Raw genomic sequence first — 45,867 nt, forward strand, 5'->3', positions numbered from 1 at the left:
CATGAATATTTCTTAATCCATTTATTAGGCTCTTCTCATCAAAGTTCTCAAGTAATATCATAATATTAAGTAGATTTATATTGCCTTCCTTTGTATCAAATATTCTTGAATTTTTTACGCATTTATTTTTAATAACATCTTCAACTGCACTTTTTAATTCATCACTTATTTTAAGATCAGGCATTTTATCAAATACTCTAATTCCAGAATCATTTATATCAATATTCTTAGCTTTTTCTAAATCAGTTGACATAAAAATAGTATTCTTAAACTTAGCGTCCTTAAAATCAGTTCCATCTAAATTTACAGAGTCAAATATACTATTTTCAAATACAGCACTAATAAACTTACTACCCTTTAAATTTGCTCCAACAAACTCTGCTCCCTTAAATGTACATTTAAATAAGTAACAAGACTTAAAATGAGCTCCTCTAAAGCTTGCAAAATCAAAATTTGAATTAGAAAAGTTACAATTATAACAATTGCTTCTTTTAAGATTTTTGTACATAAAATTCTTATCTTTTTTCTCTATGTTATTATAGTTAAAACTTTCTTTATTAACTTCATTTTTAGCCATTTTTACCTCCATGGAACTTTTATCTTTTATGTTCCAATCTAAATATTATATATAATTGTCTTAAAAGTCAATTTATTATAAACTCTAAGATAAAAACACTAATATTATATTTTATATTTCCGATGTACTCTAGGATAACTTAAGATTATGTTTATCAATCAAATTACTATATGTTTTTATATCATCCTCTGTCATATAAAATATTGGAAACTTAAGATTATAATTCCCCCAAATGGTTAATGGACATTTAAAAAAATAAAATGTAATAAAAAACAACTCCCTTGTACAAAGCCTTACTAAAAATCCAATTATTTCTTCATCCATAACCATAAAATAATTTGAATTTAACCTACAATTTCTTATTTTCATTAAGATGATTTTATCCTCTTCATTTAAAGCATTATAAAGATTCTCAAATTCCCCATTAGTTAATCTAGGTAGATAAAGATCAACTATTAAATTTTCCTTATTTGATTTGCTTGTGCGATAAATATCTTTAATAAAACCAATAAAATCTTCCTCGATTAAACATAAATCTTTAACTTCCTTAGGTTCTAACACTGCATTGTTATAATTATTTAAGCCGTCAATTATACTCTCAAAACGAATCTCTACCTTTTGGTTAAACTCCTCTTCACTAATACTTAATAAAGCATTCACAAGACCTACCCCCTAATCGTCTAGTCCTACTTATTTCCCTTATAGTATCTTTTAGATACCATACTTTCTTTACTTATCTAATAGTCATTAAGTCCTTTTATTGCTGGACTATCTAACCAGTTTCCTTTGTAATCAAACCTTGAACCATGGCAAGGGCAATCCCATGACAGTTCATCAGCATTCCACTGCAATTGGCATCCTAGATGAGGACATTTTGTTGTTACAACAAACTCCTTACCATTATCATCTCTATACACACCAACTTTTTCTCCATTATATTCTACAATTCCAGCATGACCTTTTTTGATGTGTCCTATTTGTTCATTTGGAATGTCAATTTTTTGTGCTATAAAGTTTTTGGCAGTTTCTATTGTATCCTCCATTATAGTATCAATTGAAAGTGACATATCAAATCTTCTAGGAGAAAAAATTTCTGAAAAATCATTTTCCTTACCGAGTATCATGTCACTGTTAATTATAGCTGCCACCATAGAACTTGTCATTCCCCATTTATTAAATCCAGTTGCTACATAAACATTATCTGTTGAAGAGGAATACTTACCAATATAAGGAATACCATCTATGGTCATACAATCCTGAGCAGACCAGTGATATTTTTCTCTTGAATTTGGATAGAGAATCTTTGCTACCTCCCTTAGCTTTTCATAGCATCCTCCCTCTTCATTTTTACCTGTTCTTTTAGGGATACCTCCAAATAATAATAAATCTTTATAATTTCTAAAGGAATACCCACTTTTATCAATATCAATTAACATACCCTCAACATCATCCGCATTTTCTAAAGCAATAACATGAGATCTTTCTTGATGCATTCTTAAAAAGTAATATCCTGGAACATTTACAATTGGATAATGTGTTGCAACAACTATATGCTTGGCATTTATTTTGCCTCTATTGGTGACAACTAAATTTTCTTCAACTTCTATTACTCTTGTATCTTCATAGATAGTTAAGTCCTTTGATATAACATCTAAAAACTTTAGCGGATTAAACTGTGCTTGATTATTATATCTTAATGCTGCCTTAACATTAAATGGCAGTTTTACTTTATCTACAATTTCTGCATCTATTCCAAGTTTTTTAGCTGCTTCATATTCTAATTTCAGAGGTTCTGTCTCTCCTAATGAGTATACATAGGCTGGTTTTTCCTCAAATTCACAATCTATATTATTTTCATAAACTATATCTCTAAATGTATTTAAAGCAAGATTATTAGCGTTTAAATACATAAGTGCCTTTTCTTCTCCAAATTCTTTTATTAATTTATCATAAATCAGATCATGCTGAATAGTTATCTTAGCTGTAGTATTTCTTGTATTTCCACTAGCAATTTCCTTAGCTTCGATAACAACTACGTCTATACCATTTTTCTTTAATAAATACGCCGTTAAAATTCCCGCAATTCCTGCTCCAATTATAACAGTATTAACTTCTATATCTTTATTTAATACTTCTCTTTTTTTAAAGCTACAACTTTCACTCCATACAGAATTCATAAAATCACCTCATACTTAGTATTCCATTTTCTTCAAAATATAAACATATTAACTATAAAACAAAATACTTTAAACATTCTTATGAACCTTGAAATAAATTATATCAAGCTCAATTATTCTCTTTCTTCAATCAACCTTTCTATTAATATAATTATGCCTTTATAAGATGCCATTTCTACTTAAAAATAGATATATCAAAATTAAAATAATATTATGATGGCTAGTAAATAATAGTTTTAAGAGATTATGATCTTAATTAACTATCAAAGGAGTGTTAAAATTGTTAAGTTATGTTGTTGCAATATCCGAAAATGGAGTTATGGGAATAAATAATACTCTTCCCTGGCATATCCCAAATGACCTAAAATTCTTTAAGGAAGTTACACTTAGTAAAAGTAAAACTATGATAATGGGACGAGAAACCTTTGAGGCGCTTCCTAAAATTTTACCTGAAAGACACCATATAGTAATAACTCGAAACAGGAATTACAAAATAAACAGCGATAATGTAACTATTATTCATAATATAGATGACTTAAAACCTTACATTGAAAGCCCTGAAGAATATTTTGTTATAGGAGGCGGCCAAATCTTTTCCCTGCTTATGCCCTATGCAGAAAAAATGTATTTAACTATAATACATGAAGAATTTAAAGGTGATACTTTTTTCCCAAAGTACAATAAAGATGAATGGAGAATCCTAAGTAAGGAAGAAGGCGTTGTTGACAGTAAAAATAAACATAACCATACAATTTATATTCTTGAAAGAATAAAGAGTATAAATTAGATCCTATACAATTGTTTAAGGCTCCTACTTTTATTTCTTAGGAGCCTTCACTACTACATTATTAAATTTAATTATTAAACTTTATTTTGTATATCTCTCCAACCTTTACAATAGCAATATCTAATATGTTTATTAATTTTTCTAAACTTTTTACGTTATTTATAAATTTAATATTATTCTTATCTACAAGCTTTTTAATCATATTAATAATATCTTTCTTTTGTTGAGAATCTAAGTTAAGGTCATTATTAAGACACTCTCTATTTATATATATTAATGTATTCCATATTTGCTCATCAGAAATTCTGTCTAAGTCCATCAAAACCCATGTAAAATCTTTTCTTCTTAAGTTTTCAGGATATGCCTGTTTAAAAAACTCTATAAAGTGATTTGTCTTTTCAGGGTCTTTTTCCTTTACATATTTTCCAAGCTGTGATTTTAAATTATTCTTAAGGTGAAGAATTGTATTTGGCTTTATTGAACCTTTTAAATCATCAATGTGTTTATAAATATAATTATATGTATCTTGAATCTTTTCTTGATTTATATCTTCCTTTTTAAGTATCTTTACTATATCAATGTACTCTAAAATATTTTTCTTGCAATTTAGCTCTTTATTGTATAACATTTCACAAAGCTTTTCTGGAGTTAATTCTTCTATTTTATTCTTATTAATTAATTCTTCTCTATTCATAACTACTTCTTTCCTTATCTATATTTTTTGCTCTTTTATTTTACCACAAGATTTAAAATTTGTTCTAATATAGTTTAAAATTTAAAAATATTAATTCAAACTAAATAATTCCTTTAAAATAGTTGAGTAAATTACTTAACTATTACAAATAATATTTACTGATATTAATTATATTTATAAGTAAGGAGAGATATTTATGTCAAGTAGAACTGGAATAGTTAAATGGTTTGATAAAGAAAAAGGATATGGATTTATATCCGCTGATGCTGGTGATGACGTTTTCGTACATCACTCTCAAGTTAAAGGTGAAGAACTAAGTGAAGGTGTTAGTGTTAGCTTTGATATTGGTGAGGGGCAAAAAGGTCCTATGGCAATAAATGTTCACACCATATAGACTCTTATAAAATTTCCACAGTTAAAATAATTTAATTGTTAGGAGGACTTTAAATGGACAATAATAAAAATAGAATGAAAGATAGACCTAAGTCTAATGCAGAAAAAAGAAAAATGTACTCTGAAGCAGGATCTGAGATAGGTATTATAGATAGAGTGAAAATTGGCTCACATTCAAATGGTAAAAAATACACAAAAAGATCAAAATTATCTCATAATAAATAGGAGGCGATTATCATGGGTAAGAATAATTCTTCAAGCAAAAATCACAAAGCTACTCCTGATCCAACATCACCAAATTATGTAGAATATGCAAAAAATAAAGCTAATGAAAATACTCCCTATGCCAAGGATGAACCATCTTTGCATACAAAACATGAATAGATTTTAGTTTTCCCTATACTTTAGATAAGGTCTAAGATATATAGTGACTTATGCTATATATCTTAGACCTATTATTAATTCTTATATTATATTTTAAATTTTGAAACCAATATTTGTAGCTCCCCTCCAAGCTCTGCTAAAGTATGTGCTTCATAAACTAAAGATTCTATTGATGAATTTTGCTCCTGGGCTGATGCAGATACCTCCTCTGTAGCAGCGGCTGAATTTTCTGCAATAATATTCACAGATTCTATAGAATCTACAACCTTCTCTGAATCTTTTAAAATTTCCTGGGAAATCATAGCAACATTTGACACTTGCTCTACAACTCTGTGAATTTCACTTGAAATAGTCTTAAATGCTTTACTTGTATCATCAACTGCTTTTACACCATTTTCTACTTCCATGGCACCTTTGCTCATAACTTCTACTACTGTTTTAGTTTCATTTTGAATACTTTCAATCAAAACTGTAATCTCCTCTGCTGAATTTGAAGACTCTTCAGCAAGCTTTCTAACTTCTTCAGCTACTATTGAAAAACCTTTTCCATGTTCCCCTGCACGAGCTGCTTCTATTGCTGCATTTAGTGCTAGTAAATTTGTTTGCCTTGAAATATTTTTAATAACCTCAATAATTTCACCTATTTTATTTGATTCTTTTCTAAGTTTATTAATAACATATGCCATTTGCTGTGTAACATTTTTAATTTCACCAATTTTACTAACAGCATTATCTGCTTCTATAACACCATTAATTGTAGCATTTTCTACCATGTTAGAGCTATCGCCTATAGATTCTATTCTTTGTGAAATATTCTTAATAGAATCTGACATATTCTTCATAATAATATTCACTTCATTAATTGATTTAGATTGGTCTAGTGAACCTAAAGCTAGTTCACTAATTGTTTGTGTAATTTCAAAATTTGCAGAACTATTTTCCTCACATGTAGCATTTAATTCCTCACTTGTATATGTAACCTTGTTAGCCACATGGATAATTTTTTCAAGCATATCTTTTAATGATATTATTAGTGAATTAGTTGAATCTCCTATCATTCTTATTTCATCATTAGTTTTTATATTAACTTCCTTTGTTAGGTCTCCATTAGCTATACTACTAATGATACTTAAAACCTTATTAGTAGAAGTAACTATGTTCTTCGTTATATATATAGCAAAAACTAGGGCAAATAAAAGCGCCATAGTTAAATATATTATTATTTGCATTTTGGCACTATTAATTGATTCATCTGCTCTTTTTTGTCCTTGAAGCATATATGCATTATTTAGGTCTACATTTTTTTCAAGGGCTACCCTCGAAGCATCGTAGTATTCTTGGCTTTTGTTAGCAATTGTTTGTGCTTCTATATCCTTATTAGCTTTGCTCATCACCATTGCCTGATTTGAAACTTCTAAATATAAATCCCAATTTTTCTTGAATTCATCATAATATGATTTTTCTTCACCACTTGAAATAGTTGGTTCATATGTCTTCATATTCTCATTAACTTTTTCAATATATTTATTCAAAACCTCTTCATACCTTAAACTTTGCATGTTATCAGTAGTTAAGATATGTTGATAAAGAACTCTACGACAATTACTAGTATTAATTTGCATTTCCATCAAACTTTTAGAGCTTGGATACTGATTTTTCATAATATCATCCTGAGCACTTTTTACACTATTAAATTTAAACATATTGTTTATACCTAAAAATAAAAATATCACTAGTATTGCACCAAATCCAACACCTAACTTTACTCCAATTTTAAACTTCATTAATATCTTCTCCTCTTTCTGTATAATACCTATATCTAAATATCCAAAATATATTATACCACCTTTTGCTATAATTACTATTTATTTTACAGCAAACCTTTCCATAAAACAAAAACCCTCAACAAAGGTTTGTTGAGGGTTTTTATTTTATAATTTAACTATTGATTTTCCAGATGCAATTTCAACTGCTCTGCAATACTATTAGCCGCATTCATCCCAGAGTTTAAAGCTCCTTGCATCCATCCATGCTTTAATGATGTATGTTCACCTGCAAAAAATACTCTAAAATCGTATTCTGCTTTCACTGATGCATAGGCAAAAAGTCTTTGCTGTTCAGGCATAAAATATGCAAATCCTCCAAAAACGCCTTGCACATTATCCCATAATACACTTTCATAGTCATCAACTACTGAATCAAGATATCCCTTTGGGAGTCCATTTACAGCCTCAACTTGTCTCTTGATTATTTCAATACGTGTCTTTATCTCAACGTTACCTAAACGCATAGCATCTTGCCCCATATTATAGGATGCTGTTATAACACCAAATTTATTATATAATTTATTAATTTTACTTTTCTCATTTTTTGTTACATCTATATTTGCAATAGGAGGATATGCAGGATACCATGTAGTCTGTATAGATAAATCAGTTACAGATCCACCCCCTATTATTCTCTCTCTCTCATTACCTCTTTCCCAAAAACGTTCATTACACAAAAACAAAGTTTTGTGAGCTGATTCATAATTAAATTCTTTAATAGCTTGCATCTTTTCATTACTAAACATAGGATATATATTTACACTACGAAGACTTGAAAAGGGAATTGTACAAATAACAAAATCAAAGGTTTCGCAGCAACTTTCTAATGACATCTCATCTTTATATTCTAGTGTTACCTTATTATTATTACATCTATATATACTAGATACTCTTTTCCCATTTTTGTAAACTACTTTTCCTAAATCCTTTTTTTCAATACTCTTATACTCTTTAGGATAAGTAGACATTAAGGAATTATAAAATGCTAATGGCAATTTAGATGTACCACCAACTATCTCATATCTATAGGAGTTATCTACTGTATATTCATCTAACATATTTTCATTATAGCTCCCTGTGTAAAAAGTTCCAGTAAATGGATCAAGTCCTGAAAGCATCTCAATTGCAGCTTCACTTAGATTCAATCTTTCAAAAACCTGTCTTGTGCTGAAACTACCTAAAAAATTAATTTCTTTAGAATAACTTTCCCTAGCCTGTAATAATTCCTTCCTAATTGATGGGTCTAACTTCAACAAAGGTGTTGTTAATGCATAATCCAGAAGTTTTTTCCAAGATGTATTCCTTTCCTGTGGAGTTAAGTTAAATTCAGGGTAAATTTTCTCCATTACATTTTTTCCATCAGGGTCGTTTCTTACACGCTTATTTCTAACATAGATAAATGCATTTTCATTTTCTTGAATAAATGGTCTTGTTTTTAAGTTAAATGTATTAATATAGTGCCAACTACTTTCGTGACTTACTGGAATACGCATAGCGCCAAGTTCACCATAAAGTAATTTCTCTTTATCAAAGTAATAAGTATATACTCTTCCACCAATACGCTTTCCTTCCATTTCAAATATAGTAATATCAAAACCAAGCTTTCTAAGTTCAAATGCAGATGATAAACCTGCAAGACCACCACCAATTATACCTACCTTAACACCTTTACCAGCACCTGGTGATGCAATTTTTGTAATATCTCTTGGTGGACCAAGTAGGCTAATTAAGTTTTCATAATCTTCAACACGATTCTCTTCTATCAAAGCTCTTTTAAGCATTTCATGTCTTTGCTCATTTGTTGGATTCGGTGGATAAATATATTTAATATCTTCTAGCAAATCCTTTCAACTCCAAATAGTTCTATATTAATTATATTATTCATAAAGTAACAAAAGAGTTCGAGCCTAAATATTCTCTTTAGTTTTAAAGAGAAAAAAGAGGTGTAGTATTTAACACCTCTTTTTTTAACTCGTTATATTTATACTTTAAAATTATTTATAAGTTTTGCTAGGTCCTCATTCATAGAATTCAGCTTATCTATAAGCTCAGAGGTTTTTACAATAGATGTTGTCTGTTGTTCTGTTGAACTACTAACCTCCTCTGCACATGCAGCATTTTCATGGGCGATAGACGCTATATTTTCTATAGATGACAATACAATATCCTTTGCCTTGGATATTTCCTTCATATTATCATTTAAAACACTTACACTATTTGTAACCTCTAAAGTAGATGTATTCAATCCCTCGAAGGCTACATTGGCATCCTTTACTGAGTTCTTAGCTTCATCCATAGCTTGTCTTGACTCTTCTACACTTTTTGTAGTTAAGTTTATTAGACTTATAATTTCACTAACTATATTCTGTATTTTTGTTGATGACTTTTCAGATTCCTCTGCAAGTGTACTTACTTGTCCAGCTACAACTGAGAAACCTCTTCCATGTTCTCCGGCTCTAGCTGCCTCTATTGCAGCATTTAAAGCTAGTAAATTAGTCTGATCAGCAATTGATTTTATTGTATCAACTATATTTCCAATAGAATTTGACATATTTAGAAGCTCATTGATATTTTTATAAACTGTATCTGCCATATTAGTAGATTCTTGTAGTTTATTATTTAATAACACAATTGAATCTTTACCTGATTGACTTTTATCATTCATGCTATCAGTACTTTTAACTACTTCTTCAAGTTCAACTGTTCCTACGTTTATTTTTTCATTTAAAACATTAGTTAAATCTAATGTATCAGTTGTACTATTAGCCTGAACACTAGAACCTGAGGCTATTTCTCCTATTGCGCCAGCAATTTCATCACTTGAACTTGTAATAACTTTAGTGTGATTTCTAATTTCTCTATTATCCTCAACTAATTGCACAGATAATGTTTGAATTCTACATACAAGATCTCTTATTTTACTAATAGTAGTATTTAAACTTTTTGAAACAATTCCAAGCTCATCACTTGAATTATGCTCTATTTCAACAGTTAGATCTCCTTCTTCAAGTCTTTTTATACCACATAGTATCTTATCTATAGGTTTTATAGCTGTCTTTGTAATTATTATATAGACTATTATTGAAGAAGTAATAACCACTAATAAAACTATAGCAATAATAATACCTCTTAATTTATTATTAAATGAATTTAGTGAATCTAAGCTTTGATCAATTACTATATAATTATTATCAAACTTTTGGTATGTGTATAACATTGTTTTTCCATTATAATCATGTTTTACAGAACCTGATTCACCTTTAATTAATTCTTTTCCGTTATTTACTTCAGAAATCTTCTTTCCTTTTAGAGCTTTATCTGGATGGAATAGTATTATACCATCACTTGAAACAACAAATGCTTTGCCATCATTACCTAGTTTCATATTAGTAAGAAGATTCTCCATATTCAATGTGCTTTTTATACTTATTATAGCCTTAGGAGAGAACCCTACTTGTACTATTCCTCCATCTGGACCTTTAACTCCAACAAACTGAAATAACTCACCATCTACCCCCTTTGGCATAGGTTCCTGTGCTAGACTATCGATTTTTCCACTTAAAATATCTAAAAAAGGCTTTGTTTGTTCCGAGTCTGCAAAATTAAAGTTAATATATTCCGGTACATTAGCATAAGTTATTACTCCTTGCTTATTTATAATACATATCTCTTCTACATTTAAACTACTTGCAAGGCTCTTTAGTGATTCAACTGAACGTAAATTTTGATTATCATTTAATATACGTGCAATACTATTTGCCAGTGGGATTGCATTTTTAGATATAGTTTCTGTTGTAGTCTCAACAGCCTTTTCTTGATTCATAACTATATGCTTTACATTTGTAAGATTGTCATTTGCATCTTTAACTAGGTTATCAAAAAACAAGCTAGATGTTCTCATTAAAATGTAAACAGATAATAAACTTAATGATGCCACTAACAATATTATCATAGGTATAATAATTTTAAACCTAAACTTCATATTGTCCCCCTTATTTTTACATTTATGTATTTTATATACTTAATAGTTATTATACAATAAATGGTAATATTCCTTCAATATGCTTTTGAAAATGAGGTAACAAAAATATAGGGGTAAATCGACACATACAGTCAATTACCCCTATATTGAAACTGGTTTAATATATACACTTTTACTTTAACATAAAACCTTATCAAGATTATTTTTATTCTAATAACTTTTATTACTTTTTATCTTATCTATTATCTCCTTAGGTATCCCAATTTTTTCTACTATTATATCTCCTGTGTATTCTTGTGTAGCTTCATTTTTAAATGCTGCTTTCATAGCTTCAAATGTTATTGTTTTATTTGCCTTAATGCAGCACCCATTAGTTTCTCCTGTATTACATTCCATTCCTGAGGGGATATCAATTGATATAACTTTATTATTACTAGCATTAATAATATTTATTAGCTTCTCACTATCTTCTCTAACCTTGTCCTTTAACCCTACTCCATATAGTGAATCTATAATAACTAAATCATCTCTTTTAAGGTCACTTTCTACTCTTTCAAAGTTATCATTAATATTATAAATTTCCATACCACTATACTGTATAAAGGCATAATTTGTCCTAAAAGCATTACTAGCTAAATCCATATCCCCTAGAATATAAACCTTCACATTTTTCCCTTTAAGTTTAAGATGTCTTCCTATTACAAGACCATCTCCTCCATTATTTCCAACTCCACATATAATAATAAAATTATCCCCTTCTATATGCTTTAAGCATGATACAGCTGCATTTTCCATAAGTGTTAATGGAGGTATACCATACTCCTTTTCAGCAACTTCATCCATATATTTAACATCCTCTGAATTTAAATACACTTTTTTTCCTCCCTGTAAAATAAATAATACTATTATTTTATCATATTTATACAGGGAGGTTCTAATTCTTTAATTGTTTTTATTTATAGTGAATTCCACTCCAATAAATTCTATCCTTTACAATAACCTTTGGTCCAAACTCAATGCCCTCTAATGCCCATTTTTTATATTCATCAAATCCCACTCTATCAATTATATATCCTATATGTTCTTTTCCACCTGGTGCATCCCTATCAATGTATTTTTCAACAAACTTATAGGTGTTCAATATCACTTTTGTTATACTTTCTTCATCTACCCAAATAAGAAAATCCTCAGCAAGTCTTGGGTTAACCTTTCCTGTTCTCCCCATAATAACAAGCTTATAGTACTTTTCCTTACTTCTTGTAAAAGCTCTTGTTGGACATTTTGTTATACAAACTCCACAACCTATACACTTTTCTTTGTTTCTTACAACTTTGTAATTATCCATTTGTAGTGCACCTGTAGACATCTTTTCACATGCCTTTACACACGCACCACAGCTTACACATCTATTTTGATCATATTGTGGCTCTGTCATTCCAATTATTCCAAAGTCATTCATTCTAGCTTTAATACAATCATTTGGACAACCAGTTAAAGCAATTTTAAAGTGTAAATCATTTGGAAATACTTCCTTTTCCATTTTCTTCGCAAGTTCTGCTGTATTATAATTAGCAAAGGGACACACATTATTCCCAATACATGCTGAGATATTTCTAGTTCCAGCTGCTGGATACCCTGATGATTTATCTATTTGATTTATCTCTAACTCTTCAATTATTGGCTGAAGCATTTCATTAACTACTTCCATATCTTTCATATGAATTCCTTCAATCTCAAAACCCTGTCTTGTAGTTATATGCACTATTCCGTTTCCATAGGTTTCTGATATTTCTTGAACTAATCCTAGAATCTTGGCACTACAATGTCCACCTGGAACCCTGATTCTAGAGGCAGTTACTCCTCTTTCCTTAGATACTCTAAAAGCATTTTTCTTAAGCTTTTTTGTATTGATATCCATATTTATTCCCTCCATTTAATCAATCAGGCTTTTACCCTTGGTATAGTTAAATACTGGACCATCTAAACAAACATAGGTATCATCAATTTTACAATGTCCGCATTTTCCGATTCCACAACACATTTTTCTCTCCTGTGAAATCCATATATTTTTTTCATCAACACCTCTATCTAATAAGGCTATTGAAGAAAACTTCATCATAATTGGTGGACCAACAACAATAGCTGAAACATCTTCTATATTTTTAATTTTAATTCCTGGAATATATTCTGTAACTAAGCCAATATTGCACTGAAGATAATCATCTGCACAGTCTACAGTAATGGTAGTATTAATTATTTCCTTCCACCTTTTAATATCTTCCTTAAAAAGTATATCCTTAGGAGCTTTAAATCCTGCTATAAGAGTAATATCCTTCACTTCATTCCTATGTTCAAAGAAGTAATCTACAACACCTTTTACTGGTGAAAGTCCTGTACCACCTGCAATAATAATTAATTCTTTATTCTTATAATCTTGAATGTCAAACCCATTTCCATATGGTCCTCTCATAAAAAGTTTACTACCAACTTTATTCTCAAAAATTTCATTGGTTACTTTTCCAACCTTACGTATAGTCAAATCAATAGTACCTTCACCTATACCACTAACAGAAATAGGTGCTTCCCCATACTTTGGTATAGAAACTTCAAAGAATTGTCCTGGTTTTACATCTCCTGTGTATTCCATTCTAAATGTATATTCAATTTCTGTATGTTTGATAATATCCTTAATTGTTGATAAAAATGGAAGATATTCATTGTTCATCTACTCCACCTCTTTCATTCCATCTTCTAATTTATTAATACAATTTGAGAAAGATATATATTCTGGACAAACATCATCACATCGTCCACATCCAACGCACATATGATATCCGAATCTCTTTTTATAGTCATATACCTTGTGTAAAACCTTAAAACGCATTCTTTGTCCCTTATCCTGCCTAAAGCTATGTCCACCTGCCATATCTGTATATCCATCTACATGGCAAGACGCCCATACCCTTCTTCTCTCTCCAGTATTTTCATTATCACGATAAAATATATCTTGAGTAGTAAAGCAAGTACATGTTGGACATACAAAATTGCAACGCCCACATGCAATACATCGTGCAGAATATTCCTTCCACATTTCTGAATTCATAACATTAATAGAAAGGTTATTTGGTATGTTAACTTTTATATCATTACTACTAACATACTCTACCTCCTGTTCTCCTTCACCTAAAGCATATAACTTTAAAAATTCTTCTAACTCTTCCCACTTACAATCAATATATACTTGTCCTTCTTCTACCTTTATATATGCATCATAATTCTCACTTTTATTTGTTTCCATATCAACGCAAAAACAATTTTCAAATGTTTTTGAACATCCCATTAATATAAACTTTGTATTGTTTCTTATACGCTTATAGTAATAGTCTTCAAACCCGTTTCTTAAATAAATTTCATCTAATCGTTTTATACTATGAAGATCACAACTTCTTAGAAAAATAATTCTTCCCTTTTCTTCCTTAGGTACCTTTACTTCATCCTCTGTAAAATAAAATAAGGTTTGTGACATAGGCAGTAAAACCTCTTTATACGAATAATCTGACTTTTTATCATAAACAATTTCACCAATATCTGTTATCTTTCCATAACGAATAACATCTGTATCAGAAAAACATCCTTCTCCTTTATGTAATTTTGGTGCATAAACTTCATACTTTTCTGATAATTTAGCTAAAATATATTTTACTTTTTCAATGTTAATAAAATAACCCATGAAGAACGCCTCCTTCCTTCTTATATATTATAATATAGGAATTATTCTTATTATTCTGTTGCTGTTGCAACCTTAGTTAAATAAAGTTTATATTACTTAAATACATTTATAATATTATTAGAATAATCAATACCTTTAATATACAAAAAAGGAAGTGTTTATAATACACTTCCTCTCTTTTGCCCTTCTCAGGTAATAATAGTATGTTAAAATAAAATCGATTTTTTAATACTTAAGATTATTATTTTAAAAAACTCTCTAACTTAATTAATTTGTGCTTTTTTCATTGCATCTTCTACAGCAGACATTATACCATTACTTGTCATTGTCGCGCCTGTAACTGCATCTACCTTTGTTGATTGTGTCGTGATAATTTCTTTAGGTACCACATTAAATGGTTCTTTACTAAACTTTGGTGTTTCATTATTTGATAAAATACCAATACTTACAACCTTATCTTTCTTTATTGTAACTGCAACCTCAAGTCCTGGCTTAAATCCTTCCCCAACTCCAGTATAAGTTCCATCTTTATATTTAGCTGTCTGTGAAATATTATCTTTATTTTCGCTACTTGAAGCCTTTTGTAGCGCATTTTCTACAGCACGCATTATTCCATTACTTGACATAGTTGCTCCTGTAACTGCATCTACCTTTGTTGACTGTGTTCTAATAATTTCTTTTGGCACCATATCAAATGGCTTCTCAGCAAATTTTGGTGTTTCATTATTTGATACTATTTCAACACTTGTTATCTTATCATTTTTAACTGTAACTGAAACCTCAAGACCTGGTTTGAATCCTTCTCCAACTCCAGTATAAGTTCCATCTTTATATTTAGCCTTTTTTGGCGTTATACTTTTCTTTCCATTTACTTTGTTATTAGCCGAAACATCAGATATATTATTTGAAGCTATTTTACTTCCTAATTTATCAGCTACTACATAAACACCTGCTAATGTAGTAATTGCAACTGTACTTGCAACTACAGGATTAATATTCCCATTACAAATACTCATTTGAGCATTTTTTCTTGGGCATACTTGTACACATTGCAAACAATTTATACATTCAATACTTTTTACCTTCTCCATTTTATAAAGACTAATTCCCATTGAACAGTTATTTGTACATATTTTGCAACTTCCACATTTTTCTGTTGGCTTATTTATTTTAAAAATTCTAAACCTAGATATTATTGCAAAAAAAGCCCCTAGTGGACATAAATACCTACAAAAGAATCTTTCAACAAACATTCCACCTAATATTATAAATCCTAGTAATATAAAACCTATAGTATATTTAGATATTGCCTCAGAGAATTGTGGAATCTGTGCAAAGGCATCCCATGGACTAAAGGTATCAAATAGCTTTTCGCCACTTGTCCATATAAAAACTACTATAAATAATAAAACTACAAACTTAAAATACTTTAAAATTGAATCTACTTTTTCATTTACTCTAAACCTTATTTTAAATAACTTATTAGAAATTAAATAAATATAGTCATTAAATGAACCAAATGCACAAATCCAACCACAGAAGAACCTTCCAAATATTATTGTAATAGGTACAATTGCTAAAACTTCTATTAAGATTGGAAATTCATTATAAATATTAAAATTTCCATTAATAATCATCAAATAAATTTGCTTTAATTCACTAAAAGCCAAGGTAATTAAACCTGGAAAAAGAATTAAAAATATAACTTGTATAATATGTCTCATTATTTTAATCTTTTGTATTTTTCCCATATCATTATCACTCCTATTCTACCTAACCTAACTCTTCGTATATAAATTCATCACTTAACAACTTAAAGTTGTCCTTTACTCTCGATGTAGTATAAACCTTTTTATCCTCGGTTATAACTATTCCATCGACACCATCTATAGACTCTAAAAATTTAATACCTTCATTAGCTCCCATAACATAGAGACAAGTAGACAGAGCATCCCCATCTATTGAAAAATCAGATACTATAGTCGCACTAATTACCCCATTCTCTGAAGGATATCCTGTTCTTGGATCCAGAATATGATGAAACCTTTTCCCATCCACCATAAAATACCTTTCATAATTACCTGAGGTTACTATAGATTTATTCGCAGCATTAATTACCCCAACATATTCTCCACGCATTCTTAAGGGATGTTGAATCCCTATATTCCAAAAGGTTTTATCTATTTTTTTACCTAGAACAAATAGATTTCCACCAAGGTCAATTAAGGCGTGTTTAATACTATTTCTTAAGAATATATTTTTAACTTCATCCGCTGCATATCCTTTAGCAATTCCACCAAAATCAATCGCTTGTCCTTTGTTTTTTAGCATTACTGTATGATCTTCTTTATTTAAAATTATATTTTTATAATTAACAAAATTAAGCTTTTCCTTAATAATATATTTACCGGGAACTTGTCCCTTACCTTTACCAAATCCCCATAAATCCATTAATGGTCTTATAGTTGGATCAAAGGCTCCCCCTGATAGCTCACTATATTCAACTGCTTTTTTAATTACAAAGTAAGTGTCAATATCAACTTTCTGAGGTAATATTCCAGCATTTGCATTTACATTTGAAATATCACTGTAATTCTTAAATACCGACATTTTGTCATCTATTTCCTGTAGTCTCTCTATAGCTTCTTCTATAGCCTTTTCAGCATTTTTCCCATATACAGTTAGCTTAATAATAGTTCCAAGAACATAAAACTCTCTAACTATTGGGACTAGTTTATTAGAGCGCTTTAAAAAAAACATAACTCCCCCTTTTGTTTATATATTTTATATCACAACTCAGCAATTTAAATTATATAAAACTAAACTTAATGTATATTTAGAATTACCTTAAAATAACCTGAGAAAAAAGTTAATAAATTTTAAATAAATAAAGAGTCTTAAGCCAAAACCTAAGACTCTTTTCAATAACCTATATAAAATTATCTTCTACCTTAGATATATACTAACTATAACTCCTTTTCCAAGTTCGCTTTTAATATTTATTTCTCCCCTATGTGCATTTATTATTGAGTTTACAATAGATAATCCAAGTCCAAAGCCTCCTTCTTTACGAGACCTATGAAATTCACTTCTAAAAAATCTATCAAAAATTCCATTTAAATCTTTATTCGGAATCCCAGCTCCATTATCTTCCACTTGAAGTAATGCATGAAAATCTGAACACTGATCTACTGAAGTTAAGTTAATTGAAATTACTCCTTTCCTTTCATCTGTATGTTGCACAGCATTTTGAAATAAATTAAAAATAACCTGTTTAACTTGATCTTTATTTACTCTTAGTATAATATTTTCCTCTAAGTTCAAATTAATTTTTCTTTCTCCAGCGATAATTTGTAGCTGAGGATAAATCTCCTCTATAATTTCTTTTATATCATCTTCGGTAATTTCAATTTGAACTTCTTCATCTAGCTTAGCTAATAGCAAGAGATCATTTACTAACTTTGTAAGACGTTCAGTATCAGTTAAAATTGTATTTAATGCTAATTTTAATTGTGTCTCATTTTTAGCTGCTCCCCTTAATAAAATTTCTACAAAACCATGTATAGATGTAAGTGGGGTTCTAAGCTCATGGGAGGCATCTGAAACAAATCTTTGCATTTTTTCTCTAATCTTTTGTTCCTTTTCAAAGGATATTTCTATTCTCTCTAGCATTTCATTAAAAGCCTTTGATAAGCTATCTATTTCAGATTGACCATTATCTATAGGTAACCTCATATCAAGCTTTTCTGCTGTGATTTTCTTAAGTGTACGAGTCACACTATACAAAGGTTTTAAAGTATGACTTAAAACTGTACCACCAATTATAGCTCCTATAAAAATTATAAAAATCGCTGCAATAATGTATATGTACATTGCACGTTCAAGCATAAAATGTATTAATTGAGTCGAAGAACTTACTTGGATTAATCCTGAACTTGAATATGGATTGCCTGTCTTAATAAATTTAACTATACTTGTATTTGTATTTTTATTTTTATCTTTAATTATACGATACTCTTTCAGCTCACCTTTTACATTTATTAATTCTTTATACTCCGCTTCAGATAAATAAGGTGCTTTATAGGAATCTCCTAATATAACCTTTCCATTATCATTAATAATCACTACATTAATATTACGGTCAGATATTTTATGTATAATGAATTTTGATTTTTCTCTCACTAATTCAGGGGTTTTTAGTCCTTTTATTATACTCTTGTCAACATTATGAATCCTTGACTCTAAAAACTGATCTTTATTATTATATAGAAACTGTCTCATTATCATATATTGTGAAATTCCCATAATTAATAGTAAAAAAATTAGTATTAAAAAAGACCTTATTAACACTTGCCATTTTAAACTTCTTATATCTAATCTATTTAATATCATCCTACTACCACCTTATATCCTACCCCTCTAATAGTACGAATAACATTATGATCCTTATCACCAATTTTATCGCGCAAATATCTTATATATACTTCTACAATGTTTTCTTCTCCATTAAATTCAGGCCCCCAAACCTTTTCGATTATAGTTTGCTTACTTAATACTAACCCATCATTAACTAATAAGTATCTAAGCAAATTATACTCTGTAGGAGATAAAGATAAAACTTTACCTTGAAAGCTAATTTCATGGGCTCCATCATCTATAAGAAATAATCCTACACTTATTATATTAGCTAATTCAGGAAAGCAATTACGCAATCTAGTATTTATGCGAGCTAATAACTCCTTAAAGCTAAAAGGCTTACCCATATAATCATCAGCCCCAAGTTCTAAACCAAGAACACGATCATCTATATCATCTCTAGCTGTAAGCATAATAATAGATGTTTTTATCAGTTTTTTAATCTCAGAACATACCTTGTATCCATTCATTCCTGGAAGCATAATATCAAGTATAATAATATGTGGATTTATTTCTTTTGCAATTGAGGCAGCGCTGTTACCCTCAAAATGAGTGTAAACCATAAATCCTTCTGCTTCTAACCCCATTTTTATAAATTCAGCTATACTTTCTTCATCTTCTATTATTAAAATCTTTATTTTTTCTTTCATAAATGCCATGAATGCTTCTCCTTTTTTCTAGTTTAACTTAAGAATGTATTAGCATAATATGTATTAAATAAAACTTCTATCTTCTTTTATTATTACCAAATATAATTCTATTGTAACGCAAAATGGAGAGATCACTTTAAAATGAGTCTCTCCTAAATATATTTATTCTTATAATCTAAAGTATTTCCTTAGTATCATTTTCACTCTTTGAATTGTTGCAACAGCTTCTCTTGTTGTTACCACGCATCATCATATACATCATGAAGATCATCATTACTGGACATATAAATGGTGCTATTTTTCCAAGAAAGCCCCCTAGGCTAGAACTATACTTTGTTATAACTGGTAGGAAAATCATAATTACTATAGGTAAACCACAACAAAGAAGCATATGAAGTATATGTTTTAAGGAACTATGTTTATTATCTTCTTTATTATTTTTGTGACAATTCATAACTATACCTCCATAGATTTAGTATAGTTATATATTACATTTTTTATATAAAGAAAATATGAAGAAACTTATAATATACTAAATTACTCCATGTGGTGCTTCATATCTTTTTGCTCTTCACTAGTACTATGATTCATCATATGCTTTATTTCATCTTTGTTCTCCATATCCATCATTTCATGGTCAATTGAAAGTAAACTTTCTATGGCTACTTGTGTAGAGTAACTAACATCTGAAGTATCTCCAATAATATACCCATGCATAAATGGAGGTTTAGGCATGTCTTTTGGATGTATAGGCTTAATAGACTTAATATATCTTTCTACCGTAAATGGTACTATATTATCTTTAATCAAAAGAAGAGGTGTATGCTTCCCCATATGTGCAAACAATGCTCCAGATATAGTTTCCATTGGATGATTTAGCGTACCAAAGGTAAATGCGTGACCTTCTCTATAATTTCTACCCCAGCCAAATTCCGTATTATCATCTTTAAATTTGGAAAAATTAATAGCAATATCATAGGGAGTATCTCCATCTATTCTACATACATTTTTTACATTCCTTAGCTCAGATAAACTTTTTTCAACTGATCTGGATACCGTTTTTGTTGAACCAATAATATAAATATTAATATCATTCATTTTTCTGATTATTTCTTTTGTACAAGTTGGAATCTTATTCTTTTGAACATACAAAATAGGATCACCATGATGTGCAGACCAGTAAGAAGTCATTATACCCTCTGAGTAATCTTCCCCGGAGACTACAAGTATATTTTTAAATTTTTTTCTTTCACTTGGTATTTTACAAGAAGTCTCGTAGTGATTACGTCCAGCTATGTGTTGTGTTGTAAAACCCTGATGGTTTAATTCATCTGATACACTTCTTGAAACATTACCAACTAAAATTACCTGTATTCCTTTATAGCTCTTTGGAGATAGTCTCATTATTTCACATAATGTTTCTTTACTTAGTTTGTTACCATTAGTAAATAAAATAACGGCATTGATTGGAAAGTGAACTAATGAACTTGCTGCTATTCCATCGAAAACCTCATCTTTGTTTACTAATATAACAGCGTTTGGTTTCATGTTAGAAAATCCAATCTTAGATACCTCTATAGCTGTATTAATAGGATTATCACCACATATTCTTGTAGTGTTTAGTGTAAGAGGACAACTATCTAGATAATTATTCATTGTTAATCTCCTAAAACTTTATACATAAACAGTATATTATTAAAAGATCAACTTAGTGATAATATAAAAAGGAAGTACCTTGTTTAGGTATTTCCCTTCTTTATAAATTTATTTACATTAATTAAGTGTTCTTTATAAGTTTTGCTAAAGACATGTCCGCTCTTATCCTTTGCAACATAATATAAATAATCATGTTTTTCTGGATAAAGTGCAGCTTTTATGGACATTATCCCAGGGGATGCAATAGGTCCTGGGGGCAAGCCTTTATATAGGTAGGTGTTATATTTACTTTGAACTTTCAAATCATCATAAGTAACCTTTTGCATACTACTTTTCCCTTTTGTTTTTGCATATATAACCGCTGCATCAATTTGAAGAGGCATTCCCTTTTTTATTCTATTATATATAACACCAGCAATTCTACTTCTTTCATTATCATTTGCCGCTTCTTTCTCTATCAAGGATGCTATTGTTATTACTTCACTTATACCTAGTCCTAACTCCTTAGAACGATTTACATATTTTTCAGAAAAGACGCTTTTAAATCTATTAAGCATTAAATTAGTAATATTCTTTGCAGAAGCATTTACTGGTAAATAATATGTATCAGGAAATAAGAACCCTTCTAGCTCATAATAATTATTTGAATTTTTTGAAATTAAGTTATTAGAATGTATCTCATTTGACTTTATCTTTAAGAAATCTTCTTTTTTAACTTTAGTTTCATATTCTAACTTTTCTGCTATCTGATAAAATGTTAATCCCTCAGGTATAGTAACTGAATTAAAGTCAGATTTTCCTGATTTTAGCTTAGAAATTAACTCCCAATAACTATCATCTCGTTCTATGATAATATTAACCTTTTTAATATTATCATCTAATCTGAATAAATTAGCATATTTTATAAATTCATCCTTTGACTTTATAACAGACTTTTCTTTTAATTGATTTGCTATATCTTCTAATGAATATTTTTCATTGATCATTATATATGTATCAACTTTATTTATAGTTTGAAATTTTTCAGAATGTAAATATGTAAAACCTGATACTACTATAACTGTTAAAATAACAAATATAATTATTACTTTATTCATAATCCTCATTTTTTAATTTTATCCTCCATTTTGAAATTTTATCCTTAGTAGTTTTGATAATAAAGTTTTATTTAAACACTGACCCTCTTAGCCTTTATATTTTGTTATTATATTATAACTTATACCTGTGAAGACATTATGTAGATTCTCTCCCTTTATTTTAGTCGTAATCTATCTTCACATCATCTTTATATATAAATGCTAAATTTATATATATTTTTTATAATAAATTTAATTAATGGAGGTGACTTAAATCTTGAATGATATTACTTTAATATTAGCTTTCTGTGCTGGTTTACTCTCTTTTTTATCTCCATGTGTACTCCCATTAGTGCCTGCATATATAGGTTATATTACAGGAAGTGCCATTAAGGATATGGATAATAAGAGCAAAAAACTATCTATTCTATATAAATCTTTAGGTTTTGTTTTAGGCTTTTCTATTATATTTATCCTTATGGGTGCTTCAATTACTACATTAGGTAACATATTGATTAAGAATCAAAATCTCTTTAGAAAAGTTAGTGGGTTGTTAATGATAGTTTTTGGATTACATACTATGGGTATATTTAAAATTAAGTTATTTTATTATGAGAAGAGATTTTCATCATTTAACTTAATAGGTAAAAAATTTAGCTCTTTAATTATGGGAATGACATTTGCATTTGGTTGGACTCCATGTGTTGGGCCTATTTTATCTTCTATATTAATTTATGCAAGTAGCTTAGATACCATATATAAAGGTGTCCTATTATTAAGTGTGTACTCAATAGGAGTTGCTGTACCTTTTACTTTAACTGCATTAGCAATAGAAAACTTTATAAAGTATAAAAACAGATTTTTAAAATATATGTCAGCTATTTCTTTAATTAGTGGCTTGTTATTAATTATCATGGGAATTATGACATTTACCAATTCTCTTAGCATTTTAAGTAGATACTTAAATTTTATTAATTTTTAAAAGTGGAGGTTCAACTTTTTATGAAAAAAGTTATTCTAATGTTATTAATAGTAATACTTTTCGGGGTAAGTATTTATACTGTATTAAATTATAACAAAAATAAAAATAATTCTCTGCAAAACCCTGACATGAATAATAGTAATTCTTCTGTTCAGAACTATGCACTTAATAGCGCTGATAAAAAGCAGAATACTTTTGTAAAGACAAAGGCTATAGATTTTAAACTAAAAGATTTAAATGGTAAAGAAGTTTCATTAAGTACTTTAAAAGGCAAACATGTATTAATAAACTTTTGGGCCACTTGGTGTCCACCTTGCAGATCTGAAATGCCTGATATTGAAAAGCTTTACCAGGAAACAAAAGATTCTGATCTAGTTATTTTGGCTATTGATATAGGGGAAGATAAAGAAACAGTAAAATCCTTTATAGATGAAAACAAGTTTAACTTTAATGTTTTACTAGATTCTAATAAGGATGTAGCCATAAAATATAATATCACTTCTATACCAACTTCATTTTTTATTGATAAGGAAGGTAATATTATATATAAAAAAATTGGAGCAATGAATATTGAAGAAATGAAATCCTTTATTAAATCTTCATAAAATCAACATATCTGTTTTATATACTTTATCTTGTAAATACATATTAGGAGTGAGTTTATGAGTGTTAGAAGAGAAAAAATCAAAGTATATGAAATGACTTGTACCTCTTGTGAGAATCGAGTTGAAAGAGCTTTGAAAAAATTAGACGGGGTAATTTCTGTCAAAGTAAGTTATAGTGAAGAATTTGCTGAAATTGAATATGATGATAAATTATGTAATCTTAATATGATTAAATCTGCTATAAAAAGATCTGGATACAGTACTCAGAGATCAAATGATTACAAATTCATGGGAATTCTTATAGTTGTTGCAGCTATTGTACTTTTTGGTTTAAAAACTAGCGGCTTTGATATGGAGGAAAAACTTACTAACGCTTCCTACGCTGTACTATTTGTTGTAGGGGTTCTTACATCAATACACTGCGTTGGTATGTGTGGTGGAATTATGCTTTCACAGACTATATCAAAGGAGAGCAAAAATAAATTCCAAGCAATTGAGCCTGCTCTTTTATATAATTTTGGAAGAGTAATATCCTATACTATTTTAGGTGGTTTAATTGGTGCCATAGGCTCAGTATTTTCACTTTCTATTACTGCTAAAGCAATTATGCAAATACTAGCTGCTATTTTTATGATTATTATGGGACTAAACATGGCAGGATTTAAGGCTTTTAGAAAGATCAGTATAAAACTACCTAGTTCCGTATGCAAAGCTAAAGGTAAGTCTAGTTCTCCATTTATTGTAGGTATTTTAAATGGTCTTATGCCATGTGGTCCACTTCAAACTATGCAACTTTTTGCTTTAGGAACAGGAAGTGCACTTAAAGGTGCCATCGCAATGTTCGTATTTTCTTTAGGAACGGTTCCTTTAATGTTAACCTTTGGTGCACTATCAGGAATTTTAGCTAAAGGATACACTAAAAAAATACTAAAATTAAGTGGTGTTCTTATCATAGTTCTTGGATTAATAATGGGAAATAGAGGCTTCGCACTTGCTGGAATAAATGTTAATCCACTAACAGCAGTTGCAAGTACTACAAAAAGTCTACTTGGTATAAATCCAAGCACTTCAGATAATGCAAATGTTGCTAAAGCAACTCTACAGGATGGTGTTCAGATAATAACAATGACTGCTAATAATAATGGATATACACCTAATGCCTTCTACGTTCAAAAGGGGATACCTGTTAAGTGGATAATTAATGGTGAAGAACTTAATTCTTGTAACAATGCCCTTGTAGCACAAGCTATAAACAAAGAACTTAAAATAAAAAAGGGTGAAAATATTATAGAGTTTACACCTGGTGATAAGGATATAAACTTTAGCTGTTGGATGGGTATGATAAGTGGTGTAATAAAAGTCGTAGATAATCTTGATTCTGTAGATACATCAACCCCAGATCCATCACTTCCTGCACCTAGCACAGGTCCTAGTTGCTGTGCAACTCCATTAGATGAAAATTCTGAAGAACAAAGTCAAAGCCAAACTAGTATTTATGGCGATGATTTAACAAAGGCTCCAACTAAAACTTTAATTAATAAAGTTTCAAGCCTTGATAAAGATTATTTTGGAGAGTTTATAGGTAAAGGATATGAACTACAACCTTTAGTAATTGTAACAGGTAACAGTAAAAAAACTAAATTAACCTTTGATTTAAGTAATTTTGATAATGCTGAAGGAGAATATAGTATTACAGATGCAATTACTGGTGATACGGTTTCTAAGTTTAAAGCAAAGAAAGGTGTAAATGAAGTAGAATTTATTCCGAAAAAATCTGGTTCTTATGCAATTTTAAAGGATAATGGAGCCTTAGGTATAATTGAAGTAGTTGATAACCTAAAAACTACTAACCTTGAGGACATTCGAAATAAATTCTTTGAAGCTAATAATTAATTAAACAATAAAAAATAATTTATACTTCTTTATATTATCTACATAGTTTTTAGGTATAATGTGTTTAAATCAATAAAGAATTGATAAATAACTAGAAATAAGCCTAGTATCTTTACATCTGAGAATATTCTTTTAGGTCGAGTCACATTTATATAATAAACTCTTCGTCCTGAACCTGATAACTGACTTTATAGGCTTTGAGGAGGAACCACATGAACAAAAAACATTTTACTTACCTTTTGATAATGATTTTAATAACTTTATCATCAGAAACATTATTTATGTACAAAAATAGACTTGAACCATCTCTTTCATCTAGCCTAGCTTTTGCACATGCAGATACTAAAAAGCAGCAAGTAAAACCTGATTTAAAAAAGTCATTAAATAATAAGAAAACTGTAGCGGTAAAGCCTTCAAATAAAAAACAAGCTAACCATTCTTCTAGTCCATTACTTGTAGACTGGTGGAAAAGTGGACGAACTATTTTTTCAGTTGGAACTACAGCTTTAGTTACTGATATAGAAACTGGAAAAATTTTCATGGTAGAGAGAACTATGGGTACAAATCATGCTGATGCTGAAGCCCTCACTACAAAGGATACAAAAATAATAAAGAGTATATGGAATGGATTTTCATGGGCAAGAAGACCAGTAATTCTAACAATAGATGATAAAAAGTATTCTGCTTCTATGAGTGCTATGCCTCATGCAGGATTAGACTCTTCACCAGCATACTCGGTAATTAATAATCGTTCACAGGGCTACGGAAAAGGTAAAAATCTAGATGTTATCAAAAAAAATGGTATGGATGGACACTTTGATATTCATTTTTTAAATAGTACAAGACACAAAGATGGGAAAAAGGATCCTGAACATCAAGCTGCTGTATTAGAAGTAGCAAAAAATAAGTAAACGATATAAAGAGTATTGGAAATAATTATTACCAATACTCTTTATATCGTTTATACATTTAACTCTTTATAAAGTAAATCCTAAAAATAGTACCTTCCCCCTCATCACTTTCCACATCAATATTTGCATAATGAAACTGTAATATATTTTTTACAATAGTTAATCCTATTCCACTGCCTTCAATTTCATTTCTACTTTTGTCACCTCTATAAAGTCTCTCAAATATGAAAGGTAGGTCTTCCTTTTTTATTCCTACACCGCTATCTTTTATTTCCACAATAACATTCTTATTATGACTATAAATATTAATTGACACCTTACCATTTAGTTCAGTAAACTTAATGGCATTAGATATTAAATTAATAAACACTTGTTTTAACTTATCCTTATCACCAGTTATAAGATATTTTTCCTTCGGCTCTATACAGTAGTCTAGCTTAATGTTTTTATTGTTTGCCTCTACATAGAAATCCTTACATATATCTTCCAGTAACTCATCTAAATTAATTAATTCAAAGTTAAGCTTTATACTTTCACACTCGAATTCTTTTAAAGTATTTAGATTACTTAATAATTTACCAAATCTTATAACTTCTTCATTAAGATAACTTAACCTTTCTGCAGTAACAGGAAAAATACCATCTATCATAGCTTCTAAGTTATTCTGTAATACATTTAATGGTGTTCTTATTTCATGAGATATATCAGAAACTAATCTTTTTCTAATCATATCTTGATATCTTAATTTTTCAGCTAGTATATTTATACTTTTTCTTAAATTCTCCAACTCCTCAATATTACTTTCTGAAATTGACTTTGTATCAAAGTTCCCCTTTGATAATCTAACGAACATATTTGCAACTTCCATAATTGGAGTTGAAAATTGCTTTGAAAAGTAAAGGCTTATAGCAGTTATAATAATGAGCGCTATTATCCCACTAATAACTATACTTTCATTTATTGATCTTTTAAAGTGCATATCTTCTTTAGTTAACAATATAGGTGAATACTGACCTATTTCTACATATCCAACTAACTTCTCATTAACCTTAATTTCAAACCTATTAGAAGTATAAATTCCTTTCTCTTTTGTTAGCATGGTATTTACATGTAATTTGCTTTTAATCTCACTAGGATTCATTCCCCATATAAACTTTTTGCTACTGTCTAATAAAGTTAAACAGTAATTACTCATATACGCCTCGTGCATTAACTCAATACCTGAATTTTTACTCCACTTACCTTCTCTTCTATATACCTCCTGAAAATAGGATACAATTCTTTCATATCTTTTATTTTGTATATCCTTCATATATTGATCAAATTTATTATTCACTGTTATATTTACAAATAGTGTAATTAATAATATTGCTGCAATAGAACAAATAACAAATAAAATACCTAACCTTTTTCTTATCGTTTGCAATTAATTCTCACCACCAAATTTATAACCTACTTTCATAACAGTAACAATGTATTTTGGATTTTTAGTGTCTAACTCTATCTTTTTACGAATATTTTTTATGTGTACATCAATGGTCCTATCATATCCATCAAAATCTATACCAAATACTTTATTTATTAATTGTTCCCTTGATAAAACCTTTCCTTTATTTGATATAAGCACATACAAAATATCGAATTCATTTGGTGTAAATGAAACCTCTTCTCCATTTACTTTTACCTCTCTTTTATCGTAATCAACACTTAATCTTTCATCGTAAAAAAGTAAGTCCAAATTAGTTGCCTTTGTATTTAATCTTCTAAAAAGAGCATTAACCCTTGCTGTTAGTTCCCTTGGACTAAATGGCTTAACCAAGTATTCATCTGAACCTATATTTAACCCTTCTATTCTATCATTAAGTGATGCCTTAGCTGTTAGCATAAAAATATGAACATTTGAAAATTGTCTAATTTTTTTACATACTTCTTCTCCACTAATATCTGGTAACATTAAATCAAGAATAATAAGGCTAAAATCCATTGACTTAAAGATTTCTATACCTTTTAATCCCTTTGTAGTGCAACAAACCTTATACCCTTCCTTCTCTAGGTAGGCTTTTAATACCTCTGAAACACTTTTCTCATCTTCAATTATTAAAATATTGCTCATATATTTTCCTCCCTATGTATTATAATAACACCTAAAAATATATGGAATTCTCGATTTTATACTTTTACTTATATAATACTAATACTTTTATTTAAAGATTGTATGAAGATTTCTTTAAAATATAAAAAGTATTGGTATAAATTTAAAACCTTTACCAATACTCAAAACTCTACTACTTGACTAATAAAATTATTTATTTAACTAAAACTTATGATATTTTCTTTGCCTATCATAATTTGTCCTAAAGAAAGGCCACCATCATTACATGGTATATATTTTTTATATCTACCTTTTTCCCATTTGAATTTAACATCCATATACTTGGCCCACAACCTGGACATGAATTAGGTTGTGCATGAAATCTTTTGTTTAATATGTTTAAATACTCTAATTTACATTCACTGTACATTTTAAAACTTTGCATTGTTGTTTTATCTCTATCACAGGGCGTAGATTTTATAATAGAAAATCTATGCCCACAGTCGGTACAATTTGTAAAAGCATATTCATATCTCTTATTTTGCTTGTCTTTTATGTCCTCTATGCACTTATTACATTACATGTAACAATATCAGGTGATATTAAAGTAACCTCTTGATCTATGCTCTTACTTTCTCTTATCTGAAAATCTTTATAATACATTGGTTTCTTATCTCTAGTAGTAATGTTATTAATTTTAGCTAAATGAGGATGATTATATTTTAGATTATATAAAAACTCATTGATATCCGATTCTTTCCCTTCAATATCTATATATAATCCACTTAAGTTATTATATACAAAACCCTTCAGGCTATTTTTTATTGCAGATCTATATATAAATGGTCTAAAACCTACTCCTTGAACTATTCCTTTAACATTTATGATAGTTCTTCTCATACTTATACTAACCTGTACCTTCCTTATAATTGCTTTCAAGTATGAAACATAATACAACTTCCTATTAACTCATTCTATAAATCCTTACTCCTCCTTCTGGCTCAGCAGCAAGTAGAGACCTATTATTTGAATCATATGAATGTGAAGCACATATCAAATCTCCATTATCATAGTCTACAATTATTAAGGTATGATAAGCTTTCCCGTAGGAATCAAGTAGTGATAATGCGTCACCTCTTACGCCATAATTGTATATTTCTCTAAAGGATTCTAAATTCTCAAAATAAGAACTACCGAAGTCTTTAAATGCATTTGCATTTGCTCTCCAATATAGCGCAAAGGCACTTGCACCTCTCCATGTAGATGATATTAACTTAACATCCCATTTATTTCTTGACCTACAAAACCAGCTTTTGAGACTAGTTGCATCTCTACCAATCATTGGCTTTCCACCTGCATATAATGCCTGAGAAACAAAGTTAGCACAATCTCCCCCTATACCGGCATAATGCGGATAGTTCGGATTATAATTCAGTGCATATTTCATTGCATAATCAACTGCATTTTTAGGTGAATAAGCATATTTTATTTTAACCTTAGGCTCTGGAATTACACTATCATCATATACACCTATTAAAGCATTTTTATAAAGAGTTTCCATTTCATGATAAGATATATTTTTGTATTTAGGATTATGAAATATATCATCATAAATCTTCTTTTTATCTATCATTCAAATCCTCCTATTAATAATAATAAACATCACTAATATTAAATATTATTACTAATAGTATTTTAGTCCTAAAACTTATACATTTAATTGACTTTTTAGCTACTTACTATATTTTGTCATCAATTTCTTTAAAATCATCCTCTAAAGCATTATTAAATAACTCTTTAGTTTTCTCCTTAGCTCTATTTTTAGTTTCTGGAGATATATAGATAGCTATTATACTTAGTGCTGAAATTATCGCAGTTAAATCATCTCCAAATCCTACAACTGGTACTATATCCGCCATTAAATCAGTGGGTACTATAAAGTATCCCAAAGCACCTATAATTGTTGTCTTAGCTTTCTTAGGTACATCAGGGTCCTTCAGTGAGTAAAACAATAATAAAGCTCCATAAACCACTGAGACTTTAGCCTTTGATAATACTGATTTTATCTTTTTAAATAATGAATCCTCTGAGTAATCTTTATTATACTGGTTATCTACCATATTTCATCCTACTTTCATTACACAAATTTAATAATTACATTTTATCATATAAGATTTATAATTTTTATTTCTGAGTTAAATTTAGCACAGGTAACTTAAGGTTTATAAGTTATATGCTACTATAATAAAATAATAGAGTAGATTTAAAATTCTAAATCTACTCTATCAATAACTACTTATTAAAAAATGCGTAAAATATCTTCTTTTATATTTAAAAGTTCCTTGGAAAGAAGTCTTTTTTCCTTATATTCCTTAAAGAAATCTAAGTATATCTCTTCTTTAATTATTCCAGGCCTTGAGTCCATTACGTATATTCTATCTGATAAGAATATAGCTTCTTCAATATCATGTGTTATAAAAAGTATTGTAGTGTTTAAGGAATTCTTCATTTCTAAAAGCCATTTTTGCATTTTGCTCTTTGTGATTGAATCAAGGGCACCAAAGGGCTCATCTAAAAGCATTATCTCATCTGTTGATAGAAATGTTCTAAGAAAACTTGCTCTTTGTTTCATTCCTCCTGAAAGCTGATATGGATACTTTTCTCCATATCCTTCAAGTCCCATCATCTCCATATAACTTTTGGCTCTCTGTCTTGACTCCTTTTTATTCTTACCTTTTATATCTAATGGCAATACAACATTTTCTATAATACTTTTCCAGGGTAGTAGTAGGTCTTTTTGCTGCATATAGCCAATATCTCCACTTACTAAAAGGTCACCTGAATCTTGTTTTTCAAGGCCTGTTATAATATTAAATATTGTACTTTTACCACAGCCACTTGGTCCTAAAATAGAAACAAACTCTCCTTTAGCTATATTTATGGAAATATCTTTTAGAATCCTTTTATCATCAAAGCTTTTATTAATATTCCTTAAACTAATTAAAAAGCTTTGATCTTTATTTTGGTAAGAATTCATTTGTAAATGCATCTTCAGCCTTTAGATCCTTCTTAATTATTCCCTTGTCCTTTAGAAACTTAGCATAATTACTCCATACTTCTGCTTTCATAGCTCCCCATTTAGGTGCATCTGCTATATATTGATTTGCTAAATACTTTTGACTATCAACAGCTAGTTTTTCATTAATTTCTGGAGCATATTTTAGAAGAATCTTTGCACTTTCCTCTGGATTCTTTATAGCATATTCATATCCCTCTTGTGTTGCCTTTAGGAACTTTCTAACCTTTTCTGGATTTTCCTTTATAACCTTATTATTTGTAATTAATATTGGTGTGTAATAATCAAGTGCTGGGTCTAAATCCTTAACCGCTATATAGTTTAAATCAATATCTTTTATCTTTGCCTCAATTCCTGTCCAACCTTCAAAAATCCATGCAATATCTATATTCTTTTTCGTAGCAGCGAAGAAATCATCGTTTCCTATACTAATGTTCTTAAGCTTTTTATAATCTGCTCCACTTTTCTCCATAACAGCCTTTAAAACTGCTTCCTCAGATGGTGACCCCCATCCTCCGTAGGTTTTGCCTTCAAAATCCTTAACATTTTTAATGTTTTTACTCTTAAGAGACGCAAATCCAGAAGTATTATGCTGAATAACTGTAGCAATTGCCTTTATTGGAAGGGGCTGATCCCCTGTTAATGCATATGTTACATCTTCTTGGTAACTTACTCCAAAGTCACCTTTACCTGTAGCTATAAGAGTTCCTGTTCCACCTTCTGATGGCTGAACTATTTGAACATCTAATCCCTCAGCTTTATAGTATCCCTTTTCTAAGGCTACATATAGACCTGTATGATTCGTATTTGGTGTCCAGTCAAGTACAACAGTTGTCTTTTCTAATTGTTTTGATTCCTTATTCTCATCTTTCTTATCTACTGAACATCCACTCATTACAAGAGCAGATATTGTTAGTGCAACTACTAAAGATAAAAACCTATTTTTTTTCATATGTCCTTCACCTCTTACTTCCAATGAATTAGTTTTTTTCCTAGGAAATCTATAGCATAGATTATCAAAATAGTAATAAATACTATTACCAATATTGATGCAAATACCTTATCTAAAGCATATGCACTTTTCGCTCTGACCATATAAACACCTATACCCTTATCTCCTCCAAGCCATTCCCCTATAACAGCAGACATTATCATATAAGTCGCAGCAATTTTAAGACCTGAAAATAGGTTCACCATTGCATATGGAAGCTTTAAATGATAAAAAGCTTGTAGCCTTGATGCCTTTATAGTTGAAAATAGATTTATGTAATCCCTATCAATTTTCTCAAAACCATCTACTAAACTTATAACTATCGGGAAGAAACATACCATTATAACAACTATAATCTTAGGTAATATTCCAAACCCAAACCATATTATAAACAAGGGAGCAATTGCTATGGTAGGTATAGTCTGGGATATTACTAAAATTGGGTATATTGATTTCTTTACTACATTAAAATTATCCATTACTACAGCTAACATAAAGGACAATAAAATAGATACTACAAATCCTATAAAGGACTCATATAATGTTATTTTCGTATGACCTGCTATTATAGGAAAGTCCTTAATAAGAGTGTCAACTATATTAACTGGAGAAGGAAGAATGTACTGTGGTATATGCTCAAAAACTACAATACCCTGCCAGAGCAGAATAATAGTAATTACTGTAGCTATAGGATAAAGCCTATTTTGTATACTTTCCAATCTTTTCATCAATAGTCACGCCTTCACTTTTGTAATCTATCTTTACAACTGAAACTACCCTTGAAGCACCTTCCTCAACACATATGTGTTGAGCCTTTTTCACGATCTCTAAAAGGGTATCTAAGTCCCCCTCCATAGTTGTTTCCATTGGGCCAACCACATATTTTACACCAGTTGATGCAATATATTCAATAACCTTATCAACTACAGGATATACTCTCTCCTCTGGAACAGCAGGAACTACTTGAAGACTTACATTTATTTTACTCATCTGTTTCACCTCCCTTTAATAATCATCCATTATTATATTAAAATTATTTAAAATTTCATCTTTAACCTCATCATAATGAATTCCCTTTATTAATGAAATTTGCTTTACTATATTTTTAACTTCCACTGGATATCCATACTTGCCATTTACCCACTCTAAGGCGTTTGGTCCATCTGTTTCTGTAAGAATTCTATCTAGTGGAAGAGCTTCAACTATCTCCTTAGTTAACTCTGAACTTTCAATATCAACACTTATTGTGAAATAACATCCATAATCTAGAAGCTTTCTAAATACATCCATAGGACCACTATACCAATGAATTATAGGATTTCTTAAGCTATACTTTCTTAAAAATTCAAGTATTTCTATCTCTGCACCTTTAGTATGTATATTAGTGAGCTTATTATATTCTCCAGCTTTTGCTAGAAAATATTTAAATACCTTAACCATATAAGGATATCTTTCTTTCTCTAGCACCCAATAATAATCAAGACCTATCTCACCTATTACCCTTGACTCTCTTATATATTCATCGAATCTATCTAGTTCTTTATGGTTTTCATATGCTTTCCAAGGATGTATGCCAAAGCATGGGATTATATATTCATTTTCCTTGCTTAACTCTCTTGTAAATAAATAGCTTGCTTCATCCATAGAACAGGCAAGGGTTTTAATTGAATTTTCCCTTATCATATCTAGGACATAGCTTAGGTTATTACCATAAAAGTCTAAATGATTATGTGCATCAATAAACATATTTCCTCCAAAACATTCCCTTAAAACAAAAATGCACTATTAAAAATAGTGCATTAAAAACATTCATTCCAAACAGCTTCCCTCCGTCGGTGTTATCCGTATCAGGTTCAAAGGGTTAAAGTTTTTTACTTCTCTCAGCCAAAAGGCACCCCTAGCACTACAAAATATATTAAATTATACTACAACTTATATAATAACATTTCTTTTCACTGATGGGAATGCATTAGTGAAAGTTATTTACGTAAATACACTTTTCTTTTATATCAATTCATTAATATCTATGCTAGGGTGCTTATACCTTTCTTTCTTCACTGTTTTCTTTCCTATGTTTATTGCTTCTTTAGGACATAGGTTTATACATGCCAAGCAATCACTACATTTTTTATTCCAAGTAGGCTTTCCATTTACTAATACAATATTATTACTAGGGCATACTCTACTACATATATCACAGGATACACACTTGTCATTAACATTAAAGTTCTTATCTTTGCTTTTATATAAATCTTTCCACATATTATATAGGGCAAAATGAATACCGAGTCTTCCACCTAAAGGCTTAACTTCTCTATTTTTAATACTTATAGCTATCTCTGATATAATAGGTTCATTTTTCTTTATAGATTCCCCTACTCTTTCAGGAGTAGCACTTCTTCCAGCTCTTATATAATTAGATACGTATTTGATAGTGAAATAATTTGAAATCTTATTTTTGCCATTTAAAAGCTTATTAATATGTCTAAAGCTCATATTAGCTCCTCCGCCACCAGTAACACCTACTGAGAAAATATAAGGATTTCCTTCTATATTCACCTTACTTAAAAACTCCTCTAAAACTATAGGCACTGATCCCACATGTATGGGATATATAAACCCTACTACATCTGCATTTATATCAAACTGCTTGTCCTTTAGTAACTTGGAAGCTGAAAAAACTTCTCCCTCGCATAAATCCTCACAAATTCTCTTGGCTACGTATAGACTATTACCTGTAGATGAAAAATAATATACTTTTACACTCATTAAATTCTACTCCTTAAAACACTAATTCTTATACATATATATACAATTATAATCTATTATAATAAAATTAAAAGTCTTATTACTTTCTGTATAATTTTTTGGTATAATAAAACAAATATTAATAATTCTGAAAAAGGCAAATTTGTCGAAAGGCAAAGACGCAAAGCTATGGACCTAAGGGGTAATAACCCTATGGCTGCCAGGTTACCAGGACTCCATATAGGAGCCTCTTGAGCTTTTCAGTATAAAGGAGAGGTTATTATGAAATTTGCAAAAATTTTTTCTATTACTTTATTGATCACAATTCTTATCATACCAACAAGTATAGTTAAAGCAGAAACTATTCAAACCGGTAATTCTATTCCAAATAATGTAGGCTTTTCTACTTGGTTATGGAACACCTCTGAAATAGTAAACAACTCAGAGGATATAATAAACTTTCTAGTAAAGAAAAGAGTTAATACTCTTTATCTTCAAATTGATTATAATTTAGATTATATGTATTACAAAAACTTTATAAGAAAAGCAGCTATGAATAATATAGTTGTAGAAGCTTTAGATGGAGCTCCAACTTGGGTGTCAGATGATGGCGGAATTCTTCAAGGGAGATTTTTCAATTGGCTTAGTAGATATCAAAAAGCTTCATCATTAAACGAAAGATTTAAAGGTGTTCATCTTGATGTAGAACCATATGGAAATGAGGAGTATGCTACAAACCAAAATAAAATAATATCAAAATATCAAGATCTTCTTCTAAGATCAAAAAATGCTTGTAAAAAACTAAATTTAAATCTAGGTATAGATATTCCATTTTGGTTTAATCAGATAAAGTATAATACTAGCTATGGTAATGGAAATCTTGCTGAATGGATATTTAAAAATATAAAGAGTGTTACAATTATGGCATATAGGGACATTGCCACTGGAGATAATGGAATTAATAAAATTGCTGAAGTCGAAATGAACTTGTGTAAAAAATATAATGTAAAAGCAACTATTGCTGTTGAAACTGGAAGCCTACCTGATACTACTTTTGTTACTTTCTTCGAAGAGGGAGAAAGTTATATGTACAACGAATTAAATAGAGTTTACTTAAACTATAATACTAATCCATCCTTTAATGGTTTTGCGGTACATTATTTCGATAGTTGGATAAACATGAAACCTTAATAATTTTAAGCTAAACTTTACTGAAATATACTATAAATTAAATATATTTAAAACTAAAAGCTAAAGCAATTGTATTCGTTGCTTTAGCTTTTATTATTTCTGCATATATTTATCAAAAGATATAATATGGATTACGATACTATATCACCTTTCTTTTCCTTCTTTACAAACTTTGTTTCTGATATAGAATATACTAGAAGTGAAAGCCATATAAATCCAAAGCTTATTAGGTGAACTATAGTAAACTTTTCATGAAATAAAAATATGCCTAATAATAAACTCATAGTAGGAGAAATATACTGAATAAATCCAAGAGTAGAAAGGGGAATTCTCTTAGCACCCTTTGCAAATAAAATTAAAGGTGTTGCTGTAACAATTCCTGAACAAACTAAAAGTATTGTTTGAAAAGCTGTAATATTCCCAAATGCCCCAATCCCATTAATCTGTCTTGTTATTATGTATATTAAGGCGAAGGGTGTAACAAGTGCTGTTTCTATTCCAAGGGAAACCATTGAACCAGCATTAGTAAGCTTTTTTAACAGTCCATATAGAGCAAAGGTAACTGCTAAGGCAATTGAAATCCATGGGACCTTACCATATTGGAATGTTAGAACTAATACTCCTGTTGTTGCCAAAATAAGTGCAGCTATCTGACCCTTTGTAAGCTTTTCCTTCAAAAATATAACTCCAAAAAATACAACTATTAAAGGATTCATATAATAACCAAGGCTAGACTCTACTATGTGATTTGAATTAACAGCCCAAATATATAATCCCCAATTAACAGTTACCATAGCAGCTGAAAGTGATATAAATAATAAGCTTCTTTTATTTTTAATAACCTCTATAAGTTCCTTCAATTGACCATTTCTCATTAATAGTATTCCAACAAATATAAATGCCCAGAATATTCTATTGGCAAGAATCTCAAATGGTGCTACGTTATTTATTGCCTTCCAATATAACGGTAATATACCCCATAAGAGATAGGAAAGTGTAGCATATATTACTCCCATTTTAGTTCTACTAATCATTTATTAACGCTTCCTTTCTGTCTTAAATTAATAAAATGCCCTAATTAATATACTAGCCTATTTTTCTTATTTTTTATATAGATATTAAGAGCCTTATATTATAAATATAAAAAACATTCAATCATATTTTAGTAAGTTAATGATTAAAACTCCTACATGAGAATAAAGTTATTTCAATCTCATATAGGAGCTTTGGCAAGATTCCCACTATTATATTAAAATGTATAGTCATTTAAAATTTAAGGAAACAAATAATTAGCTAATATGTTCATAAATTTATTCTTCTGCGGATAAATTATATCCTTAACCATGTAAGGATTATCAGTAATTATACTATCCACCTTTAAATCAATCATTTTCTTAATTAAACTCTGCTCATTAATAGTCCATACAAAAACTTGTTTTCCTCTTTCATGAATATTATTAACAACATTCTTATTTACAAAGTTTGATTCAATACCGTATATATCAATATAATCTAAATCATAAAACTTGCTATATGTAACCTTTGTCATAAAACAGGTTACTATCTTGGAGTCTAGTTCTTTTACTCTTCTTAATATCTCTTTATTCGAAGATGCTATTATACATTGGTTTTCTATTTTATTTGTTTTTACTAAATTAACAACTTTTTCTTCTATATTGCTATTTATATTATTGTCGTGTTTCATTTCTATGATCAATTTTGTTTTATCCTTAGAAAATTTAATTACTTCTTTGAGAGTAGGTATTTTTTCTCCAGTAAAACTAGGACTAAAGTGACTTCCTGCATCATAGGTTTTTACCTCATCATAATTAACTTCCCAAACATTTTTATCTATTCCCGTTGTTCTTTTGAAATTTGAATCATGAAGAAGAATCAACTCCCCATCCTTTGTCTCTTGAATATCAATTTCTATGTACTCTGCCCCACTAAGAAATGACTCTTTAAATCCGGCTAAAGTATTCTCTGGGGCTATTGCAGCTGAGGCCCTATGAGCTGTTACCTTAGGCTTATAGAAAAACTCATTATTAAAAAAAGTAGTACTGTGCATATAAAAAACTTTTGACTCAACACATAAAACTACTAAAATCACTATTAGCTTCAAAATAGTTATTAAAATTAATGTACTAAAATTATATTCCACCAAGGTTATAAAACTATTAAAAATTTTCTTCATAACTTCCTCTTGATCTTCTTTACTTGTTATATCTTAGCCATTAAAACCTTAGGCTAAAACTATATTCATCTTATAGCATTATCCTTTTGTATAGTTTTTATCAAAAATATTTTTATAAAATAACACTTTTAACTGCTGCAATATTATCTGTTGACTTCCTCTAAAATACAATACACCTCATAAGTTTTATATATCTTTAAAAAGAAAAAGTGCAAAATTCTAATTGAATTCACACTTTTATAAATTAAAAATAATATACAAATAATAAATTTTATATAAAACATTTTTATCTCCATACATTTACTGCATCTAAATAATACTTTAATAAATGTGGTTTTACTAAGGTATTTGTACTAAGACTACCCTTGATGACTATTTCATCTTTACTAAACTTAAATAGCCTATCTATACTTTCATCATTTAAAAATCTTGTTTCTATACCTACTTTAATATTCTTAATATTTATAGGGTACTTAGTAACTAACTGAAAACCCCAATCCCCAAAGGTAGGTACTTCAACGTGATAAGGAATAACATTAAACCCTTCCTCTTCTAAAGTCTTATTAATGCACCAATAAGCCTCTTTAGCATAATATGGACTTGTTGACTGGATAGCCATTGCCCCTGTAGAAGCTAAACTATTTCCACATAATCTGTAAAATACGTTTGTGTATAATTTGTTTAAACTTTCATTATTAGGGTCGGGTAAATCTACTATTATTACATCATAGACTTCTTTAGAATTTTCAATAAACTTAAATGCATCATCATTTACAATTCTTAGCTTACTACTACTTAAAGAGTTTTCATTAAGCTTTACTATATGCCTATTAGTTTTACCTAGCTTAACCATTTCTTTATCTAGGTCAACTAATGTGACTTTCTCTACCTTTGGATACTTTAATATCTCTCGAAGGGCAAGTCCATCACCACCACCTAGTATAAGAACCTTTTTAGCGTTTTTAGCTACATTCATTGGAATATGCACCAAAGTTTCATGGTATCTATACTCATCACTAGCAGAAAACTGTATATTCCCATTTATAAATAATCTTAAGTCATCCTTATGCTTTGTAAGTACTATATTTTGATACTTTGTTTGCTCCGACAAAATAACCTTATCTCTATAAAGCCTACCCTCAATAGACTTTGCTATATTATCAGAAAAAATTGTTCCACAAAGCATTAGTATAAGTATTATAATAGAAACTAGTTTAAAACTTCTAATATTGTCTATGTATTCACTATATCTATAAATTATAATAAGTGAAACAATTATATTTAAAGCTCCTACCAAAAATGCAGTTGTGAAATAACCGAATTTAGGAAGTAAAAACAATGGAAAAGCTATAGACCCAATTAACCCACCTATATAGTCGAAGCTAAATATTGTAGACAGAGTTATTCTAAGGTTCTTGGTATTATCCTCTATTATTCTAGTTAACAGAGGAATCTCAAGCCCTACTAAGGTACCTATAAGTATTATCTCTATGTACATTATTAACTCATAGCTTTCAATATAAATATTCGAAAGAAAAAGAACTAATGTACTTATTCCTCCTAGTATTCCTACACCTATTTCTACAGAAACAAACCAATCAAAAAGCCTTCTTTTAATATGCTTAGATAAATATGAGCCAAGACCCATAGCACTCATATATAATCCTATTGTTATAGAAAATTGTTTTATACTATCTCCAACTAAAAATGAACTAACTGCACTAATCAATACCTCATAAATAATTGAACATCCTGAAATTATTAAAGTTGTTAACATTAACAGCTTATAATCAAATTTTTTAACATCACTCATTTATTTCACCTATATAGTCTAATAAATAGCCCCACTTATTACAATTGATAATCCTATAAATAATCCCATAACCATAAGTCCAGCTGCAGGATTACCACTTTCAATCTCCTTATTTAGGTTATACTTTTTATTCATTGTAAGAATTGCTAAGTACCCTAGAATACATATACCAACTCCAATGAAGAAATATATTATTGTTCCCCTTACCCCATCTAATAAGGTAGTAGCCGCTCCTGAAATGTCTGGAGATATTATTGCGCTTTTTAGGATTACTCCTATTCCTATATATATTCCTGCTGTTATATAGCCTACTGCAACATTTCTGTTTTTTATTTCTGTTGGAAAGTGACATGGTATAACTAAATCAACTAAAAAGGTTCCTAAAATCATTAACACTATTCCTATTCCACAATACATTATCGTAATTAATATATCTTGCATTTATCAAATCCTCCTTTTTACTTACCAGAACTTATTCCATCTCCCGATGACGACCTTGAATTAACACTACTTTGTCTAATACTATCAGAGTAAGTTTTATACTTATTGCTATTACTAGGTGTAATCTTAGCGCCTTTATAATCACTATAACTATTTCTAAGATTTTTATATCTTCTTATATCCTTAGTATATCCCTTAGTATAATAGTAGCTTCTATAGTAGTGACTACTTATATCGCTACCCATATAAAGGGTATTTCTACTTGCATATGCGTATTCTCTTGAACTTACTTGTATCCGTGTCTTTGAATCCTCACCTTTATAAACTATAGCAATCTCATCAGATGTGATAATAGCCACTGCACCATCTTCTTCATTTTCTTGAACATCCTCAATAGATCCTTGAAGCTCATCAATAATTTGCATAGCTGCCTCTTCTATTGTTTTTTCAGTAGAATATACATCTGCCTTTATGTCCTTATCTAAATCTGAAGTTATAGAGGTTTCATATTGAAAATTATCAATTAGTGCTATTCTGGTTGATAAACTATTATTTGGATTACTCGTTCCATAAAATACCGTTATTAAAATAATTACTAAAACAAATGCCCCTAAAATCACCTTATTTAATTTATGACCTTTAATTTTATCAACCCAATATAGTGTAGATGTATCATTACTGTTACTTTCGTCTAACTTCTCAATATTGTTTTTATTTATATAATATCCTTTAGAATATTCCTTCTCCCCATTCCATTCTTCAATAGAAATTAATAACTCCTCTACTTCATTTTCATATTCTATATAGAAAACTTTCTCCCCTACATCTACGTCTACATTTCCTTCATAATCTAATACTATAGCCGAATTAGATTCTAGCTTTTCATAGCCCTTATCATTAATGTTTTTTTCTATGAACTCTTCGCTGTATGATTCTTCACTATATACTGCATATTCATCATTAATATTATCAACGCTTAGCCATAGAGTTTGAAAACTCCTAGACTTTATTTTATATTCAGCCCAGCTTGTCCCATCTGAATCCTCAAACAATATACACCCTTCTACTTTATACCTAACTCCACTTATTCTAATACTACTTCCTATGTCTAGTGATATATCACCTTTAACCATATTTTTCACCTGCCTTTATGCTACTTAATCTTGACTTAATATCTATAAAATTATATCACAGTTTGAACTATCTTCCATTTGAATAAATAATTTTTATTCTATATATAAATACCCTTTTTATTATTATAAAATTATGGTTTAATAAAGAAGTTACTTTTGTAGTTATTTACCCAATACTTCATATTAAAAAGTATAATAGTCTGAACTACACAAAGAGAAAATTATTAATGTTATATACATAGAAAGCGAGGAACTTTTAATGAAAAAATGGATTATGATATCACTTATGCTCGTTACATCCTTATCAGCTATGGAAGCAACCATTGTAAGTACTGCAATACCAAGTATTGCAAATAGTCTTTCTGGAATAGAGCTTGTAAGCTGGATATACGCTATTTATATGCTAACTACTGCAGTATCTACCCCTATATATGGAAAGCTTGCCGATTTATTTGGTCGTAAAAATGTAATTATGTTTGGGACTATAACCTTTTTAATTGGATCTACCCTATGTGGACTTGCTGGTAATATGTCTCAACTTATAATATTTAGAGCGATTCAAGGAATTGGTGCTGGAGCTATAATGCCTATTACAATGACAATTATAGGAGATTTACATACCGAACAACAAGAAAGGGTTAAAGCACAAGGCTGGATTAGTGCTGTATGGGGAATATCAGGAGTTATAGGACCACTTCTTGGTGGTTTTTTAGTAGATGCCCTTTCTTGGCACTATATATTTTTTATAAATCTTCCATTTGGAATACTGTCTCTTTTCATACTAATGAGACAATATCATGAAAATTTAAAGAAAGAGAAACACTATATTGATTACCCTGGGGCTATAACTTTTTCCCTTAGTATAATTGCACTTTTATATTCTTTACTATCAGGTAGTCAAAATCAAGATTGGAACAACCCTCTTCTTATTGGACTATTTATTTCCTCATTAGTATTGTTTTTTGTATTTATTTTTATTGAAAAACGCTCTCCTGAGCCACTAATTCCATTTAACCTTTTTAAAAATTTCAACCTAAGTACTGTATATTTTTTAACATTATTTTTAGGTGGAATTCTTATTAGTGTTATAGCATACTTGCCTATATGGACTCAAGAAATCTGGAATAAAAGTGCTACACAGGCTGGAATCATGCTAATGCCACTGCCTGTATGTTGGACAATTGCTTCAATTTTTTCAGGGCAAATAGTTGGAAAAATTAAGCCAAAATATATTGTGATAATAGGAACTTTTATATTATCATTTGCCTCATTTTTATTATTCTCCATGAATCCTTCATCTAAAGAGTTTTTAATTTATATAGTCATGGGACTTCTTGGAGTAGGTATGGGAATAACAACTCCTATACTTATGTTATTTATTCAAAATGCAGTTACAAATAATAAAAGGGGAATAGCTATTTCACTAAACACTTTCATTAATACCTTTAGTCAGACCCTTGGCGCAGCTCTATTTGGAGTAATATTTAATATTAGCATTCATAGGGCTGCTGCTTCACAGACAAACTTATTTTCTGGTGTTCACACTATATTTTCTATTACAATGTTGTTAGCTTTTATAAGTTTCTCTATTTCTTGGTTATTTGTTAAGAAACAATCTGCTTAAACACCTTAAAACTTGTTAAAAAACTTTTATTAATAATAAATATACAAATTCTAAAGAATCCTCCTAGGATATTGTTCCTAGGAGGATTCTTTATTGACTTTAATTTCTTCCTTGCTCTACATATACAATTAACTTATAGCAGAAATAATATAATAGTACACTTTTCTTTCTAGGCCATATAATAATAATGAATAATTTTTTTAATAAGAAGGGGATTTTATGCAGATTCATGTTGTAAAGCCAGGGGAATCAATATTTGAAATTGCTAGAATATATAATTCTACAGTTTCAGAAATTGTAACAACTAATGAAGTTCCAAATCCTAATGATTTAGTAGTTGGACAAACATTAGTAATTCCTATCATTGGAATGTACTATTGGGTTCAACCGGAAGATACTCTATACAAAATCGCTAATCGATTTGGATTAAGTTATCAGGAACTTGCACAAATCAATAGAATTTCAGTTACTCAAGAACTTCAAATCGGATTTAAGCTATATATTCCTAAAAAACCTAGAAGAAAAGCAGAAATAAATGCATATATTGAACCAACAGGTGGTATCGTTAGCCCCACATTAGAGGAGGCAGCTAAAAATTCAGCACCTTATTTGACATATATTACACCATTTAACTTCCAGATTCAAAGAGATGGAACATTAAAAGCTCCTCCTCTAGATAATTTTCAGGCAATAGCAAGAGAGAATAACACAATCTTAGTCATGGCAGTTACTAATATTGAGAAAGGACAATTTAGTGCAGAATTAGGAAGGATAATTTTAACAGATGCAGAAATACAAAATCGTTTAATTCATAATATCATTGCAACAGCAAGACAGTATAATTTTAGAGATGTACATTTTGATTTAGAGTTTTTGCCTCCTAACTTAAAAGAAGATTATAACAATTTTTTAAGGAAGACAAAGGCAAGATTATCTTCTGAAGGTATTCTAATGTCTACGGCATTGGCACCAAAAACAAGTGCTACTCAAGTAGGTGCTTGGTATGAAGCCCACGACTATAAAGCTCATGGAGAAATTGCAGATTTTGTTGTCATAATGACTTATGAATGGGGATATAGTGCTGGTCCCCCAATGCCTGTATCTCCAATCGGTCCAGTTAGAAAAGTTATTGAATATGCTTTAACAGAAATACCTGCTAATAAAATTATGATGGGACAGAACTTATATGGATATGATTGGACACTTCCCTATGTTCCTGGAGGAGAATATGCAAAGTCATTAAGCCCTCAACGTGCAATTGAAATAGCATCAGAAAACAATGTTGAAATTAAATATGACTATAAAGCAGAGGCGCCTTACTTCAATTATACAGATAAAGCTTCTAAACAGCATATAGTATGGTTTGAAGATGCAAGGTCTATTCAAGCAAAGTTTAATCTTATAAAAGAATTAGGTTTACGAGGAATTAGCTATTGGAAGCTTGGACTTTCTTTCCCACAAAACTGGTTACTGATAGAAGATAATTTTCATGTAGTAAAGAAATAATTTTTAGTATTGAACTCATTCAATTGCCCAAACATAATACTTTTTAAAGTAGATGTTTGGGTATCTTAATAAAAAAGGGCATAAAAAAAGACACCATATATTTGGTGTCTTTTTTTGGTGCGGATGGAGGGACTTGAACCCCCACGTCATGGACACTAGATCCTAAGTCTAGCGCGTCTGCCAATTCCGCCACATCCGCATGTTACGAAGCGACTTCCTACCCTCCCAGTCCGTCTCCAGACTAGTACTATCGGCGTTAAAGAGCTTAACCTTCGTGTTCGGAATGGGAACGGGTGTATCCTCTTTGCCATCATCACTT

General features: G+C 29.6%; 45 protein-coding genes, 1 tRNA gene, 1 rRNA gene, 1 pseudogene and 2 riboswitches (1 of these 50 running past the window's edge). Of the genes and pseudogenes, 11 read left to right on the forward strand and 37 right to left on the reverse strand.

Translation table 11 applies throughout. The features are described 5' to 3' along the window. The 3 genes from CLCY_RS01145 to CLCY_RS01155 all read right to left on the reverse strand — a co-directional run. Positions 1-577, reverse strand: partial view of a pentapeptide repeat-containing protein gene (locus CLCY_RS01145; RefSeq protein ID WP_048569300.1) — the 5' portion only. Its footprint begins 77 nt before the window's first position; only the first 577 of its 654 coding nucleotides appear in the window; it begins with the start codon at positions 575-577; the stop codon falls past the left edge of the window. 129 nt (positions 578-706) lie between these two features. Continuing rightward, on the reverse strand, positions 707-1,237 hold the full coding sequence (locus CLCY_RS01150; RefSeq protein ID WP_048569301.1) for a hypothetical protein: 531 nt from the start codon (positions 1,235-1,237) through the stop codon (positions 707-709). Positions 1,238-1,314: 77 nt separating this feature from the next. Further along, positions 1,315-2,754 carry an FAD-dependent oxidoreductase gene (locus tag CLCY_RS01155; RefSeq protein ID WP_048569302.1) on the reverse strand — a complete coding sequence of 480 codons (1,440 nt, stop codon included), beginning with the start codon at positions 2,752-2,754 and terminating at the stop codon, positions 1,315-1,317. A 280-nt stretch (positions 2,755-3,034) separates the two neighbouring features. Between CLCY_RS01155 and CLCY_RS01160 the strand changes: the two genes are divergently transcribed. After that, a complete protein-coding gene (locus CLCY_RS01160) occupies positions 3,035-3,541 on the forward strand; it encodes a dihydrofolate reductase (RefSeq protein ID WP_048569303.1) in 507 nt (168 codons plus the stop codon). Positions 3,542-3,608: 67 nt separating this feature from the next. On the opposite strand, the gene CLCY_RS01165 is transcribed toward CLCY_RS01160, so the two are convergent. Further along, on the reverse strand, positions 3,609-4,235 hold the full coding sequence (locus CLCY_RS01165; RefSeq protein WP_048569304.1) for a hypothetical protein: 627 nt from the start codon (positions 4,233-4,235) through the stop codon (positions 3,609-3,611). 196 nt (positions 4,236-4,431) lie between these two features. On the opposite strand from CLCY_RS01165, the gene CLCY_RS01170 reads away from it, so the two are divergent. The 3 genes from CLCY_RS01170 to CLCY_RS13860 are packed head-to-tail and all read left to right on the forward strand — an operon-like array spanning position 4,432 to position 5,012. After that, positions 4,432-4,629, forward strand: a complete 198-nt coding sequence (locus CLCY_RS01170; RefSeq protein WP_048569305.1) for a cold-shock protein — start codon at positions 4,432-4,434, stop codon at positions 4,627-4,629. Between the two features lie 53 nt (positions 4,630-4,682). Further along, positions 4,683-4,853 (forward strand): hypothetical protein, encoded by a 171-nt coding sequence (locus tag CLCY_RS13855; RefSeq protein ID WP_152668063.1) that lies wholly within the window; start codon positions 4,683-4,685, stop codon positions 4,851-4,853. A 12-nt stretch (positions 4,854-4,865) separates the two neighbouring features. Further along, positions 4,866-5,012 carry a hypothetical protein gene (locus CLCY_RS13860; protein ID WP_200899951.1) on the forward strand — a complete coding sequence of 49 codons (147 nt, stop codon included), beginning with the start codon at positions 4,866-4,868 and terminating at the stop codon, positions 5,010-5,012. Positions 5,013-5,098: 86 nt separating this feature from the next. Here the strand turns inward: CLCY_RS13860 and CLCY_RS01175 are convergent, their stop codons facing one another. The 14 genes from CLCY_RS01175 to mltG form a co-directional block, all read right to left on the reverse strand. Next, complete coding sequence (locus tag CLCY_RS01175) at positions 5,099-6,796, reverse strand: HAMP domain-containing methyl-accepting chemotaxis protein (RefSeq protein ID WP_048569306.1); 1,698 nt, start codon at positions 6,794-6,796, stop codon at positions 5,099-5,101. A 158-nt stretch (positions 6,797-6,954) separates the two neighbouring features. After that, the gene (locus CLCY_RS01180) at positions 6,955-8,619 is read right to left on the reverse strand and encodes a flavin monoamine oxidase family protein (protein WP_082141651.1); all 1,665 of its coding nucleotides are present in this window, start codon (positions 8,617-8,619) and stop codon (positions 6,955-6,957) included. Between the two features lie 200 nt (positions 8,620-8,819). Continuing rightward, positions 8,820-10,820, reverse strand: coding sequence for a methyl-accepting chemotaxis protein (locus tag CLCY_RS01185; RefSeq protein ID WP_048569308.1), 2,001 nt, complete (start codon positions 10,818-10,820; stop codon positions 8,820-8,822). A 210-nt stretch (positions 10,821-11,030) separates the two neighbouring features. Beyond that, a complete protein-coding gene (locus CLCY_RS01190; RefSeq protein ID WP_048569309.1) occupies positions 11,031-11,693 on the reverse strand; it encodes an NAD(P)H-hydrate epimerase in 663 nt (220 codons plus the stop codon). 79 nt (positions 11,694-11,772) lie between these two features. After that, entirely contained in the window at positions 11,773-12,738 is a 966-nt protein-coding gene (asrC, locus tag CLCY_RS01195; protein WP_048569310.1) for a sulfite reductase subunit C, read from the reverse strand. Positions 12,739-12,753: 15 nt separating this feature from the next. Beyond that, positions 12,754-13,545, reverse strand: coding sequence for an anaerobic sulfite reductase subunit AsrB (asrB, locus tag CLCY_RS01200; RefSeq protein ID WP_048569311.1), 792 nt, complete (start codon positions 13,543-13,545; stop codon positions 12,754-12,756). Continuing rightward, a complete protein-coding gene (gene asrA, locus CLCY_RS01205) occupies positions 13,546-14,550 on the reverse strand; it encodes an anaerobic sulfite reductase subunit AsrA (protein ID WP_048569312.1) in 1,005 nt (334 codons plus the stop codon). It abuts the gene before it with no gap. 263 nt (positions 14,551-14,813) lie between these two features. Then, positions 14,814-16,301 (reverse strand): FMN-binding protein, encoded by a 1,488-nt coding sequence (locus tag CLCY_RS01210; RefSeq protein ID WP_048569313.1) that lies wholly within the window; start codon positions 16,299-16,301, stop codon positions 14,814-14,816. A 22-nt stretch (positions 16,302-16,323) separates the two neighbouring features. Further along, the gene (locus tag CLCY_RS01215; RefSeq protein WP_048569314.1) at positions 16,324-17,310 is read right to left on the reverse strand and encodes an FAD:protein FMN transferase; all 987 of its coding nucleotides are present in this window, start codon (positions 17,308-17,310) and stop codon (positions 16,324-16,326) included. A 186-nt stretch (positions 17,311-17,496) separates the two neighbouring features. Beyond that, positions 17,497-18,942 (reverse strand): sensor histidine kinase, encoded by a 1,446-nt coding sequence (locus CLCY_RS01220; RefSeq protein ID WP_048569315.1) that lies wholly within the window; start codon positions 18,940-18,942, stop codon positions 17,497-17,499. Beyond that, on the reverse strand, positions 18,939-19,625 hold the full coding sequence (locus CLCY_RS01225) for a response regulator transcription factor (RefSeq protein ID WP_048569316.1): 687 nt from the start codon (positions 19,623-19,625) through the stop codon (positions 18,939-18,941). The genes CLCY_RS01220 and CLCY_RS01225 overlap by 4 nt, the downstream gene beginning before the upstream one ends. 166 nt (positions 19,626-19,791) lie before the next feature. Further along, positions 19,792-20,070 carry a hypothetical protein gene (locus tag CLCY_RS01230; RefSeq protein ID WP_048569317.1) on the reverse strand — a complete coding sequence of 93 codons (279 nt, stop codon included), beginning with the start codon at positions 20,068-20,070 and terminating at the stop codon, positions 19,792-19,794. A gap of 83 nt (positions 20,071-20,153) precedes the next feature. Next, positions 20,154-21,272 carry a cell wall-binding repeat-containing protein gene (locus CLCY_RS01235; RefSeq protein ID WP_053083211.1) on the reverse strand — a complete coding sequence of 373 codons (1,119 nt, stop codon included), beginning with the start codon at positions 21,270-21,272 and terminating at the stop codon, positions 20,154-20,156. Between the two features lie 83 nt (positions 21,273-21,355). Further along, entirely contained in the window at positions 21,356-22,378 is a 1,023-nt protein-coding gene (gene mltG, locus CLCY_RS01240; protein ID WP_048569318.1) for an endolytic transglycosylase MltG, read from the reverse strand. 247 nt (positions 22,379-22,625) lie between these two features. Here mltG and CLCY_RS01245 point away from each other — a divergent pair, with 247 nt between their 5' ends. The 4 genes from CLCY_RS01245 (at position 22,626) to CLCY_RS13260 (ending at position 26,739) form a co-directional block, all read left to right on the forward strand. Further along, positions 22,626-23,330 (forward strand): cytochrome c biogenesis CcdA family protein, encoded by a 705-nt coding sequence (locus CLCY_RS01245; RefSeq protein ID WP_048569319.1) that lies wholly within the window; start codon positions 22,626-22,628, stop codon positions 23,328-23,330. A gap of 20 nt (positions 23,331-23,350) precedes the next feature. Further along, positions 23,351-23,935, forward strand: coding sequence for a TlpA family protein disulfide reductase (locus CLCY_RS01250; RefSeq protein WP_048569320.1), 585 nt, complete (start codon positions 23,351-23,353; stop codon positions 23,933-23,935). Between the two features lie 57 nt (positions 23,936-23,992). Continuing rightward, positions 23,993-25,828, forward strand: coding sequence for an urease accessory protein UreH domain-containing protein (locus tag CLCY_RS01255; protein WP_048569321.1), 1,836 nt, complete (start codon positions 23,993-23,995; stop codon positions 25,826-25,828). A 212-nt stretch (positions 25,829-26,040) separates the two neighbouring features. After that, entirely contained in the window at positions 26,041-26,739 is a 699-nt protein-coding gene (locus CLCY_RS13260; RefSeq protein ID WP_053083213.1) for a hypothetical protein, read from the forward strand. Positions 26,740-26,797: 58 nt separating this feature from the next. Here the strand turns inward: CLCY_RS13260 and CLCY_RS01265 are convergent, their stop codons facing one another. The 12 genes and pseudogenes from CLCY_RS01265 to CLCY_RS01315 all read right to left on the reverse strand — a co-directional run bounded on the left by CLCY_RS01265 (position 26,798) and on the right by CLCY_RS01315 (position 35,667). Then, complete coding sequence (locus CLCY_RS01265; protein WP_048569322.1) at positions 26,798-28,165, reverse strand: sensor histidine kinase; 1,368 nt, start codon at positions 28,163-28,165, stop codon at positions 26,798-26,800. Next, positions 28,166-28,852 carry a response regulator transcription factor gene (locus tag CLCY_RS01270; protein WP_048569323.1) on the reverse strand — a complete coding sequence of 229 codons (687 nt, stop codon included), beginning with the start codon at positions 28,850-28,852 and terminating at the stop codon, positions 28,166-28,168. A gap of 352 nt (positions 28,853-29,204) precedes the next feature. Continuing rightward, positions 29,205-29,396, reverse strand: a pseudogene (locus tag CLCY_RS14135) (hypothetical protein); the annotation flags it as partial. Continuing rightward, entirely contained in the window at positions 29,393-29,731 is a 339-nt protein-coding gene (locus tag CLCY_RS01275) for an acylphosphatase (RefSeq protein WP_152668064.1), read from the reverse strand. The gene CLCY_RS01275 and the pseudogene CLCY_RS14135, both read right to left, overlap by 4 nt. A gap of 64 nt (positions 29,732-29,795) precedes the next feature. Next, on the reverse strand, positions 29,796-30,464 hold the full coding sequence (locus tag CLCY_RS01280) for an amidase domain-containing protein (RefSeq protein WP_048569325.1): 669 nt from the start codon (positions 30,462-30,464) through the stop codon (positions 29,796-29,798). A 106-nt stretch (positions 30,465-30,570) separates the two neighbouring features. Next, positions 30,571-30,951 (reverse strand): YkvA family protein, encoded by a 381-nt coding sequence (locus CLCY_RS01285; protein ID WP_048569326.1) that lies wholly within the window; start codon positions 30,949-30,951, stop codon positions 30,571-30,573. Between the two features lie 179 nt (positions 30,952-31,130). Beyond that, positions 31,131-31,868, reverse strand: a complete 738-nt coding sequence (locus tag CLCY_RS01290) for an ABC transporter ATP-binding protein (protein WP_048569327.1) — start codon at positions 31,866-31,868, stop codon at positions 31,131-31,133. Next, on the reverse strand, positions 31,849-32,859 hold the full coding sequence (locus tag CLCY_RS01295; RefSeq protein ID WP_048569350.1) for an ABC transporter substrate-binding protein: 1,011 nt from the start codon (positions 32,857-32,859) through the stop codon (positions 31,849-31,851). Before CLCY_RS01295 ends, CLCY_RS01290 begins: the two co-directional genes overlap by 20 nt. Positions 32,860-32,873: 14 nt before the next feature. Then, a complete protein-coding gene (locus tag CLCY_RS01300) occupies positions 32,874-33,626 on the reverse strand; it encodes an ABC transporter permease (protein ID WP_048569328.1) in 753 nt (250 codons plus the stop codon). After that, positions 33,598-33,888, reverse strand: coding sequence for a thiamine-binding protein (locus CLCY_RS01305; RefSeq protein WP_048569329.1), 291 nt, complete (start codon positions 33,886-33,888; stop codon positions 33,598-33,600). The genes CLCY_RS01300 and CLCY_RS01305 overlap by 29 nt, the downstream gene beginning before the upstream one ends. 15 nt (positions 33,889-33,903) lie before the next feature. Then, the gene (locus CLCY_RS01310; RefSeq protein ID WP_048569330.1) at positions 33,904-34,644 is read right to left on the reverse strand and encodes a TatD family hydrolase; all 741 of its coding nucleotides are present in this window, start codon (positions 34,642-34,644) and stop codon (positions 33,904-33,906) included. 61 nt (positions 34,645-34,705) lie between these two features. Next, positions 34,706-34,807: riboswitch (TPP riboswitch) on the reverse strand. A gap of 95 nt (positions 34,808-34,902) precedes the next feature. Further along, entirely contained in the window at positions 34,903-35,667 is a 765-nt protein-coding gene (locus CLCY_RS01315; RefSeq protein ID WP_048569331.1) for an EFR1 family ferrodoxin, read from the reverse strand. A gap of 125 nt (positions 35,668-35,792) precedes the next feature. Then, a riboswitch (cyclic di-GMP riboswitch) is annotated at positions 35,793-35,879 on the forward strand. A 49-nt stretch (positions 35,880-35,928) separates the two neighbouring features. On the opposite strand from CLCY_RS01315, the gene CLCY_RS01320 reads away from it, so the two are divergent. Continuing rightward, a complete protein-coding gene (locus CLCY_RS01320) occupies positions 35,929-36,837 on the forward strand; it encodes a hypothetical protein (RefSeq protein ID WP_048569332.1) in 909 nt (302 codons plus the stop codon). Between the two features lie 131 nt (positions 36,838-36,968). Here CLCY_RS01320 and rarD read toward each other — a convergent pair whose 3' ends face one another. The 5 genes from rarD to CLCY_RS01345 all read right to left on the reverse strand — a co-directional run bounded on the left by rarD (position 36,969) and on the right by CLCY_RS01345 (position 42,418). After that, positions 36,969-37,871, reverse strand: coding sequence for an EamA family transporter RarD (gene rarD / locus CLCY_RS01325; RefSeq protein WP_048569333.1), 903 nt, complete (start codon positions 37,869-37,871; stop codon positions 36,969-36,971). A gap of 239 nt (positions 37,872-38,110) precedes the next feature. Then, on the reverse strand, positions 38,111-39,031 hold the full coding sequence (locus CLCY_RS01330; RefSeq protein ID WP_053083215.1) for a glycerophosphodiester phosphodiesterase: 921 nt from the start codon (positions 39,029-39,031) through the stop codon (positions 38,111-38,113). A 286-nt stretch (positions 39,032-39,317) separates the two neighbouring features. After that, positions 39,318-40,844, reverse strand: coding sequence for a polyamine aminopropyltransferase (locus tag CLCY_RS01335; protein ID WP_048569334.1), 1,527 nt, complete (start codon positions 40,842-40,844; stop codon positions 39,318-39,320). 18 nt (positions 40,845-40,862) lie between these two features. Further along, positions 40,863-41,285, reverse strand: a complete 423-nt coding sequence (locus CLCY_RS01340; RefSeq protein WP_048569335.1) for a DUF350 domain-containing protein — start codon at positions 41,283-41,285, stop codon at positions 40,863-40,865. 17 nt (positions 41,286-41,302) lie between these two features. Next, positions 41,303-42,418 carry a DUF4178 domain-containing protein gene (locus CLCY_RS01345; protein WP_048569336.1) on the reverse strand — a complete coding sequence of 372 codons (1,116 nt, stop codon included), beginning with the start codon at positions 42,416-42,418 and terminating at the stop codon, positions 41,303-41,305. Positions 42,419-42,677: 259 nt separating this feature from the next. On the opposite strand from CLCY_RS01345, the gene CLCY_RS01350 reads away from it, so the two are divergent. After that, positions 42,678-44,042: an MDR family MFS transporter gene (locus CLCY_RS01350; protein ID WP_048569337.1), complete on the forward strand. Its 1,365-nt coding sequence runs from the start codon at positions 42,678-42,680 to the stop codon at positions 44,040-44,042. Between the two features lie 219 nt (positions 44,043-44,261). Next, the gene (locus tag CLCY_RS01355) at positions 44,262-45,548 is read left to right on the forward strand and encodes a glycoside hydrolase family 18 protein (RefSeq protein ID WP_048569338.1); all 1,287 of its coding nucleotides are present in this window, start codon (positions 44,262-44,264) and stop codon (positions 45,546-45,548) included. A gap of 115 nt (positions 45,549-45,663) precedes the next feature. Here CLCY_RS01355 and CLCY_RS01360 read toward each other — a convergent pair. Next, positions 45,664-45,747, reverse strand: a tRNA-Leu gene (locus tag CLCY_RS01360). 5 nt (positions 45,748-45,752) lie between these two features. Beyond that, positions 45,753-45,867, reverse strand: a 5S ribosomal RNA gene (rrf, locus tag CLCY_RS01365); the annotation flags it as partial.

This window comes from Clostridium cylindrosporum DSM 605, assembly GCF_001047375.1.
Classification (GTDB): Bacteria; Bacillota; Clostridia; order Clostridiales; family Caloramatoraceae; genus Clostridium_AB; species Clostridium_AB cylindrosporum.

Coding starts and splice junctions, on each gene's coding strand:
- CLCY_RS01155 (WP_048569302.1), bottom strand. CDS start 2,754: ATGAATTCTGTATGGAGTGAAAGTTGTAGCTTTAAAAAAAGAGAAGTA.
- CLCY_RS01165 (WP_048569304.1), bottom strand. CDS start 4,235: ATGAATAGAGAAGAATTAATTAATAAGAATAAAATAGAAGAATTAACT.
- CLCY_RS01170 (WP_048569305.1), top strand. CDS start 4,432: ATGTCAAGTAGAACTGGAATAGTTAAATGGTTTGATAAAGAAAAAGGA.
- CLCY_RS13855 (WP_152668063.1), top strand. CDS start 4,683: ATGGACAATAATAAAAATAGAATGAAAGATAGACCTAAGTCTAATGCA.
- CLCY_RS13860 (WP_200899951.1), top strand. CDS start 4,866: ATGGGTAAGAATAATTCTTCAAGCAAAAATCACAAAGCTACTCCTGAT.
- CLCY_RS01175 (WP_048569306.1), bottom strand. CDS start 6,796: ATGAAGTTTAAAATTGGAGTAAAGTTAGGTGTTGGATTTGGTGCAATA.
- CLCY_RS01180 (WP_082141651.1), bottom strand. CDS start 8,619: ATGCTTAAAAGAGCTTTGATAGAAGAGAATCGTGTTGAAGATTATGAA.
- CLCY_RS01185 (WP_048569308.1), bottom strand. CDS start 10,820: ATGAAGTTTAGGTTTAAAATTATTATACCTATGATAATATTGTTAGTG.
- asrC (WP_048569310.1), bottom strand. CDS start 12,738: ATGGATATCAATACAAAAAAGCTTAAGAAAAATGCTTTTAGAGTATCT.
- asrB (WP_048569311.1), bottom strand. CDS start 13,545: ATGAACAATGAATATCTTCCATTTTTATCAACAATTAAGGATATTATC.
- asrA (WP_048569312.1), bottom strand. CDS start 14,550: ATGGGTTATTTTATTAACATTGAAAAAGTAAAATATATTTTAGCTAAA.
- CLCY_RS01210 (WP_048569313.1), bottom strand. CDS start 16,301: ATGGGAAAAATACAAAAGATTAAAATAATGAGACATATTATACAAGTT.
- CLCY_RS01215 (WP_048569314.1), bottom strand. CDS start 17,310: ATGTTTTTTTTAAAGCGCTCTAATAAACTAGTCCCAATAGTTAGAGAG.
- CLCY_RS01220 (WP_048569315.1), bottom strand. CDS start 18,942: ATGATATTAAATAGATTAGATATAAGAAGTTTAAAATGGCAAGTGTTA.
- CLCY_RS01225 (WP_048569316.1), bottom strand. CDS start 19,625: ATGGCATTTATGAAAGAAAAAATAAAGATTTTAATAATAGAAGATGAA.
- CLCY_RS01230 (WP_048569317.1), bottom strand. CDS start 20,070: ATGAATTGTCACAAAAATAATAAAGAAGATAATAAACATAGTTCCTTA.
- CLCY_RS01235 (WP_053083211.1), bottom strand. CDS start 21,272: ATGAATAATTATCTAGATAGTTGTCCTCTTACACTAAACACTACAAGA.
- mltG (WP_048569318.1), bottom strand. CDS start 22,378: ATGAGGATTATGAATAAAGTAATAATTATATTTGTTATTTTAACAGTT.
- CLCY_RS01250 (WP_048569320.1), top strand. CDS start 23,351: ATGAAAAAAGTTATTCTAATGTTATTAATAGTAATACTTTTCGGGGTA.
- CLCY_RS01255 (WP_048569321.1), top strand. CDS start 23,993: ATGAGTGTTAGAAGAGAAAAAATCAAAGTATATGAAATGACTTGTACC.
- CLCY_RS13260 (WP_053083213.1), top strand. CDS start 26,041: ATGAACAAAAAACATTTTACTTACCTTTTGATAATGATTTTAATAACT.
- CLCY_RS01270 (WP_048569323.1), bottom strand. CDS start 28,852: ATGAGCAATATTTTAATAATTGAAGATGAGAAAAGTGTTTCAGAGGTA.
- CLCY_RS01275 (WP_152668064.1), bottom strand. CDS start 29,731: ATGAGAAGAACTATCATAAATGTTAAAGGAATAGTTCAAGGAGTAGGT.
- CLCY_RS01280 (WP_048569325.1), bottom strand. CDS start 30,464: ATGATAGATAAAAAGAAGATTTATGATGATATATTTCATAATCCTAAA.
- CLCY_RS01285 (WP_048569326.1), bottom strand. CDS start 30,951: ATGGTAGATAACCAGTATAATAAAGATTACTCAGAGGATTCATTATTT.
- CLCY_RS01290 (WP_048569327.1), bottom strand. CDS start 31,868: ATGAATTCTTACCAAAATAAAGATCAAAGCTTTTTAATTAGTTTAAGG.
- CLCY_RS01295 (WP_048569350.1), bottom strand. CDS start 32,859: ATGAAAAAAAATAGGTTTTTATCTTTAGTAGTTGCACTAACAATATCT.
- CLCY_RS01300 (WP_048569328.1), bottom strand. CDS start 33,626: ATGAAAAGATTGGAAAGTATACAAAATAGGCTTTATCCTATAGCTACA.
- CLCY_RS01305 (WP_048569329.1), bottom strand. CDS start 33,888: ATGAGTAAAATAAATGTAAGTCTTCAAGTAGTTCCTGCTGTTCCAGAG.
- CLCY_RS01310 (WP_048569330.1), bottom strand. CDS start 34,644: ATGTTTATTGATGCACATAATCATTTAGACTTTTATGGTAATAACCTA.
- CLCY_RS01315 (WP_048569331.1), bottom strand. CDS start 35,667: ATGAGTGTAAAAGTATATTATTTTTCATCTACAGGTAATAGTCTATAC.
- CLCY_RS01320 (WP_048569332.1), top strand. CDS start 35,929: ATGAAATTTGCAAAAATTTTTTCTATTACTTTATTGATCACAATTCTT.
- rarD (WP_048569333.1), bottom strand. CDS start 37,871: ATGATTAGTAGAACTAAAATGGGAGTAATATATGCTACACTTTCCTAT.
- CLCY_RS01330 (WP_053083215.1), bottom strand. CDS start 39,031: ATGAAGAAAATTTTTAATAGTTTTATAACCTTGGTGGAATATAATTTT.
- CLCY_RS01335 (WP_048569334.1), bottom strand. CDS start 40,844: ATGAGTGATGTTAAAAAATTTGATTATAAGCTGTTAATGTTAACAACT.
- CLCY_RS01340 (WP_048569335.1), bottom strand. CDS start 41,285: ATGCAAGATATATTAATTACGATAATGTATTGTGGAATAGGAATAGTG.
- CLCY_RS01345 (WP_048569336.1), bottom strand. CDS start 42,418: ATGGTTAAAGGTGATATATCACTAGACATAGGAAGTAGTATTAGAATA.
- CLCY_RS01350 (WP_048569337.1), top strand. CDS start 42,678: ATGAAAAAATGGATTATGATATCACTTATGCTCGTTACATCCTTATCA.
- CLCY_RS01355 (WP_048569338.1), top strand. CDS start 44,262: ATGCAGATTCATGTTGTAAAGCCAGGGGAATCAATATTTGAAATTGCT.